Raw genomic sequence first — 56,322 nt, forward strand, 5'->3', positions numbered from 1 at the left:
GCGGCGGGCGAGGTGCTGGTGCGCTCGGGCGACGGCGGAAGCGTCTACGTGCACCGCCGCTCACCGGACAAGGACGTGTTCGGCGGGCTGTGGGACTGCTGGGCGGGCGGTGTCGTCGCGGCCGGTGAGACGCCGCGAGAATGCGCTTTCCGGGAGCTGGCCGAGGAACTGGGGGTGCGGGACGTCCCGCTGACGCCGCTGTTCACGCACGTCTTCGAGCAGCCGCCCCACCGCTGCCACAATTTCTCCCCGCCCGCCAGCCCACCACCACCCTCAACGGACACGCTGCGCGCGGCTCACCCGATTCCAGCCCGCTGGGACGGCCCGGTCACGCACCAGCCCGAGGAGATCGTCGAGGGCCACTGGCTGCCGCTGCCGGAACTGCGGGAATGGGCGCTGGACCCGGAAAGCCCGCTGATCCCCGACGGACGGCAGGGAATCCTGGAGTGGTTCCGCCGGTACTACCCCTGAGCGGAGGGCAGCTTGCCCGCCGCCAGCGGCGCCAGGCCCTTGACGGCCTCCGACGCCTTGGCGGTCGTCGCCGCCTTGACCTGCAGGCCCGACAACACGTGCCCGCTCGCGAGCAGCACCGTGCAGGTACCGCTCGCGCACCAGCCCCGCACCGCCTGCGCACCGGCGGGCAGCGCCACGGTCAGCTTCTGCCCGTCGCACTGCACCCGGGACAGCACATCGGTCGCCGGCTCGTCGAGGTACCCCGTGACCTGCTGTGTCAACGTCGCACCGCTGGCGTAGGTCCAGCTGGCACCACGGGGATCGCCCGCGGGCACCGCGTCGAAGCACGCGCCGTTCTCAGCGCGCTCGGCCGCCGCGTGCACACCCTCCTGCGCCAGGTCCTCCTTGGTCAGCACGGCCGCCGCGACGTCGCCGGCGATCGCCTGGCGTGCGCTGCTCGACGCGGCCGCCGCGGGATCCGCGGACACGCTCGGCGCGGGCGAGGACGGCGATGTGGTCGTGGTGACCGCGTTCCCTGGCCTGTCGTAGTAGGTCTCGAGGTCGTTGGGGCGGTCGGCGCAACCGGTCAGGCCGGTCAGCAGCACCGCGCTCAGGACCACTACCCGTCCGTGACGCACCGTGTCGTTCCCCTTCGAATCCGTCGCTGGGGCGCCGAGAGTAGCGGAAGTGTTCAGCGCCAATGCAAAGAGGATCTCCGTCCCCAGTACTCCCCCGGCTGCTCGGCGAGCGTAGCGAGTGCCCGCAGTTCCCCTTCGGCCAGACTCACCTCCGCCGCCGCGAGGTTCGACGCCAGCTGCGTCGTGCTGGCGGGGCCGACGAGCACGACGTCGGCCCACGGCCGGGCCAGCACGGCCGCGACGGCCACCGCGTCGGGCCCGACGCCGTACCGGGCGGCGATCCGCGCCAGCACCGGCGGCGGCGCCACGACCAGCCTGCCGTTGGCGAGGGTTTCCTTGACCAGCACCAGGTTCCCGGCCGCGTGCGCCTCCGCCAGCGCGCGGCCCGCCGACGGTTCCAGCACGTTCCAGGTGGACTGCACGGCGGTGAAGATCGGCCTGCCCGCGATCTCCAGGTCGAAGGCGCGGCGGATCACCTCGCCCTGCCGCGGTCCCGAGGTGGAGAAGCCGACGCGGACGCCGTCGTCGCCGAGCGCGGACAACGCCCGCTGGAGCGCCTCGTCGGTGAACAGCGGGCTGTCCAGGGTCAGCGAGTGCACCTGGTACAGGTTGATCGCGGACCCCAGCAGTGAGCGGCTTTCCGACCACTGGCGGGAGAAGCTGCTCGCCGAGTGCTCCTTCACCTCGTGCATCGCCGCGTCCATCCGCCAGGCGCCGACGTAGGTGTAGCCCCACTTGCTGGAGATGGTCAGGTCACCGGGGTCGCGGCGGCCGAGCCAGCTCGCCAGGAACTCCTCCGCGCGGCCGTAGGACCGCGCGACGTCGATCCAGCGGATGCCGGCCTGGTAGGCGGCGTCGAGCACGGCGTGCGTGGCGCGCCGCATCGTCTCGACGTCCCGTTCGGCGGGCAGTTCCTCGGCCCTGCCCAGGTTGATGTACGCGGGCCGGCCCAGTGCGGCCAAGCCGAGTCCGATACGCAGGGCCCTGCCCCTTCCTCCCGGTCTGCACCAGCGCGGGCATAAGCGGTTTCTATGCCTCGCCGTGTAGGTGGTTATACACCGTCGGCGCGCTGCCGGAGGATTTCCAACCACTGCTGGGACGACAGCGCCTGGCGGTGGAGCTTCTCCAGCCGCGCCGCGGGCGCCCGGACGTAGCCCTTGCCGAACACCGGCGCGATCTGCCGGAGGCTCGCGCCCTGCTCCCGCGCGGCGAGCAGGGCCCAGTCCGACGCGTCGGCGCACGCGGCGGAGGCGCGCCGCAGCTCACCGAGGACGGTGATCAGCTCGTCGGCGCTGACCTGGCCGTCCGCGACGGCCTCGGCGGTCTCCTCCAGCCACGCCAGTACGTCGGCGGCCGTGACGGGCGCGTGCGGACGGGAGGGTTCGGTCATGCGCCGAAGTATAGGGCGTTATACACCGCAGGGGCGAGCGGAGGGACAACCCTTCCTGGCGCCGGACGTCTTCCCGGGTGTGGCGGGGAAGATCTTGCGGGCGGTGGCGGTCGCCGTGGGCGTGACGCTGGTGCTCGCGCCCGTGCACGTGACGGCGGTGCTGGGGTTCCTGTTCGCGTCGGAGCGGTACGACTCCAGCGGACAGGGCGGGCCGTTCCGCAGCTGCACGGCGGATTCCGTGTCCTGCGCGGGCCCGCACGTCCCGGTGATGGCCGGGTGCGTGCTCGTCGTCCTCGGCGGGCTGCTGCTCGCGGCGTGGGCCGGACGGCGAGCGGCACGGCGCTGACACGACGGAGGCCGCCGACCCGGATGGATCGGCGGCCTCCGCTGACCTCGCGGCCCTACAGGTACTGGCCGGTGTTGGTCGCCGTGTCGATGACGCGCCCCGAGTCCTGGTTCTTGCCGGTGACGAGCGTGCGGATGTAGACGATCCGCTCGCCCTTCTTGCCGGAGATCCGGGCCCAGTCGTCCGGGTTCGTCGTGTTGGGCAGGTCCTCGTTCTCCGCGAACTCGTCCACGATCGCGTCGAGCAGGTGCTGCACCCGCAGCCCGGGCTGCTTGGTCTCGAGCACCGACTTGATCGCCGACTTCTTCGCCCGGTCCACGATGTTCTGGATCATCGCGCCCGAGTTGAAGTCGCGGAAGTACAGGATCTCCTTGTCGCCGTTGGCGTAGGTGACCTCGAGGAAGCGGTTCTCGTCCGTCTCCTCGTACATCCGCTCGACCGTGTGCTGGATCATCGCGTCGATCGTGGCCTGCGCGTCCCCGCCGAACTCGGCGAGGTCGTCGGCGTGGATCGGCAGCCCCGGCGTCAGGTACTTGGAGAAGATGTCCTTCGCACCCTCGGCGTCCGGCCGCTCGATCTTGATCTTCACGTCCAGCCGGCCCGGCCGCAGGATCGCCGGGTCGATCATGTCCTCGCGGTTGGAGGCGCCGATGACGATGACGTTCTCCAGCCCCTCCACACCGTCGATCTCGGCGAGCAGCTGCGGCACGATCGTGGTCTCCACGTCGGAGGACACGCCGCTGCCGCGGGTGCGGAAGATCGACTCCATCTCGTCGAAGAAGACGATCACGGGGGTGCCGTTGGACGCCTTCTCCCTGGCCCGCTGGAAGATCAGGCGGATGCTCCGCTCGGTCTCGCCGACGAACTTGTTCAGCAGCTCCGGGCCCTTGATGTTGAGGAAGTACGACTTGGCCTCCGCGGCCCCGCCGTCACCCCGCGCCTCGGCGACCTTCTTGGCCAGCGAGTTGGCCACCGCCTTGGCGATCAGGGTCTTGCCGCACCCGGGCGGGCCGTAGAGCAGGACGCCCTTGGGCGGCCGCAGCTCGTACTCCCGGTACAGGTCGGCGTGCAGGAACGGCAGCTCGACCGCGTCGCGGATCTGCTCGATCTGCCTGCCGAGGCCACCGATGTCCTCGTAGCGGACGTCCGGGACCTCCTCCAGCACGAGGTCCTCGACCTCGGCCTTCGGCACCCGCTCGTAGGCGTAGCCCGCCTTCGAGTCCACCAGCAGCGAGTCGCCCGGCTTGAGCGCCTGCGCGGCCAGCGGATCGGACAGCCACACCACCCGCTCCTCGTCCGCGTGGCCGACGACGAGTGCCCGGGAGGCACCGTTCTCGACCTCGGGGGCGAGGACCTCGCGGAGCGCGCACACCTCACCGGTACGCTCGAAGTCGCCGCCTTCGACCACCGTGAGCGCCTCGTTGAGCCGCAGCGCCTGGCCGCGCTGGAGCGAGTCGACCTCCACCGCCGGGGACACGGACACCCGCATCTTCCGGCCCGCGGTGAACACGTCGACCGTGCCGTCCTCGTAGGCCTCGACGAACACGCCGTACCCGCTGGGCGGCTGGGCGAGGCGGTCCACCTCCTCACGCAGGGCGAGCAGCTGGCCGCGTGCCTCGCGCAAGGTCTCGACCAGTTTGCTGTTCCGCTCCGTCAGCTGGGCGACACGCTCCGACGCTTCGGCGAGGCGCTGCTCCAGCACGCGGTTCTGGCGGGGGGAATCGGTCAGTTTGCGGCGCAGCAGCGCGACTTCCTCCTCGAGGAAACGCATCTGCCGCGCGTAGTCGTCCGGCGTCGTTCCAGCTCCAGTCGTCTGTGAAGGGTCGGCTTCTCCATGCCGACCTCCGGGAAGGTCGTGTTGCATGTCGGCACCTCCTCGGAGTGCTTTTCATCCACGGTACCGGCGATCACCGACATGAAAAGGCCTATCCGCATCACAGGATCGGCGCGTCGCACCGGATACACGAACCCACTGACCGCGCAAGCGCCCGTCACGGTGCCCGTCGCGGTCCTTCGCGAACTACTCTCCGTGAAGCCAGGACGCCATCGGGCGGCCGACCGGGCTGTCGACGATTCACCCATGTCACGACCACCCCACCAAGGCTTTACAGGACGTTCATCTGCGGTGTTCCCTGCCGGAAGACCTTCAAACCGGGGCCCGGCCCGCTTCTCCTCCCCCGGGGAGGAGCGATTTCCCTCGGTGAGCGGTCTCCGGATCGGGCGAACCGGATTCCCTCCCCCGGTGGTGGACCACGCCTCCGCCGCGCGGCGCCCGGCGGGCCGCCCCGCGGGCGGCGCTACGATCCTCGCGGCCGGGCGGATCCCGCCCGCGGCCGAACCGGACCGGGCCCTCGCGCGTCAAAACCAGCGTCGGACCGCGAACAGACGGAGTGCGAGGACATGACCCAGCCGCCACCACCGTGGCCGCCCGCCGGGTCCGGCAGCCTGGAAGGACCCACGGCCGAACCACCCAAGCGGCGCAAGGGCTTGCTCGCCGGGCTCGCCGGCGCGGTCGTGCTCGTCGCGGGCGGCGTCGTCGCGCTGGTCCTGCTCACCGGCTCCGGCGACGGCGGCAGCTCCCCGGACACGGCTCGTCCGGCGCCCCGCTCCGGGCCCGCCGCCCTCGCGCAGGCCGCCGTCGACGCGCTCAACGCCCGCAGTGCCGCCCAGTACGGGACGCTGGTCTGCACCGCCCCCGGGCAGCCGGAGCTGGACAGCCTGCAACGGCAGTGGACCGACGCCGCCGAGCTGCGCGGCGCCGTGTCCGGCGCGCCCGAGCTCACCGGCACCACGGCCACCGTCGAGGTCACAGTGACCTACAACGGCCGCACGCAGAGCTCGAAGATCCCGATGAAGCAGCAGGGGCAGGACTGGTGCATCGATGAGTCCTGACCCCGCGGGCCACGCGGCCCGCACGACCCGAGGGGGAACCCGATGACCTATCCGCCGCAGCAGCCCGGCCAGTGGGGCCAGCAGGACCCGTACGGCCAGCAGGGCCAGTGGGGTCAGCAGGGCCAGCCCGGCGGGGCGTACCCGCAGAGCGGTCCGCAGCAGCAGCCCGGCTACGGGCAGCAGGGGTACGGCCAGCCCGGCTACGGCGACCAGCCGGGCTACGGGAGCTACCCGCAGCAGGCGTTCCCCACGCCGCAGTACTCGCAGTACCCGGGCTACAGCCAGTTCCCCGACGGCGGCGACGAGCCGCCGAAGAAGAAGACCGGCCTGATCGTCGGCATCATCGCGGCCGTCGTCGTGGTGGTCGGCGGTGGCGCGGCCGCGTTGTTCCTGCTCACCGGCAACGACGACAAGGGCGGGACGGCCGCGCCCGCGCCCAGCTCGTCCGCCGCGCCGCCGTCGAAGTCGAAGGCGCCGAGCAGCACCAAGGCACCCAGCTCGTCGGCGGGCGGCGGCACCCCCGCCGCGGGCGGCAAGGCCACCCCCGAGGAGACGGCCGAGGCGATCACCCAGGCCTACGACCACGCCGACCGGCAGGCGCTGCAGGACACGGTGTGCCTCAGCACGGGTCAGCAGGCACCCCAGACGCTCCCCCAGAACATCACGGTCACCGTCCGCGGGACCGTCGAGAAGAGCGGCAACCGCGCGCTCGTGCCCGTCACCGCGCAGGGCCCCGGCGGTACCAACGACTTCGAGCTGATCCTCCAGCGCGAAGGCGGCGTGTGGTGCTACGCCGGGGAGAACGACAACTGACGCTCAGCCCCGGCTCGGCCGCCGTTGCGGCCGGGGCGGGGTCACGCCGTCGGCGAGGCGGCGCGTGGTGAGCAGGAACGCGGTGTGGGCGACCATCCGGTGCTCCGGCCGCACGGCCAGGCCCACCACGTGCCAAGGGCGCACCAGCGTCTCCCACGACTCCGGCTCGGTCCAGCCCTGCTGCTCGCGCAGCGCCTCGGTGACGGTCGACAGCTGCGTCACCGTCGCCACGTAGACCACGAGCACGCCGCCGGGCACGAGGTTCGCGTGCACCGTCGGCAGCACCTCCCACGGCGCCAGCATGTCGAGCACGACGCGGTCCACCTCGCCGGTGTGCGTGGCCAGGTCCGCCACGCGCAGGTCCCAGTTGTCCGGACGGCCGCCGAAGAAGCGCTCGACGTTGCGCACCGCGTGCTCGGCGTGGTCCTCACGCACCTCGTAGGAGGTCACGCTGCCCTGCGGGCCGACGGCCCGCAGCAGCGAGCACGTCAGCGCGCCCGACCCGGCACCGGCCTCCAGCACCCTGGCGCCGGGGAAGATGTCGCCCCACATGACGATCTGCGCGGCGTCCTTCGGGTAGATCACCTGCGCGCCGCGCGGCATCGACAGCACGTAGTCCGCCAGCAGCGGGCGCAGCGCCAGGTACGAGGTGCCGCCGGCGGAGGCGATCACCGAGCCCTCGGGCTTGCCGATGAGGTCGTCGTGCCGCAGCGCGCCGCGGTGGGTGTGGTACTCCTCCCCCTCCGCGAGCACCAGCGTGTAGTGCCGTCCCTTGGGATCGGTCAACCGCACGCGGTCACCAGGACGGAACGGCCCGCTCACCGACACTGAACCTCCACGATCGTCGCCAACGCAGCGACCGATCTTCGCAGATCACGCGGGCGGCGGTTCAGCGGGGACGGCGCGCGAGCGCGGCCCGCAGGTCCTCCCTGCGCAGCACCCCGGCGGGCCTGCCCTCCTCGTCGACGACGAGGAACTGCCACGCCGCGGTCTCGCGGACGCGCTCGGCGATCTCCTCCCCCGGCTCGGAGGACAGCAGCACCGTCTCGGCGCGGATCGGCTCGGCCGCCAGCTCGGCTGGCGCCTGCGGCGACGTCTCGGCCAGGCGCTGCGCGTCGTTCTCGTCGAGCAGCCCCGCCGCGACCCCGTCGGCCCGCACCAGGACCACCCCGCGGCCGGCGGAGGCGGCGAGCGCGTCGGACACCGGGCTCTCCGCGGGCAGCTGCAGCACCGGGCGCACGAGGTCGGCGATCGCGAGCCCCTCTGGCCAGCTGCGGTTCTGCTCGGCCGCCAGCTCGCTCCCGGCACCCATCGCGACGAACCACGCGGTGACCACGCAGACGCCGAGCCGCAGCCAGCGGTCGTCGCTGCCCGCCGCCATGCCGAACACCGCCCACAGCAGCAGCGCGGCCGCGACGAGGCCGCCGCCCACGACGGCCGCCTTCGTGCCGCGGGCCCGCGTGCCGGTCAGCGCCCACACGCCCGCGCGCAGCATCCGGCCGCCGTCCAGCGGCAGGCCGGGCAGCAGGTTGAACACGCCGACGGCGAGGTTGGCGACGGCGCACTCAGCGACGAGCAGCCACGCGGGGGTGTCCGGGGGCACGGCGAGCAGCAGCAGCCCGCACACCACGGCCAGCAGCACCGACACGACCGGCCCCGCCGCCGCGACCAGGCCCTCCTGGCCCGGTCTACGCGGGGTGCGGGCCACTTCGGACAGTCCACCGAGGAGGAACAGCCGCAGCCGCCGCACCGGGATGCCCATCCGCAGCGCGACGACGCAGTGCCCCAGCTCGTGCGCCAGCACCGAGAGCCCGAGCAGCAGCGCGAACGCCGCGGCGAGCACCCACGACGTCGTGGTGCTCGCGGCCGGCAGCAGGCGCCCGACCATCGGGGCGTAGAGGACCACGACGACGAGCGAGCCGATCCACCAGGACGGCGCGAGCAGCACCGGCACGTCCTGGACGCGGAACAGCAGCAGCCCGCCGTCGGCGACGGTGAGGAACCGGCGCGCCCGGCTCCGCGGGTGCTCGCTGGTCAGGGACATGGCCCCAGCCTAAGGCCACTGGTGTGGGAGTTCCGTGACGGCGCCCGCGCGGCGCGCGCCCAGCGTGGCCCGCCAGGAACTGTCGGTGGTCTGCCTTAGGGTGCAGGGCATGGCAGAGATCGCGACCGAGCCGTCCGGGCCCGAGGCGGCGACGGCGACCGCCGTGCGCCGGCCCGCGCTGTCGCCCTCGCGCGCCAGTGACTTCAAGCAGTGCCCGCTGCTGTACCGGTTCCGCGCCGTCGACCGGCTGCCGGAGCTGCCGACGAAGGCGCAGCTGCGCGGCACGCTGGTGCACTCGGTGCTGGAGCGGCTGTTCGCGCTGCCGCAGCCCGACCGGCTGCCGGAGCGCGCGAAGGAGCTGCTGGCCCCTGCGTGGGAGGAGCTGTCGGGCGAGCGGCCGGAGTGGGCGGAGCTGTTCGCCGGACAGGAGCCCGGCCAGGTCGCCGACTGGCTCGGCGGGGCGGAGAAGCTGCTGGACAGCTACTTCGCGCTGGAGGACCCGCGGCGGCTGCAGCCCGAGGCGTGCGAGCTGCACGTGGAGATCGAGCTGGACTCCGGGGTGCGCCTGCGGGGCTACGTCGACCGGCTGGACGTGGCGCCCACCGGGGAGATCCGGGTGGTGGACTACAAGACCGGCGCCGCGCCGCGCGAGATCGGCGAGGCGAAGGCCATGTTCCAGATGAAGTTCTACGCGGTGGTGCTGTGGCGGCTGCGGGGCGTCGTGCCGCGGCAGCTCAAGCTCATGTACCTCACGGACGGGCAGTCGCTGGCGTACACGCCGGACGAGGCGGAGCTGCGGCGTTTCGAGCGCACGCTGGAGGCCATCTGGCAGGCGATCCTGCGCGCGGGCAAGACGGGTGACTTCCGGCCGAACCCGGGCAGGCTGTGCGACTGGTGCGCGCACCAGTCGCTGTGCCCCTCCTTCGGCGGCACCCCGCCGGAGTACCCGGGCTGGCCGGAGCCGGACCCGGGTGTCGAAACACTGCTGGACCGGGCGGACTGAGGATGACCGGAGAGAACGCTTTCTACCTGCCGCGCGGCGAAGGCCGCTACCAGCCGACCCGGCACACGGCCGGGCCTTGGACGGAGGGCGCGCAGCACTTCGGGCCGCCCTCGGCGTTGCTGGTGCGGGCGCTGGAGGCGGTCCCGCTCGAGCGCGCGAGCAGGCTGGCGCGGGTCACCGTGGAGATCCTGGGCCCGGCGCCGCTGACGGAGCTGACGGTGCGCGCCCGCGTCGAGCGGCCGGGGCGGTCGGTCGAGCTGCTGGTCGCGGAGCTGGCCTCGGGCACCCGCACGGTGGCGCGGGCCTCGGCGTGGCGCGTCGCCACCTCGGACACCGCGGAGATCGCGAACCTGCCGTCGGGCGACTGGCCCAAGCCGGAGGACTGCCCGGAGGCGCGCTGGCCGGAGGGCTGGCTGCCCGGCTTCCTGGAGGCGGTGGAGTGGCGGTCGGTGTCGGGCGGCCTCGCGCAGCCGGGTCCGGCCTCGGTGTGGGGGCGGCAGCGGGTCGCCCTGGTCGACGGCGAGGAGCCGACACCGCTGCAGCGGCTGTTCGCGGTCGCCGACTGCGGCAACGGCGCGTCGAACTTCCTCGACGCCCGCACGTGGTGGTTCATCAACAGCGAGCTGACGGTCCACCTGCACCGGCTGCCGCGGGGCGAGTGGATCGGCCTGGACGCGGCCACGTCGGTGGGCCCGGACGGGATCGGCACGGCGACGAGTACGCTGCGCGATTCCGAGGGCCCGGTGGCCACCGGAGCGCAGGCGCTGCTGGTGCGGCCGCGCTGAACGACACGGGGAAGGTCCGCACCTCCCCCGACGGCGGCCGGAGATCCACTAACCTGACCCGGCAGGGACGATCCTCCTAGGAGCGCGCGAGTGCAGATCACCTCGGTGGTCAACCAGAAGGGCGGCGTCGGCAAGACCGCGCTGAGCGTGGGTGCCGCGGCGGCGCTCGCCGAACGCGGGCGCCGGGTGCTGCTCATCGACCTCGACCCGCAGGGTCACGCCACGACGGAGATGCTGGGGCTGCCCGAAGCCCCGCCCGAGGCGCCGAGCCTGGCCAAGGCGCTGACGAAGGTGTGGAAGGGCCCGGTCGAGGAGCTGATCGTGCCCCACCCGCGCAGCAACCTCGGGCCGGGTGGCGCCTTCGACGTCATCCCGACGTCGCCGGGCATGTTCGACCTGATCCGCAGGCTCGACAACTTCCGGGTGCCGGGGTGGCAGCTGGCGCGGGTCATCCAGTTCGCCAACTACGACCACGTGCTCATCGACTGCCCGCCGGCGCTCGACGTGCTCACCAACAACGCGCTGGCCGCCACCCACGGCATCCTGGTGCCCGTCCAGCCCGACCGCACGAGCATCCGCGCGCTGCGGCTGCTCAACGACCAGCTCCACTACGTGCAGCAGTCGGTCCAGCGTGACCCGATCCCGTACTTCGGGGTGGTGCCGGGCCTGTACCGGCGCCCGATGTCGACGTACGCGGCGGCGGCGCTGGCCGAGCTGGAGAACTTCGGCTACCCGCTGCTGGCGCACGTGCCGCTGGGCGTGGTGATGAACGAGGCCGCCGCGCACGGCGTGCCGGTCACCACGTTCGCGCCGGAGACCACGCAGGCGGTCGCGTTCCGGCAGATCGCCGAGGTGCTCGACCAGCACCTGGCGCGGCAGCCCGCGCCGGCGCCGGTGCCGATCGCGGACGAGTTCGTCTTCGAGGACTTCATCACGTCGGTCGCGCAGACCCGCAACGAGAACGACAACGGCGCCCGCAAGAAGCTCTACGACCTGCTGCCGAAGAAACCCCGCGGCTGAGCCGCTCGCCGGGTGGGTGAGCCGCACCCAGGCGGGGCGCCGGTCCGGCGGTTACGTTCGAAGGCATGGACAACGAGCTCGGTGAGTTCCTCCGCGCCCGCCGCGACCTGGTCACCCCGGCACAGGCGGGGCTGCCCGAGGACGGCGAGCGCCGGGTGCCGGGGCTGCGCCGCGAGGAGGTCGCGCTCCTCGCGGGAGTGAGCACCGACTACTACATCCGGCTCGAACAGGGCCGGGAACGGCACCCGTCCGACCAGGTGCTCGACGCCGTGGCCCGCGCGCTGCGGCTCGACGAGGACGCCGCGGCGCACCTGTTCCGGCTCGCGATGCCCGCGCCGCACACGGTGGCGAGGGCGGCTTCGGCCACAGTGGACCCGGAGCTGCGTTCGCTGATGGAGCACTTCATCCATGCACCCGCGACCGTGCTCGGGCCCGCGCTGGACGTCCTGGCCGCCAACTCGCTGTCCACCGCCCTCTACTCCGGTTTCTCGCGGCACGACAACCTGGCCCGCATGGTGTTCCTCGACCCCGTGGCCGTGGAGTTCTACGTGGACTGGGAAACGACGGCGCGGGCCACGGTCGCGAGCCTGCGAGCCGGCTCCGGGGCGTTCCCGGACGACCCGCGGGTGCCCGAAGTGGTGGGTGAGCTGACCGTCCGCAGCCCGGCCTTCGCGGACCTGTGGGCACGGCACGAAGTGCGGCCGCGCAAGGCCGAGCACAAGCGGTTCCGGCACCCCCGCGTCGGCGAGCTGGTGCTGCGGTCCCAGGCGCTGGCGGTGACCGGCGCGCCCGGGCAGCAGCTGTTCGTCTACAGCGCCGAACCGGGCAGCCCGAGCGCGGACGGGCTCACCTTGCTCGGCCGGCTCGCCGGAGAGTCCAGACACAACGAAATCCCTACTGTCAAAGGAAATTCATGAAGACGTGGTTCATCACCGGGGCCTCGAAGGGCTTCGGTCGCGAGTGGACGATCGCGGCGCTGGAGCGCGGCGACCGGGTCGCGGCGACGGCACGCACCGTCTCGGCGCTCGACGACCTGCGTGAGCGGTTCGGCGGCGCGCTGCTGCCGCTGCAGCTGGACGTGAACGACCGCGAAGCGGACTTCGCCGCGGTGCGGCAGGCGGCCGACCACTTCGGACGGCTGGACGTCGTGGTCAACAACGCGGGCTACGGCCAGTTCGGCATGATCGAGGAGCTGTCCGAGGAGGAGGCCCGCGCGCAGTTCGAGACCAACGTGTTCGGCGCGCTGTGGGTCACGCAGGCGGCGCTGCCGATCCTGCGGGCGCAGGGTTCCGGGCACCTCCTGCAGGTCTCGTCGATCGGCGGGATCTCGGCGTTCGCCAACATCGGCATCTACAACGCCTCGAAGTGGGCGCTGGAGGGGTTCAGCCAGGCGCTCGCCCGCGAGGTGGACCACTTCGGCATCAAGGTGACGCTCATCGAGCCGGGTGGCTTCTCCACCGACTGGGGCGGCCCGTCCGCGAAGAGGGCCACGCCGCTGCCGGACTACGAACCGGTGCGTGAGCGTGCCGCCGAGCAGCGCCGCAGCCGCGTCTGGAACCCCGGCGACCCGAAGGCGACGGGCAAGGCCGTGCTGGCGCTGGTGGACGCGGAGAACCCGCCGCTGCGCGTGTTCTTCGGCGACGGTCCGCTGGCCATCGCCACCGCCGACTACGAGTCTCGCCTCGCCGAGTGGCGGGAGTGGGAGAAGCTGTCGATCGAGGCGCACGGCTGAGGTCCGGACGCAGAAGGCTGCCGCCCGGAGCCGGGCGGCAGCCTTCTCGTGTGTTTCACCAGATCAGAGGCGGCAGGAGCGGATGTCCGAGGCGAGCACGGCCTTCGCGCCGATCTCCGCCAGCTCGTCCATGATCTGGTTGACCTCCTTGCGCGGCACCATCGCGCGCACGGCCACCCAGTCCTCGTCGGCCAGCGGCGCCACGGTCGGCGACTCCAGCCCCGGCGTGATCGCGACCGCGCGCTCCAGCAGCGTGCGGGGGCAGTCGTAGTCGAGCATCATGTACTGCTGCGCGAAGACGACACCCTGCAGCCGCGCCGCGAGCTGGGCCTTCGGCTTGGTCTTCTCGGCACCGCCACGCTGCACGAGCACCGCCTCGGAGACGCAGATCGGGTCGCCGAAGGCCACCAGGTTGTGCTGCCGCAGCGAGCGGCCGGTCTCCACGACGTCGGCGATCGCGTCCGCGACCCCGAGCTGCACGGAGATCTCCACGGCCCCGTCGAGCCGGATGACCTCCGCCTCGACCCCGTGCCCGGCCAGGTCGCCGCGCACCAGGTTGGGGAACGACGTGGCGACGCGCTTGCCCGCCAGGTCCGCGGGCTTCCAGTCCTGCCCGGCGGGGGCGGCGTAGCGGAACGTCGAGGCGCCGAAGCCCAGTGCCAGGATCTCCTCGACCTGCGCCCCGGAGTCGATCGCCAGGTCGCGCCCGGTGATGCCGAGGTCGAGCTCCCCGCTGCCCACGTAGATCGGGATGTCCTTGGGGCGCAGGAAGAAGAACTCGACCTCATTGGCGGAGTCGAGCACGGTCAGGTCGCGGTCATGTCGGCGGCGGTAGCCCGCCTCGCCGAGCATCTCCGACGCCGGCTCCGCCAGCGCGCCCTTGTTCGGCACCGCAACCCGCAGCATGCCCTGCCCCTTCCTCACAAGTAGCGGTAGACGTCCTCGGTGCTCAGCCCGCGGCCGAGCATCAGCACCTGCACCCGGTACAGCAGCTGGGAGATCTCCTCCGCCAGGCGCTCGTCCGATTCGTGCTCCGCCGCGATCCAGACCTCACCGGCCTCTTCGAGCACCTTCTTGCCCTGCGCGTGCACTCCCGCGTCCAGCGCGGCGACGGTGCCCGAGTCCTCGGGCCGGGTCCGCGCCCGCTCGGTCAGCTCCGCGAACAGCTCATCGAAGGTCTTCACGGTCTGTAGATCCTTCCATCCGGACCCCGGCCCGGCCGAGCCGCCCCGCTCCCTCCGGACAGGGATCACACCGCACGGTGAATCGCGCGCAGCCCCGCGGCGTCGAGGCCGACGAGCGAATCGCGGAACACGCGGCGCTCGCCGGGCTCGACCCGCACGTCGTGGGGCACCACGAGCACGACGCAGCCCGCCGCGGACGCCGACTCGGCCCCGGGCGGCGAGTCCTCCACCGCGACGCACCGCGCCGGGTCGACACCGAGCAGCCGTGCGGCACGCAGGTACGGCTCGGGGTGGGGCTTGTTGAGCCCGCCCACCTCGTCGCCGCAGACCGTGACGTCGAAGAACTCGCGGCCGATCGTGTTGAGCGCCAGCTCGGTCAGTGAGCGCTCGGTGGAGGTCACCAGCGCCGACGGCAGGCCCTCGGCGCGGACGGCGGTAAGCGCTTCCCGCGCGCCGGGGCGCCACGGCAGCTGGTCGTCGAACAGCCGGGCGGTGCGGTCGCGGATCCAGACGCCGGCCTCGGCGATCCGCTCCGGGGTGGGCTCGTGCCCGGTGACCTGGAGCAGGTAGGCGGACGTGGCGTCCATGTTGGAGCCGACGAGGGTGAGGCGCTGCTCCTCGCTGAGCGTGCCGCCGAGCCATTCCGCCGCCTCGTACAGCGCGACGTCCCAGAGCTTCTCCGAGTCGACCAGCGTGCCGTCCATGTCCCACAGGACGCCGGCCAGACCGTCCACACCGGACGGTTCAGACATGTGTCTCCTTAGGTGTTGAAGTACTTGGCCTCGGGGTGGTGGCAGACGATGGCGTCGGTGGATTGTTCGGGGTGGAGCTGGAACTCCTCGGACAGCTTGACGCCGATGCGCTCGGGTTCGAGCAGGTCGATGATCTTGGTGCGGTCTTCGAGGTCGGGGCAGGCGCCGTAGCCGAGGGAGAAGCGGGCGCCGCGGTAGCCGAGTTTGAAGTATTCCTCGATCGCGGTGGGGTCCTCGTCGGCGACGGTGGTGCCGGAGGCGAAGTGGAGCTCCTGGCGGATGCGGCGGTGCCAGTACTCGGCGAGCGCTTCGGTGAGCTGGACGGACAGGCCGTGGACCTCGAGGTAGTCGCGGTAGGCGTTGGCGGTGAACAGCTCGTTGGCGTAGTCGGCGATCGGCTGGCCCATGGTGACCAGCGACAGCGGCAGCACGTCCACTTCCCCGGCGGCCAGCGCCTGCTCGCGGGGCCGGTAGAAGTCGGCCAGGCAGAGGAAGCGGTCTCGTTGCTGGCGGGGGAAGGTGAACCGGCACCGCTCCGGGGCGTCCGGGCGGGGCTCGGTGAGCACCACGAGGTCGTTGCCGTCGGCGACGGCGGGGAAGTAGCCGTAGACGACGGCGGCGTGGGCGAGGATCCCGTCGGTGGCCAGCCGCTCCAGCCAGTACCGCAACCGCGGCCGCCCCTCGGTCTCGACGAGCTCCTCGTAGGTGGGGCCCTGGCCGCCCTTGGCGCCGCGCAGCCCCCACTGCCCGAGGAACGTGGCGCGTTCGTCCAGGTAGCCGGTGTAGTCCGCGACCGGGATGCCCTTCACGACGCGGGTGTCCCAGAACGGCGGGGTGGGCAGCGGCACATCGGTGGCCACGTCCGACCGCGAAGGCACCTCCACGGGTTCGGCGGCGGCTTTGCGGGCCTCGGCGATCCGCAGCGATCGTTCCCGGCGGGCTTTGCGCTCGGCGCGCTTGGCTTCGGCTTCGGGGTCCACGGCGGGGGCCTCGCCGCGGCGCACGGCCATGATGCGGTCCATCAGCCGCAGCCCTTCGAAGGCGTCCCGGGCGTAGTGGACCTGGCCGTGGTAGAGCTCGGTGAGGTCGTTCTCCACGTAGGTGCGGGTCAGGGCGGCACCGCCGAGCAGGACGGGCCATTTGTCGGCGACCCCGCGGGAGTTCATCTCCTCGAGGTTCTCCTTCATGATCACCGTGGACTTCACCAGCAGCCCGGACATGCCGATCGCGTCGGCGCGTTGCTCCTCGGCGGCGTCGAGGATGGTGGTGATGGGCTGCTTGATGCCGAGGTTGACCACGTCGTAGCCGTTGTTGGACAGGATGATGTCCACCAGGTTCTTCCCGATATCGTGCACATCCCCCTTGACGGTAGCCAGCACGATCCGCCCCTTGCCCCCGGAGTCGTCCTTCTCCATATGCGGCTCCAGATACGCCACCGCGGCCTTCATCACCTCGGCCGACTGCAACACGAACGGCAGCTGCATCTGCCCCGACCCGAACAACTCCCCCACCGTCTTCATCCCCGACAACAACACGTCGTTGATGATCTCCAACGGCGGCTTGCTGCCCATCGCCTCATCGAGGTCCTGTTCCAGGCCGGTGCGTTCGCCGTCCACGATCCGCCGCTCCAGCCGTTCGAACAGCGGCAGCGCGGCCAGCTCCTGCGCCCGCGACTCCCGCGACGAAGCCGCCGACACCCCCTCGAACAACTCCATCAACCGCTGCAGCGGGTCATAGCCCTCGCGGCGCCGGTCATACACCAAATCCAGCGCCACCTCCCGCTGCTCCACGGGGATCCGCGCCATCGGCAGAATCTTCGACGCGTGCACGATCGCCGTCGTCAACCCCGCCTGCACACACTCATGCAAAAACACCGAGTTCAGCACCTGGCGGGCGGCGGCGTTGAGCCCGAACGACACATTCGACACCCCCAGCGTCGTCTGCACCTCCGGATAACGCCGCTTCAACTCCCGGATCGCCTCGATCGTCTCCAGCGCGTCCCGCCGCACCTCCTCCTGCCCGGTCGAGATGGGGAAGGTCAGGCAGTCGACGATGATGTCCTCACGCCGCATCCCCCAGTTCCCGGTCAGGTCCTCGATCAGACGGCTCGCGACCGCGACCTTCCGCTCGGCGGTGCGGGCCTGGCCCTCCTCGTCGATGCACAACGCCACCACCGCGGCGCCGTGCTCGACCACCAGCCGCATCATGCGCTCGAACCGCGAACCCGGCCCCGCGCCGTCCTCGTAGTTCACCGAGTTGATCGCACACCGGCCACCCAGGCGCTCCAGCCCGGCCTGGATGACGGCGGGTTCGGTGGAGTCCAGCATGATCGGCAGCGTGGACGCGGTCGCCAAGCGGCCCGCCAGCTCCGCCATGTCCACCGCGCCGTCGCGGCCCACGTAGTCCACACACAGGTCGAGCATGTGGGCGCCGTCGCGGGTCTGCTCGCGGGCGATCTCCACGCAGTCCTCGTAGCGGCCTTCGAGCATGGCCTCGCGGAACTTCTTCGACCCGTTGGCGTTCGTCCGCTCCCCGATCACCAGCACCGATGCGTCCTGCGCGAACGGCACCGCCTGGTACAGCGACGACACGCCGGGCTCCGGCCGCGGACGGCGCCGCGCCCGCTCCAGCTCGGCCACCGCCTCGGCCAGCTGCCGGATGTGCTCCCCGGTCGTGCCGCAACAGCCGCCGACCAGGCCCACCCCGAACTCGGTCACGAACCCCGACAACGCCTCCGCCAGCCCTTCCGGCGACAGCGGGTACACCGCGCCGTTCGGGCCCAGCTCCGGCAAACCCGCGTTCGGCATCACCGACAACGGCACCCGCGCCGACTTCGACAACGTCCGCAGGTGCTCGCTCATCTCCGCCGGACCCGTCGCGCAGTTCAGCCCGATCACGTCCACACCGAGCGGCTCCAGCGCCGCCAGCGCCGCCCCCACCTCGGTGCCCAGCAGCATCGTGCCGGTGGTCTCCACCGTGATCGACGCGATCACCGGCACCCGCCTGCCGACCGCCTCCATCGCCCGCCGGGCGGCCACGATCGACGCCTTCGTCTGCAGGATGTCCTGCGTGGTCTCGATGATCACCGCGTCGACGCCACCCTCGAGCAGGCCGCGGACCTCCTCGAGATAGGCGTCCCGCAACTGCGCGTACGGCGCGTGCCCCAGCGTCGGCAGCTTCGTGCCCGGACCGACGGAGCCCAGCACGAACCGCTGCCCGAACTCGTCCGCCGTCTCCCGCGCCAGCCGGGCACCCGCCTCGGCCAGCTCGAAAATCCGGTCGGCGATCCCGTACTCCGCCAGGTTCGCCCAGTTCGCCCCGAAAGTGTTCGTTTCGACCGCTTCGGCACCGGCCTCCAGGTACCCCCGGTGGATGCCCCGCACCACGTCCGGCCGGGTCACGTTCAGGATCTCGTTGCACCCCTCCAGACCCGCGAAATCGTCGAGGGAGAGGTCATGGGCCTGCAGAGCGGTACCCATCGCGCCGTCGGCCACGACGACACGGGCGGACAGGGCATCGAGCAGTGGCGACGACAGTCGGTCCGGCATGTCGTCCAGGCTACGGTCTCCGGGTCCGCGCGTGGGTCGTAGGCTGGTCGAGTGAGTGACCCAGCCGACGCCTTCCCGCAGCCCGGTCCGCCGCCCGGCGACCCCGCCGAAGCTACGCGACCTGTCATGATCTTGGCCTTTGAAGGCTGGAATGATGCTGGAGACGCAGCTAGCACGGCGATCGAGCACCTGCAGCTGAGCTGGGACGCCAAGCCGCTCGCCGAGGTGAACCCCGACGACTACTACGACTTCCAGGTGAGCCGCCCGACCGTCCGCATGGTGGACGGGGTGACCCGCCGCGTCGAATGGCCCACCACCCGGCTGTCCGTCTGCCGCCCGCCCGGCTACGACCGCGACGTCATCCTCGTGCAGGGGCCGGAGCCGAACATGCGCTGGCGCAAGTTCTGCGAGGAGCTGCTGGAGCACATCATGCAGCTCGACGTCGCCACCGTGGTGACGCTCGGCGCCCTGCTCGCCGACACCGCGCACACGCGCCCGGTCCCGGTCAGCGGCACCGCCTACGACGCGGAGGCCGCCGAGCGCTTCGGCCTGGAGCGCAGCCGTTACCAGGGCCCGACCGGGATCACCGGCATCCTGCAGGACTTCTGCGTCCAGGCCGGCATCCCGGCGATCTCGATCTGGGCCGCGGTCCCGCACTACGTGTCGCACCCGCCGTCACCGAAGGCCAGCCTCGCCCTGCTGCACAAGCTGGAGGACGTGCTGGACGTGGAGGTCCCCCTCGGCGCGCTGCCCGAGCAGGCCGAGGAGTGGGAGCGCACGGTGTCGGAGATGGCCGAGGAGGACGAGGAGATCTCCGAGTACGTCCGCACGCTGGAGGAACGCGGCGACGCCGAGGTGGAGCTGTCGCTCGACGAGTCCAGCGGCGAGAAGATCGCGGCGGAGTTCGAGCGCTACCTGCGGCGGCGCCGCCCCGGCCAGGAGGGCCCGGGCACCGCCAGCAACCGGTGAGGCGGGCCGCCCTCTACGTCGGCGGGCTGCTCGGTCCCTTCGGGGCCGGGGTCGTGTCGTCGATGCTGCCCGAACTCGCCCGGACGTTCGGCGTGTCCCAGAGCAGCGCCGCGACGTCGCTGACCGCGTACCTGCTGCCGTTCGCCCTGGTGATGCTGGTGTCCGGCACGCTCGGCGAGCGCTGGGGGCCGATGCGCACGATCCGCGTCGCGTACGCGGGGTACGTCGTCGTCGCCCTGCTGGCCGCGCTCGCGCCGTGGTTCTGGCTGTTCCAGGTCTCGCGGGGGCTGCAGGGGGTGGCGAACGCGTTCACCACCCCGCTGCTGCTCACCAAGCTCGCGTCGGTCACGCCGAAGGAGCGCCTCGGCCGGACGCTCGGCCTCTACGGCGCGGTGCAGTCGATCGGGCAGACGTCGGCGCCGCTGATCGGCGGGCTGGCCGCGGAAAGCTCGTGGCGCTGGGCGTTCGTCGGGATCGCGACCGTGGCCGCCGTCCTGACGGCGAGCCCGCTCCCGCCCGACGAGCGGGCCGCCGAGCAGGCGCCGCGGCTGCGTGACGCGTGGCGCCCGGTGGTGGTCTGGTCGGGCGTGGTGATCTTCTTGGCGTGGGCGTGCCTGGCGGGGCTGCCGTTCCTCGTCGCGTTCCGGGTGGACGACGCGTTCGCGCTCGGGCCCGGGGCACGCGGGCTGGTGCTCACCGCGTTCGGGCTCGCCGGGATCGTCACCGCACGCCTGGTCGGGTCGGTGGCGGATCGGTTCGGGCCGCGCCTGGCGGTGTGCGCCGGGCTGCTGCTCGGCGCCGTGGCCGTGGCCTCGATCGGGCTCGTGGCCGCGTTGCCGTTGGTGGTGCTCGCGTGGGCCGTCGGTGGGTTGTGCGGGCAGCTGGTGCTGGTAGGCGTGAACGCGCTCGTGCTCGGCGGCGAGGCGAACGGCCGCGGCGGGGCGATCTCGGTGGTCACCGCCCTGCGGTTCCTCGGGATGTCGGCTTCCCCGGCGGCGTTCACCGACCTCTACCGGCACAGCGCGGTCTGGGGGTTCCTGCTGCCCGGCGTGTTACTGGCGGCCACCGCTCCCCTGCTGGCTCACAGGATCTTCCGCAGCGGCACGGGGCCGCGGGCCCGCTTGCGCCACTCGCGCGGGTAGCCGAGGGAGACCTCCTCGAAGCGGATGCCGTCCGCGGACGTCGTGCGCGGGATGTGCAAGTGCCCGAACACCGCGACCTCCGCGCGGTAGCGCACGTGCCAGTCCTCGGTACGGGTCGTGCCGCACCACAGGGCGAACTCGGGCCAGTACAGCGGGGCCGTCGGGTGCCGGTGCAACGGCCAGTGCGACACCAGCACCGTGCCGTGGTCCTCGGGGATCGCGGCGAGCCGCTCCTCGGTCTGCTTGACGCGCCGCTCGCACCACTCCTGCCTGCTCGGGTACGGGTCGGGGTGCAGGAAGTACTCGTCGGTGCACACGACGCCGGCCTCACGGGCCTGGTCGAGCGCCTCGGCGAGCGAGACGTCCTCGGCCTGCGGGGTGCGCCAGCTGTAGTCGTAGAGCAGGAACAGCGGCACGACCGTCAGCGGCCGCGGCCCGTGCTCCCACACCGGGTACTCGTCCTCGGGGGTCAGCACGCCGAGTTCGCGGCAGCGGTCGACGAGGTAGTGGTAGCGCGCCTCGCCCCGCAGCTGCACCTCGTCCTGGGGCGTGGTCCACAGGTCGTGGTTGCCGGGCGCCCACACGACCTTCGCGAACCGTTCCCGCAGCGTGGCGAGCGTGTCCACGATCGCGCCGGTCTTCTCGGCGACGTCGCCCGCCACGAGCAGCCAGTCGTCGGGGGATTCGCCGCGGACCCGGTCGAGGATCGGCTCGTTGCCGCGGTGGGTCACGTGGAGGTCGCTGGTGGCGTAGAGGCTCGGCACTCCTCAACCGTAGCCACCCGTCGCCGCAGCCCGAGCAACGCGATGATCCCGGCGGCCACGTACAGGGCCGCCTGGGCGTCGAGCAGGTGCGTCAGCCCGACGTGGTCCGCGAGCGCCCCGGCGACGAGGATGCCCAGCACCTGGCACGCGGCCATCAACGCGAAGAAGGTGCTCGACACGCGGCCGAGCCGGTCCGCGCCCACTTCCCGTTGCAGCACCGACATCTGCCCCGAACCGATGGCCACCCCGGGCGCGCCCACGACGGCGAACAACCCGGCGTAGACGGCCAGCACGGTGGTCACCGCGGGCCCGTTCCAGATCGCCAGCGAGATCACGCCCAGCACCACGCAGCCCCAGCCGAGCAGGTGGCCGGGCCCGGTCCGGCGCGCGACGGTCGCGATCGCGACGCCCGCCGCGAAACCGCCGACCGCCTGCACCCCGCGCAGCAGCCCCACTTCGGCCTCACCGCCGCCGAGCGGGCCGGTCACGAAGACGACGAACAACACGAGGAACATGCCCTGCGCCACGGACATCAGCAGTGTGGTCACCGCGGTCACGCGCAGCGCTGGGCTGCGCAGCGCCGCGAAGCGGGCGGGACGGGCCTCGACGGCGGGCCGGGCCAGGACCGCGAACCGCGGCAGCAGCAGGACTCCCGCGAGCAGCAGCAGGACCAGGTACCCGGCGACGACCCAGCCCAGCCCAGCGAAGCCGAGCACCGCCCCGCCCGCCGCACTGCCACCGAGCCGGGCGACGCTGCTGTTCATGCCCATCAGCCCGTTCGCAGCGGTCACGTGCTCCGGGCCGACGAGCGCGGGCACGAGCGCGTTGCGGGTCGGCTCGAACAGCGAAGCGAGCGCGGACTGCGCGGCCATCACGACGTAGACCAGCGCACCGTCGCCGGACAACAGCGGCAGCGACACCACTGCCTGCGCGAAGCACACCGCGACCAGCAGGACCCGCCGGTCGAAGCGGTCGGCGGCGAACCCGGACAGCGGGCTGAGCAGCACCATCGGCACCACCCCGGCGACCATCGTCAGCGCCGTCGAGGCCGCGGACCCGGTCGCCTGGTAGACGAACACGGGCAGCGCGACCTGCAGCATCCACTCCGCCGTCTCGGCGAACAACCCGGCCACCCACAGCCGTGCGAACGCGGGGTTCCTGAGCGGCCCGCTCATGCGCTCGGTCTCCCGTCCGCCTCGATGCGCAAGAAGGCCCGCCAGCTCGCGTGCACGACCTTCGCGTCCTCGGGCGCTTCCGTGCGGATCGGCGCCACGTAAGGCCGGACCAGCGCGTCGATCTTCGTGTTCAGGGCGTCCAGTTCCTCGGCGGTGAGCCGCAACGCGTAGCTGTTCAGGGCGGCCGCCTGCTGCCACTCCGGGTCGAGGTCGTCCATCGTGTCCATGAAGCGCTGGGTCAGCTCGTCGTCCTGCCGCAGCCACGTGGCCTCGACCGCCTTGCGCTCCGGGGTGGGCGCTTCCCGGACGTCCAGCCCGACGGGGATGGCGCGCCACGGCCGTTCCCTGCCGTCGGTGGCCTCGACCCGCTCCACCAGCCCCCACTGCGCGAGCTGACGCAGGTGCCAGCTGCAGTTCGAGGCCGTCGAGTCCACCGCCGCCGCGCATTCGGTCGCCGTGCGAGGGCCGACCGAGAGCAGGTAGTTCAGCAGCGCCGAGCGCAACGGGTGCGCGAGCGCGCGCATCAGCTCGGCGTCCCGGATGCGCCTCCGCGGCGGCAGTTCGGTCATCGACTTCCCCATCCTGAAAGAACTCTTTCGAAAGTATCCCTTCAGAGTTTCCGCCGTCAAGCGGGCGGAAAAGCGGTTGCGCGGGGTCGTACCGTGGACACGTCATGAAGAACTGACCTGCCGCCCTCCCCGCGTCCGAGGCTTCGCCCGGCGGGGTCCGCTCCTGCTTTCCGGGCCGGTGATGTCTTCATGCGTGCAGTCGATCTCGTCTTCTCCTACCGCGACCGCGTCGTCTTCGACGGGCTTGCGCTCACCGTCTCCCCCGGGCAGCGGCTCGGGGTCGTCGGCGAGAACGGCGCGGGCAAGTCCACCCTCCTGCGCCTGCTCGCCGGGCTCGAAGAGCCGTTGGCGGGACACGTCGAGCGCGGGCCCGACGTGGGTTTCCTGGTGCAGGAGCTGCCTTTTCCCGGCAGCGCGACCGTGGCCGACGTGCTGGACGACGCGCTCGCGGAGATCCGGGCCGCCGCCGCGCGGCTCGACGTCCTCGCCGGCCGGATGGCCGAGGACGAGGCCGCGCTCGCCGAGTACGGACAGCTGCTGGACTGGGCGCAGGCCCACGATCTGTGGGACGCCGACCGGCGCGCGGACCTGGTGTGCTCGGGGCTGGGCCTGGACGGCGTGGCGCGGACGCGGCGCCTCGACACGCTGTCCGGCGGTCAGCGGTCCCGGCTCGCGCTCGCGGCGTTGCTGGTCCGGCAGCCGGAAACGCTCCTGCTCGACGAGCCGACCAACCACCTCGACGACGCGGGGATGGAGTTCCTGGAGCGGCACCTGTCGGGGTTGAGCGGTGCCGTGGTGCTGTCCTCACACGATCGCGTGTTCCTCGACGCGGTGTGCACGAGCATCCTCGACCTCGACCCGGCGCTCGGCGGGCCCGCGCGCTACGGCGGTGCGTACTCGGACTACCTGGTGCAGAAACGTGCGGAGCGGGCGCGGTGGGAGCAGCGCTACGCCGAGGAGCAGGAGGAGCTCAGGCGCCTGCGGGAGTCGGTCGCCGTCACCGCGCGGAGCGTGGCACACGACCGGGCGCCGCGGGACAACGCGAAGATGCTCTACGACTTCAAGGGCGGCCGCGTGCAGAAGCAGATCTCGCGGCGCGTCCGGAACGCGCAGCAGCGCCTCGACGACCTGACGCGGGACCAGGTGCGCAAGCCACCCGCTCCCCTGCGTTTCGCGGGGACGCTCACCGGGCGGGCGGCCGGGGACGAGCCCGTGCTGTCGCTGCGGGACGTGCGGGTGCCGGGACGCCTCACGCTGGAACGCCTGGAGGTGACCGCTTCCGCGCGGCTGCTGGTGCTCGGGGGCAACGGCGCGGGCAAGTCCACCCTGCTCACGGTGCTCGCGGGCAGGCTCGCGCCGAGCGAGGGCGTGGTGCACCGTCGGCGCGGGGCGCGGGTGGGCCTGCTGGAACAGGACGTGCGGCTCCCCGATCCCACGCGGACCGCGCGGCGGATCTACGAGGAGGCGGCGGGAGCGGAGGCGCCGCCGCTGTCCGAGCTGGGCCTGCTGCAGCCGAAGGATCTGGACCGTCCGGCGGGGGCGCTGTCGGTGGGTCAGCGGCGGCGCCTGGCGCTGGCGGTGCTGATCGCGTGCCCGCCGGACGTCCTGCTCCTCGACGAGCCGACGAACCACCTGTCGCTCACACTCGCCGAGGAGCTGTTCGATGCGCTGGGCACCGCGCCGGGCGCGGTGGTCCTGGCCTCACACGACCGCTGGCTGCGGCGCGAATGGCAGGGTGCGTGCCTCCGACTCGCGGACGGGCGGGCGGTGTAGTGGCGGCGGGGTGGCGGGGTCGCCGACCGGCGGCGGTTTCGCCGACCGGCGGCGTTTCGCCGACCGGCGGCGGTTTCGCCGACCGGGGCGGGACGGCCACCTCGGGGCAGCCGCGGAGGGCTCGCCCCGGGCAGCGTGTGCCGGGGTCGCGGTCTCCGCTGACGGGGGCGGCGGCCGTCCCCCTGCGCCCGCGGACGGACGCGCGCCAGGAGCGGTGGCTGGGTTCGGGTGTGGGCGGCCTGTGGCGGCGCGCCGGGGCCGGTTGGGCGGCGGCGCGCGACGGCATCCTTCAGCCACCCGCGGACGGACACGGGCGGCGGCTGCGTTGCAGGGTCGCCGCCCCGCCCTTCGGTGCGCCGTGCAGCGCGGGCGGCCGCGGCAGCCACGTTCTGGGCCCCGCCACAAACCCCGCCAAGCGGCAACCCGCCGCCGCGCGACGACCTACAAAACCACCCCGAGCAGGGCGTCCACCGCTGTGCGGACCAGGGCCGGCGCCTCGGCGTCCGTGCCCGCGCGGCGCAGCGCCTCGTCCGCCCACGCGTCCACCGCCGCGAGCGCCCGGGGCGTGTCCAGGTCGTCGGCGAGGTGGTCGCGCAGCCTGGCCACGGTGTCCGACGCCGCCGGGCCCGCGGGCAGCGAAACCGCCTCGCGCCAGCGGGCGAGACGGGCCTCCGCCTCGGCCAGCAGGTCCGGCGTCCACGCGCGGTCCTCGCGGTAGTGCCCGGCGAACAGCGCCAGCCGGATCGCCGCCGGGTCCACGCCGTCGGCCCGCAGGCGCGACACGAACACCAGGTTGCCGCGCGACTTCGACATCTTCTCGCCGTCGAGACCGATCATCCCGGCGTGCACGTAATGGCGCGCGAACGGGTGTGTGCCCGCGACGGCCTCCGCGTGCGCGGCGCTGTACTCGTGGTGCGGGAAGATCAGGTCCGAGCCGCCGCCCTGCACGTCGAAGCCCATGCCGAGCCGGTTCGTCGCGATGGCGCTGCACTCGATGTGCCAGCCGGGCCGTCCCGCGCCCAGCTCCGACTCCCACGACGGCTCACCGGGCCGCGCGCAGCGCCACAGCAGCGCGTCCAGCGGGTGCCGCTTGCCCGGGCGGTCCGGGTCGCCGCCCCGCTCGGCGAAGAACTTCGCCATCGTCGGCTCGTCGTAGTTCGACTCGTAGCCGAACCGCCCCGTCGCCTGGTGGTCGAAGTAGACGTCCGGGTACTCGGCGTCGTCCGCGCGGTAGGCCGCACCGTCGGCCAGCAGCTTCGCGATCACCTCGACGATCTCCGGGATCGCCTCCACCGCCCCGACGAACTCCCGCGGCGGCACCACGCGCAGCGCCTCCATGTCCTCGCGGAACAACGCGGTCTCCCGCAGCCCCAGCACGATCCAGTCGTCCTGGTCGCGTTCCGCGCGCTCCAGCAGCGGCTCGTCGATGTCGGTGACGTTCTGCACGTAGAACACGTCGTGCCCGTTGTCCCGCCACAGCCGGTTGACCAGGTCGAACGCCAGGTACGTGGCCGCGTGCCCGAGGTGCGTCGCGTCGTAGGGGGTGATGCCGCAGACGTACATCCGCGCCGTCTGTCCCGGCGCCGTCGGGCGTACCTGCCCGGTGGAGGTGTCGAACAGCCGCAGGGGACGCGGCGTGCCCGGGACGCGCGGAACGGGAACCGATGACCAAGTCTGCATACCCCCACCCTAAGCGGCGTTTCGCCGCGACGTCCCGGACGGTGGGACGCGGGCTTCAGCGCGTGGTCAGGGCGCGCAGCTGGTCGAGGGTGCCGAAGAACGTGTCCTGGTTGCCGGGCAGCGGCCCGGTCACGCCGGACTGCCAGAACTTCGCCGTCCAGCCGGCGGGCTGCTCCCCGATCTCCGTGTTGTACCGCGCGAGCCACAGCACGTGGTCAGCCGCGAACGCGGAACTGTTGCCCGTGCACGCCTTCCACCAGCTGGTCGTGGTGTAGATGATCGGCGTGTGGCCGGTGAGCTGCCGCAGCGTCGCGCTGAAGTCGGCGATCCACGCCACCATCGCCTGCGGCGTGAGGTTGTAGCAGTGCGCGGCCCCCTGCGTGTCCTCCATGTCCAGCGTCGGCGGCAGCGTCATGCCGTCGGTGAACCACTTGCCGTCGTGGTCGTGCAGGTACCGCGCCTGCTCCGCGCCGGATGTCGAGTCCGGCCGGGCGTAGTGGTACGCGCCGCGGATGATGCCCGCCGCCTTGAGGCCGCGGAACTGGTCGAGGAAGTTGGGGTTGACGTAGCCGACGCCCGCGGTGTCCTTGATGAACGCGAAGGCGGCCCCGTTCGCCTTGGCGGCGTTGAAGTCCGGCACGCCCTGCGAGGCGCTGATGTCGAAGCCCGCCAGCGTGGCCTGCTGAGCCGCCTGCGCCGTCGCCACCGGCACCAGGCTCGCCGTCACGGCCATCGCGACCAGTGCCGCCACCCGTTCCCGAAACCGAAGCACGTTCGAAACGCTAGATCAACTTCGCGCGCTCAGCCGCCCGGCACGGGCAAACCGACCGTTCGAGTGATCAACTCGGGAACGACGCCGTCCACATCGCCGCGAGCCCGTCGGTCAGGTCCGCCGGCGAGGGCGCGCCGTCCGGGTCCAGCAGCCACTGCACGGAAAGCCCGTCGCACACGGCGATCACGAAGCTCGCCACGGCCTGGCACCGGGGGTCGGCCGGGTCCGTGCCGTCGCCGAGGGACTCCGCCACGAGCGCCGCGACCCTCCGCCGGCACCGGCGGTACTGCTCGGCGAACTGCTCCCGCAGCGACACCGTGCGCTCCGCCTGCGCGAGCGCCTCCACATAGGACAGCAGCAGGTCCCGTGTCGTGGGCAGGCTGTCGAGCATCGCCGTCCACGCGCGGCGCCCGCGTTCGACGGGCGTGGCGGCGGGGTCGGCCATCGCGATCTGCGCGAGTTTGTCCGTCCACTCCTCGAAAACCTCCCCGATCGCGGCGTTGAGCAACCCCGCCTTCGAGCCGAAGTGGTAGCCGATGGAGTGCAGGTTCGTGCCGGACGCCGCGACGAGGTCGCGCGCCGTGATGTGCGCGTACCCCTTCTCCTCCAGCAGGCGCCGCGCGGCGGCGAGCAGCTGTTCCCGGTGACCCACTCCCCGAGCCTACCCCTGGACACCGCGTTTATACGCGCGTATAAAAAGGGCGTCCGGCACCGCAGCCGAGGAGGTCCCTCCCGTGACGACCACCCTGTCCCGCACGACCGCGCTCCCGCCGGGCCCGAAGCTGCCCGCACTGGTGCAGACGGTGCTGTTCGGCAACTTCCGGCACCGGCTGCTGCCGCACTGGCACCGCCGCTACGGCGACGTGTTCACCGTCCGGCTCTACGCCAACCGCGAGGCCGTCCAGCTCGCCGACCTCGACCACATCAAGGCGGTGTTCAGCGGCTCGGCCAAGACGTTCCACGCGGGCGAGGGCAACGCGATCCTCAAGCCCATCATGGGCGAGCACTCCGTGCTGCTCACCGACGAGGACGTGCACCTGCGCGCCCGCAAGCTGCTGATGCCCGCCTTCCACGGCTCCGCGCTGCGCGGGTACCGGGACATGATCACCGAGCTGGCCGAGCGGGAGGCCGCCGGCTGGCCCGCGGGCCGGGTGTTCCGCTCGCACGAACGGATGCAGGCGCTCACCCTGGAGATCATCCTGCGGGTCGTGTTCGGGGTCGGCGAAGGCCCGCGGCTGGACGAGCTGCGGCGCCTGCTGACCGAGCTGGTCGACATCGGCGTGCTCGACCTGTTCGGTTTCCAGAACGAGAAACTGCGGAACTTCGGCCCGTTCCGGCGGTCCCGCGAGCGGCAGGAGCGGGTCGACGAGCTGCTGTACGCCGAGATCGCCGAGCGCCGCACCGCGCCCGACCTCGAGGAGCGCGGCGACGTGCTGTCCCGGCTGCTGACCGTGCCCGCCGAGGACGACCGGCTGTCCGACGCCGAGCTGCGCGACCAGCTGATCACGCTCCTGCTCGCCGGGCACGAGACCACCGCGACGGCGCTGGCGTGGTCGTTCCACGAGCTGGCCCGCGATCCGGCCCGGCTGCGCCGCGCCACCGAGGCCGCCGGCTCCGGCGACGACAAGTACCTCGAAGCGGTGGTCAAGGAGGCGATGCGCCTGCACCCGGTGATCTCCGAGGTCGCCCGCAGGCTCACCGAGGACATCGAGATCGGCGGCTACCGGATCCCCGCCGGGTACACGGTGATGCCGTCGATCGCCCTCGTGCACGCCGACGGGGCGCACCACCCCGCGCCGGACGAGTTCCGCCCGGAGCGGTTCCTCGACGGCGGCCCGGCGAGCGGCACGTGGTTCCCGTTCGGCGGCGGCGTCCGCCGTTGCCTGGGCGCGGGTTTTTCCTTGCTGGAAGCCACGATCGTGCTGCGGGCCGTGCTGTCCCGCTGGCACCTCACGCCCGACCGCGCCCGCGCCGAGGGCTCGCGGGCGCGGCACATCACGATGGTGCCCGCGCGGGGTGCCCGTATTTCGGTCACCCCGCGCTGAATCAGCGCCTCCGGGTGCGCAGGTAGTCACCGACCACGGCGGCGCCGAGGCCGTCGAGGTCCGGCGCCACCACCCGGCCACCGGAGCGGCGGGCGAGCAGGTCGACGAACGCCTCCAGCCGGGGATCGTCGCCGAGCCGGAACACCGTCAGCGACGCGCCCAGCTTCGCTAGGCGGTCCACTTCGGACACCGTGCGGTACAGCGTCTGCGGCTGGGGCGGGTAGTCGAACACGGCCTCCCCGTCCGGCTCCAGGTGCGCGGTCGGCTCGCCGTCGGTGACCATCAGCACCACCGGCTGCGCGTCGGGGTGCCTGCGCAGGTGCCGTCCGGCCAGCAGCAGCGCGTGGTGGGCGTTGGTGCCCTGCTCCCACGCGCCCTCCAGGCCGACCAGCTCCGCCAGCTCCACCGCCGCGGCGTACCGGCCGAAGGTGATCAGCTGCAGCGCGTCGTTGCGGAAGCGCGTCGAGATCAGCTGGTGCAACGCGAGCGCGGTGCGCTTCATGGGCAGCCACCGGCCCTCCTGCACCATCGACCAGGACGTGTCCACGAGCAGCGCCACCGCCGCCCGTGACCGGTGCTCGGTCTCCACGACCTCCACATCGGACACATCCAGCCGGACGCGACCGCCACCGACGGAAGCCGTCCGCAGCACCGCGTTGCGCACCGTCCGCGAGGTGTCCCACGGCTGCATGTCGCCGAACTGCCACGGCCTGCTCGCGCCCGTCGGCTCGCCCGCCGCACCCGCGGACTCCTGCTCACGCTGCCCGGTCTTGCCGCGCAGCGCGTTCACGACGTCCGCCAGCGCCGTCTCCCCCAGGCGCCGCAACGCCTTGGGAGACAAGCGAAGCGACCCGTCCGGCGCCCGCTCGAACAGACCCTGGCGGCGCAGTTCCCGCTCCAGCTCGGACAGCCGGCGCGCGTCCACCCCGGCGTCGGGGCCCAGCTGGCGTTCCAGCGCCTCCAGGTCGATGTCCTCCAGCCGCGCACCCGGGTAGGACTGCGCGAGCTGCTCGGCCAGCGCGTCCAGCTCCGCGAGGTCCTGCATCGCCTGGGCGCCCTCGCCCATGCCGAGCGGGTTGCGGCCCCGGAACCGGGCCGAGGACGTCCAGTCCTCCCCCGGCCGCAGCGCCCGCAGCTGAGCGTCCAATTGCGACAGTTGCTGCGCGATGCGGGGATCGCCGAACGCCTGCTGCGCGAGGCTCATCAGCTCGTTGCGCTGCTCCTCGCTCATCGAGTTCATCATCCGCTGCGCGGCGGCGGCGCGTTCGGCGAGCGCGTCGATCAGCTCGTCCACGTTCTGCGGGTTCTCCGGGAAGAACTCGCCGTGCTGCCGCATGAACTCCTCGAACCGCTCGTCCACGTCAGGCGAGTGCCGCGCGTGCGCGTCGAGCAGTTCGTTGAGGTCGGATAACATCTGGTTGACGCGCTCGACGTCCTCCTGGCTGGTGTTCCGCAACGCCTCCTTCATGCCCTGGAACCGGGATTCGAGCATCTCCCGGCCCAGCAGGTCCTGGATCTTCTCGTAGTTCTCGCGGCCCTGCTCGGAACGCCACTGGTAGTCGGTCAGCTCGCGGACCGCGGCGGCGGTGCCGGGCGGCAGCGCGTCCAGCTCCGCCTCCGCCAGCCGCGCGTCGTCCGACGGGTCGGGGAACAACGCGCGCCGCTCGGCGTCCAGCGCCTCGCTGAGCAGGCGCTGGACCTCCTGGAGCGTGCCGTCGAGGTTGTTGCGGCGCTGGATCTGCGAGCGCCGCTGCCACACCCGCCGGGTCAGCTCGTCCAGGCCCGCGGTGTTGCGCGTGCCGCGCCGGAGCAGCTCCTCCAGCGCGGAACGCGGGGACGAGCCGCCCATGACGTCCTGGCCGATCTCGTCCAGCGCGTCCCGCAGGTCGATCGGCGGGGCGAGCGGGTCCGGCCCGTCGTGCCACGGGCCGTACGAGTAGCTCTCGGGGGTGGTCACGGCCCGTACACCGTCGTCGCGTCGTCGGAGTCCTTGGCCAGCTGCCGGGCCAGGTACAGCGACTCCAGCGCCAGCTCGACGGCCGAGGCGATGCGGCCCGGCGGGTCTTCCGCCGACACGCCCGCCCGCTGCGCGACCTCGTGCAGCACCGGCAGCTCGGGCAGCGCGGACAGCACGTCCGCGCCGGGCACCTTCTCGCCCGTCGCGACCAGGTGGCCGTTCGCGACCGCCTCGACCAGCGGGCGCAGGTTCAGCCCGCCGAAGCGCTCACGGGCCGTCTCGGCGACCGCGCGGCGCAGCAGGTGCACGAGGTGCTCGGTCTCGCGGCCCTCCTCGCCAGGCTCGAACTCGACCTTGCCGCGCAGCACGGCGGGCACCGCGTCGAGGTCCACCGGGCGCGCCACGGCGGGCTGCTCGCCGGTGAGCGCGGAGCGGCGCAGCGCGGCCGCCGCGACCGTCTCCGCCGCCGCAACGGCGAACCGCGCGGACACGCCGGAGCGCTGGTCGATCACGGTCGATTCGCGGAGGTTCCAGACGAACCGGGCGATGACCTCCAGCAGCGGCTCACCGACCTCGGCGACGAGGTTGGCCTCCTGGCGCACCACGTCCACCTCGGCGGAGAGCTCCAGCGGGTAGTGCGTGCGGATCTCGGCGCCGAAGCGGTCCTTGAGCGGGGTGATGATGCGGCCGCGGTTGGTGTAGTCCTCGGGGTTCGCGGTGGCCACGAGCAGCACGTCCAGCGGCAGGCGCAGCGTGTAGCCGCGGACCTGGATGTCGCGCTCCTCCATCACGTTGAGCAGGGCGACCTGGATGCGCTCGGCGAGGTCGGGCAGCTCGTTGATGGCCACGATGCCGCGGTGCGCCCTCGGCACCAGTCCGAAGTGGATGGTCTCGGGGTCGCCGAGGCTGCGGCCCTCGGCCACCTTCACCGGGTCGACGTCGCCGATGAGGTCACCGACGCTCGTGTCCGGCGTGGCCAGCTTCTCGGTGTAGCGCTGGTCGCGGTGCAGCCAGGTGACGGGCAGGTCGTCGCCCAGCTCGGCGGCACGGCGGATCGAGGCGGGTGTGATCGGGTCCAGCGGGTGCTCGGCCAGCTCGCTGCCCTCGATGACCGGGGTCCACTCGTCGAGCAGGCCGGCGAGCGTGCGCAGCAGGCGGGTCTTGCCCTGGCCGCGTTCGCCGAGCAGCACGACGTCGTGCCCGGCCAGCAGGGCGCGCTCGAACTGCGGGAGCACGGTGCGCTCGAACCCGACGATGCCCGGCCACGGGTTCCGGCCCTCGCGGAGCGCGGCGAGCAGGTTGTCGTGGATTTCCTGTTTGATCCCGCGCGGCCGGTGACCGGCCGCGCGCAGCTCCCCCGCTGTCCGGGGAAGGTGTTCGGGTACGGGGTTCACCCCTACGACGCTAACCCTGCCGGGCCGGATCGTCGATGTGGAGCAGCTCCAGCACGCGGAGCCGGTATTCTGGATCGCCGTGTGCTGTCCTTCCGCGACCCTGACCGTGTGGACCTCCGCGTGGCTGTCCGGCGCCGCCGCCTCCGACGACGTGCTCGACGCCCTGCTCGCGTGGGGCGAGGCGCACGAGGTCGTCGCGGCCGACGCCGAGTCCGCGGTGGGCCTCGACCTGCCGCCGGCCGGTGACTTCCCCGCCACCCCGGTGCAGTTGCTGGCCGCGCTGCGCTCGCGGGGTGCGGCCGACGCCCGGCTGGTGCTGCCCGTGCCGGGCGACGTGCGCGGGCTCGGCGGAGGCGGCCCGTTCACCGAGGCCGCGCTGCGGGCCGGCGAGGCGGTGCTGTTCCCGTCGCTGGGGTTCGGCCTGGTGCCGCAGCCGATCGCCGAGGGGCTCGTGCGCTGGTCGGTGTACAAAGTGGACAGTGGTGCGCCGGAGTACGTCGGGCTGGCGGAGGCGGAACACGGCCTGACCGACGCGATCCGCGACTCGGCGGGCGCGCTGCAGGCGCTCGACGTGGCGAAGGACCGGCCGGGCGTGCGGGCGGAGCTGTCGGCGTGGCTGCGGGCCCGGCCCCGGCCGGAGTGGCCGGCGGGCACCCCGGGCCGCGCGCTGCGGGTGCTGCAGCGCGCGGAGGAGGTGGGGGCGATCCTGGCGGTCGCGGAGATCGACGAGCCGGGCGGCGCCCTGTCCGCCTCGGCGGCGACGCTGCGTGCGGACGCGCTGCGGCCACTGGGCAACGCCGTCCGCCGGGCCCGCTACGCCGCGGTGAACGAAGCGGTGCGGCAGTTCAGCGAGCAGGCGGACCGGTCCCAGTAGGGCGGTCCCGCGGAGGCGACTGGCCGGTGGCCACGCTACCGCGAAGGCCGCCTCACGGGTTCGCAGCACGCCACCGCGCAGGGGGCGCCGTTGAGGGTGCAGCCCGCCGCCGGGAAGTCCGACAGCTTGCGCACCGGGGCGTCCGACAGGTGCTCGCGCACCAGCTCCACCACCAGCTCGGCGAACCGCGGGTCGGCGTTGGGGGTGGCGGCGCGGGCGAACCCCATGCCGTGCTCCGCGGCGCGTTCGGCGGCCTCGTTGTCCAGGTCCCAGATCACCTCCAGGTGGTCAGACACGAACCCCACCGGGCACACCACGACCCCCTCGACCCCGCGCTCGTGCAGCGCGTCGATGTGGTCGACGATGTCCGGCTCCAGCCACGGCACCTGCGGCGGCCCCGACCGCGACTGCCACACCACGTCGTACTCCGCGACGCCCGCCTCCACCGCGACCAGGCGCGCCGCCTCGTGGATCTGCCGCGAGTACCGGCGCCCGCCCTCCTCCGGCGGCCCGGCGGCCTTGTCGGCGCTCTCCGGCACCGAGTGCGCGGTGAACACGACCCGCGCGCCCGGCACCTGCGCGAGCGCGGCCCGCAGCCCGTCGGCGAACGCGGCGACGAACAGCGGGTGGTCGAAGAACTGGCGCAGTTTCGTCAGCTCCGGCGCGTCCTCGCCGACGGCGGCGCGGGCGCGCTCGATGTCCTCGTCGTACTGGCGGCACGCCGAGTAGCCGCCGTACGCGCTGGTCGGGAACACCAGCGCCCGCCGCACCCCGTCGGCCTTCATGCGCTCGACGGTGTCCTCCACCATCGGGTGCCAGTTGCGGTTGCCGAAGTACACGGGAAGGTCGACGCCCTGCGCCGCCAGCTCCTTCTCCACCGCCGCGATGGCCTCGCGGTTGAGCCGGTTGATCGGCGAGACCCCGCCGAAGTGCTGGTAGTGCTCGGCGACCTCGGCCAGCCGCTCCGGCGGCACGCCCCGGCCGCGCGTCACGTTCTCCAGGAACGGCATGACCTCGTCCGGCCCCTCCGGCCCGCCGAAGGACAGCCACAGCAGCGCGTCGTAACTCACGGCCACCATCCTGCCGCTATGACGCGCCCCACGCTGATCCGCCCCTGCCCACCCGCCAGCCCACCACCGCCCTCAACGGGCACGCTCCGCGTGGCGGTCAGATTCCGAGCGCGTGCACTCCCCCGTCGACCCACACCATGGAACCCGTGGTCGCCGGGAGCCAGTCCGACAGCAGCGCGCAGATGCTCTTCGCGACCGGCGTGGCGTCCTCGGCGTTCCAGCCCAGCGGCGCGCGGTCGCCCCAGCCGCCCTCCAGCTCGCTGAAGCCCGGGATCGACTTGGCCGCCATCGTCTTGAGCGGGCCCGCCGACACCAGGTTCACCCGGATGCCCTTCGGCCCCAGGTCACGCGCCAGGTACCGGTTCACCGACTCCAGCGCCGCCTTCGCCACGCCCATCCAGTTGTAGGCGGGCCAGGCGACGCGCGCGTCGAAGTCCAGTCCGACGATCGACGAGCCCTCGCCCAGCAGCGGCAGGCACGCCATCGCGAGCGACTTGAACGAGTACGCCGACACCTCGACGGCGACGGACACGTCCTCCTTCGGCGCGTCCAGGAACGGCGCGCCGAGGCACGTCTGCGGCGCGAACGCGATCGCGTGCAGCACCCCGTCGAGGCCGTCCACGTGCTCCCGCACGCGGTCGGCGAGGGTGTCCAGGTGCTCGCTGTTCTGCACGTCCAGCTCGATCACGGGCGCCGGCTCGGGCAGCCGCTTCGCGATGCGCTCCACGAGCGACATCCGGCCGAAGCCGGTCAGCACGACCTTCGCGCCCTGCTCCTGCGCCACCTTGGCGGCGTGGAACGCGATGGAGGCGTCGGTGATGACACCGGTGATCAGCAGCCGCTTACCTTCGAGCAGTCCGGGCAAAACCAGTCCTTTCTACGGGGAAAACCTTCTAGTGGCCCATGCCGAGGCCGCCGTCGACGGGCAGCACCGCGCCGTTGACGTAACCGGCTTCCTCGGAGGCCAGGAAGCGCACGGCGGCGGCGATCTCGGCGGGGTCGGCGTAGCGGCCCGCCGGGACCTGCGACAGCACCGCGGTGCGCTGCTCCTCGGTGAGCGCGTCGGTCATGTCGGTGGCGACGTAGCCGGGCGCCACGACGTTCGCGGTGATGTTGCGCGAACCCAGCTCGCGGGCCAGCGACCGGGCGAGGCCGACGAGGCCGGCCTTGCTCGCCGCGTAGTTGACCTGCCCGGCGTTGCCGGTCAGCCCGACCACCGACGAGATGAAGATGAACCGGCCCCACTTGCCGCGCAGCATGCCGCGCGAGGCGCGCTTGGCGACGCGGTAGGCGCCGGTGAGGTTCGCGTCGACGACGCTGGTGAACTGCTCCTCGGTCATGCGCAACAGCAGCGTGTCCTGGGTGATGCCCGCGTTGGACACCAGCACCTCGACGGGGCCCTGGTGCTCCTCGACCTGCTTGAACGCCTCGTCGACCTGCTCGCTGTCGGTGACGTCGGCCCGCACGCCGAACAGCCCCTCCGGCGCCCCCGACCCGCGGTGCGTGACGGCCACCTTGTGCCCCTGCCCGGCCAGGTCACGGGCGATCGCCAGCCCGATGCCCCGGTTGCCGCCGGTGACCAGTACCGACCGTCCCACGTGCCACTCCTCGTGCGTCGTCTCCGATGTGCCCGGCTGAGGTTATCCGCAGCCCAGGGGCCGCCGGGCACCCGCCACCGCTACCCCGCGGTAGCCCGCGCGGGAGGTATAACCGGGATCACAGACGGAAGGGAAGTGATGGTGCCCTGGGAACTCAGGCCGGAGTCGTCCGTGCTCCTGGTGATCGACATGCAGAACGACTTCGTGCGCGAGGGCTTCCCGATGGAGGTCCCGATGGCCCGCAGCCGCCTCCCCGCGATCCGCACGCTCGTGCACGCCTGCCGCGCCACGGGGGTGCCCGTCGTGTACACGCGACATGTCCTGTACGACTCCTTCGACGTGTCGCCGCTGGAAACCGCGTACCAGCCGAAGCTGCGTGAGGTGGGCATGCGGGACGGGACGTACGGCGCGGAGATCGTCGACGAGCTCAAGCCCGAACCCGGCGAGGTCGTGATCCGCAAGCACCGCTACGACGCCTTCCACGGCACGGAACTGGACACCGTCCTCGGCACGCTGCGCGGGCCGCGCGGGGTGGACACGCTGATCGTGACCGGCACGGTCACCGAGGTGTGCTGCGAGTCCACCGCGCGCAGCGCCTTCATGCGCGACTACCAGGTCGCCTTCGTCTCCGACGCCACCGGCGCGCTGTCGGACGCCGCGCAGGAGGCGACGCTGCGCACGATCGGTTCGTTCTTCGGGCGGGTGCTGGACACCTCACAGGTCCTGGAGGCCCTGCGATGACCGAGCCGGTCGCGCGGCTGCCGCTGCGGGTGCGCTGAGGGCGCGGGTCCCGTCAGTTCGTCCGCGACCGAGGCGATGACGTGACGTGGCGGCGGCCTTGCGACAGCAGGCGGTCAGCCTGGCTTCGACGTACTGGTCGTCGAAGCCAGGCTCGACTCGCTCGACGCCCCACCGTTGGCCGTCGGTTCTTCGACTCCTGCCGGACGTCCGCGCGAAGCTGGTTCACGCCTCCACGACGCCCGGCCGCCCGTCCTCGACGACGTAGCTCGCGCGCGTCGTCACGGGCGCGCCGGGCTTCGTCACGTACGGCACCACGCGGAAGTCGCTGCGCCACCGCTGCCGGTCGACGTTCACGCGCACGTACCCGCGCTGGCTGTTGAAGAACTTCAGGTGCGGGTTGGCGGCCAGGAACGCCTTGCCGTCGTCGTTCATGTCGGCGCCGTCGCCGCCGCTGGTGATCGACGTGCCGACGAACTCGCTGCCCACCGTCGCCGAGGCCGGGTCTGCGTAGTCGCGCTTGAGGTCCCACGCGTAGTTCTGGTGCCGGTCGCCGGTGATCACCACGAGGTTGCGCACACCCCGGTCCTGCGCGGCGGCCAGCACCCGGTTGCGGTCGGCGACGTAGCCGTCCCACGGGTCGAGCCAGACGTTGACGTCCGGGCCGGGGTCGCGGTCGGTCTGCCCCATCGGCGCCTGGTTGCCGAGCACCTGCCACCGCGCCCGCGACGACGAGAACCCGTCGACGAGCCACTTCCGTTGTGCCGCACCGAGAATCGTGCGGTCGTCCTCGAAGCGCTCGGTGCACGTGGCGGACGTGCCGTCGCCGCAGGGCTGGTCGTCGCGGTACTGGCGCGTGTCGAGGATGGTGAAGTCCGCGAGCCTGCCGTACGGCAGCCGCCGGTACAGCCGCACGTTCGGCCCCGCGGGCATCTGCGTGTGGCGGTAGGGCAGGTGCTCGTAGTTGGCCTGGAACGCCTGCGCCCGCCGCTGCCGGAAGACGGCCGGGTCCTGGTCGGGCTCGGTGTCCTCCTGCGAGATGTCCCCGGCCCAGTTGTTCTCGACCTCGTGGTCGTCGATCGTGTGGATCCAGGGGAACCGGGCGTGTGCCCGCTGCAGCGGCGCCTCGGCCTTGTAGAGCGCGTACTGCAGCCGGTAGCGGGCGAGGTCGGCGGCCTCGGTGGTGAACTTGTCCTCGACGGTGACCCCGCGCTTGTTGCTGCCGACGCCGGATTCGTACAGGTAGTCGCCCAGGTGCACGACGAGGTCGAGGTCCTCGGCGGCCATGTGCTCGTAGGCGGTGTAGTACCCGTCCTGCCAGGCCTGGCACGAGGCGAACGCGAAGTTCAGCTCCCGCGGGTTCGCCCACGGCACGGGCGTCGTGCGGGTGCGGCCGACCATGGAGATCTCGCCGCCGGTGCGGAAGCGGTAGAAGTACTCGCGGTCGGGTGCCAGGCCGGAGATCTCCGGGTGCACGGAGTGCCCGAGCTCGGGCGTGGCGATCGCGCTGCCGCGGCGGACGACCGCGCGGAACCGCTCGTCCAGGGAGACCTCGTACTCGACGCGGACGGGCTTGGCCGGCATGCCGCCCTTCCCGTCGGCGGCGAAGGGGTCGGGGGCGAGCCGCGTCCACAGCACGACGCCGTCGGCGGTCGGGTCGCCCGAGGCCACGCCGAGCGTGAACGGGTTCGCGCCGCGGACCGGGTTGGCGTAGGCGCTCGCGGCGTTCCAGGCTCCGGTGCCGAGCAGCACCGCGGCGGCACCGGCGCTGCCGTAACCGAGGAAACGGCGCCGGTTGAGGGGCGCGACCATGCGGGATCCTCCTGTGGTGGGATGGACGGGCTCCCGGCATGCTCGGGTGCGGAAATGTCCGGTTCGCCGCCACCGGCCGAACCACGGGTGAAGGGAAAACGATCTTCAGGATGTTCCGGGTGCTCTTCTACCAGCCGGAGATTCCGCCCAACACGGGCAACGCGATCCGCCTGTCCGCGAACACCGGCGCGGAGCTGCACCTGGTCGAGCCGCTCGGGTTCGCCTTCGAGGACAAGCACCTGCGGCGGGCCGGGCTGGACTACCACGACCTCGCGCACGTGCGGGTGCACCCCGACCTGGACGCCGCGTGGGAGGCGCTGCTGCCCGCGAACGTGTACGCGTTCAGCGCCCGCGCGGAGCACCGGTACACCGACGTCGCCTACCAGCCGGGCGACGTGCTGCTGTTCGGTCCGGAGTCGGTCGGCCTGCCCGACGAGGTGCAGCACGCCCCGCAGGTCACGAAGCGCGTGCGGCTGCCCATGCGCCCCGGCTCGCGCTCGCTGAACCTCGCCAACACCGCTTCCATCGCCCTGTACGAGGCCTGGCGCCAGCACGACTTCACCGGCGGCGCGTGAGGCTCAGGGCAGCCGCTGTCCCAGGAACAGCGCGCTGCCCGCCGCGACGATGAGCGCCAGCGTGCCCAGCACGACCCAGGGGCGGCTGGCGTCGGCCTCCTTGAGCTCGTAGCCGATCTGCTCGCCGAGGTCCTGGTAGACCTCCTTGAGCTGTTCGGCCGAGCCCGCCTGGTAGAAGTCCCCGCCGGACAGGCGCGCGACCTCCTGCAGCGAGCCGTCGTCGACGTCCACCGGGACCTCGCGGCCGTCGATCGTGACGGTGCCGTGGTTGGTGCCGAAGGAGATCGTGGAGATCGGCACCTGCTCCTTCTTCGCCTCCTCGGCGGCGGTGAACGCGCCACGCGGGGCGTAGAGGTCCTCGGGCACGGTCTGCTTGCCGTCGCTCATCAGCACGATCCGCGCGGGCGGCGGCCCCTCGGCTCCGCCGACGACGGCGGAAAACCCTTGCACCGCCTGCAAAGCGGCGAAGATCCCCTCGCCGGTCGCGGTGGACTGGGCGAGCTTGAGGTTGTCGATCGCCGCCACGACGCTCTGCCGCTGGGTCGTCGGCGCCACGAGCACCGTCGCGGTGCCCGCGAACGACACCAGCCCCAGGTTGATGCCCGGCGTGAGCCCCTGCGCGAACTGCGTCGCCGCGTCCTGCGCCGCCTTGATGCGCGTCGGCTTGACGTCGGTGGCCTCCATGGACAGCGAGACGTCCACCACCAGCATCACGGTCGCCCGGTTGCGGGGCACCTTCTGCTCCGCCGTGGGACCGGCGAGCGCGACCGTGAGCAGGATCAGCGACACGATCAGCAGCACCGCGGGCACGTGCCGGTGCCAGCCCTGCGCCTTCGGCGCGACCCGTTCCAGCAGCGCCAGGTTCGAGAACCGCATCGTGCGCTTGCGCCGGGCCCGCTGCGCGAGCACGTAGCCCACGGCGACCGCCGCGACCACGATCAGCAGCAGGAACCACCACGGGGCGCTGAACCCGGTGAAACTCACGCGGCGCCTCCCGACCACCGCCGCTTGCGGGCGACGACGAAGCGGACGGTGTCGGCGATCCAGTCCGAGTCGGTGCGCAGGGTCAGCTGCGCGGCCCCGGCCTGCCGCAGCGCCCGCGCCACCTGGTCCCGGTGCGCCTGCGCGGCGGCGGCGAACTCGCGGCGAAGCAACGCCGACGCGTGCACCTCGCGCTGGCGCCCGCTTTCGGGGTCCGCGAGCACGATCGTGCCGACCTCGGGCAGGTCCACGTCACGGGGGTCGAGCACCTCGACGGCGATGAGGTCGTGCCGCGCCGCCAGCGCGCGCAGCGGCCGCTGCCATTCGGTGCCGCCGAGGAAGTCCGACACGACCACGACGAGCCCGCGCCGCCGCGGCGGACGGCGCAGTTGTTCGAGGATCGCCGAGAGATCACCGCGCGTGCCCTCGGTGGCGCGGGGCAGCTCGGCGATCTTGCGCAGCAGCCCGCGGGTGTGTGCCCGGCCGCCGCGCGCGGGGACGCGCACGGTTTCGGCGCCGTTGGACAGCACCGCGCCGAGCCGGTTGCCGCCACCCCCGGTCAGGTGGGCGATCGCGGCGACGGCGCACAGCGCCAGGTCCCGCTTCTCGCACAACGCGGTGCCGAAGTCGAGGCTCGCGGACAGGTCCACCGCCATCCACGTCTCCAGCTCGCGGTCGGCCACCGTCTCGCGGATGTGCGGCGTCGTCGTGCGCGCGGTGACGGCCCAGTCCATCCGGCGCACGTCGTCACCGGGCTGGTACGGCCGCGCCTCCCCCGGCTCCGAACCGGGCCCCGGCACGAGGCCGAGGTGGTTGCCCTGCAGCAGCCCGTCGAGCCGGTGCCGCACGTCCAGCTCCAGCGTGCGCAGCCCGGCCTCCAGCCGGTCCCCGCGCAGCACGGGCGGCGCCCACGCGGGCCGCTTTCCCCTGTCCTCGCCAGCCACTAAGTTCTCCCGGCAGCTTTTGTCGTGGCCGTCAGCTCGCACCGCCGCGGGTTCTGAGGCGGCTTCTCGCGAGGACAGCTCGAACGTGGTGAATTGGCATTCATGAGTTCGAGATCCCGGAGTGAGGGGCCGCCTCAGGTTCCGCTACCCGCACCGCTACGCAAGCCAATCCCACCATTTCCTAGTAACCCGCGGCTCCCATGTGGGCGGGCTGGCCGCCGGGACCGGCCTGAGGACGGGCCGAAACCTGCGGCAGCGGCACGGTCTGCAGCACGCGGTTGACGATGTGGTCCAGCGGCACCGCGTCGGCGAGCGCGTCGTAGGACAGCACGAGCCGGTGGCGCAGCACGTCGGGCACGACGTCGACCACGTCCTGCGGCAGCACGTAGTCACGGCCGCGGACAAGCGCGAGCGCCCGCGCGGCGGCGATGATGCCGAGGCTCGCGCGGGGCGAGGCGCCGTAGGACACCCAGCCCGCGACGTCGGTCAGGCCGTGCTCGGCCGGGGTGCGGGTGGTGAGCACGAGCCGCACGACGTAGTCGACCAGCGCGTGGTGCACGAACACCTGCGACGCGACGCCCTGCAGCCGCACGAGCTCCGCGGGGCTGAGCACCTGCTGCGGCTCCGGCGGGGTCACCCCCATCCGGTAGATGATCTCGCGCTCCTCCTCCGCCGACGGGTAGTCGACGACGATCTTGAACAGGAACCGGTCGCGCTGCGCCTCCGGCAGCGGGTACACGCCCTCGTTCTCGATCGGGTTCTGCGTGGCGAGCACCAGGAACGGGTCCGGCATCGGGAACGTCTTGCCGCCGATCGACACGTGCCGCTCGGCCATCACCTCGAGCATCGCCGACTGCACCTTCGCCGGGGCGCGGTTGATCTCGTCGGCCAGCACGAAGTTCGCCACCACCGGGCCGAGCTCGACGTCGAAGCGCTCGCTGCCCTGGCGGTAGATCCGGGTGCCGAGGATGTCGGCGGGCACGAGGTCCGGGGTGAACTGCACGCGCGAGAAGGTGCCGCCGACCACGCGCGCGAACGTCTCGACCGCGAGGGTCTTCGCGACGCCGGGCACGCCTTCCAGCAGCAGGTGCCCCTTGGCCAGCAGGCCCACCAGCAACCGCTCGACCAGCCGGTCCTGCCCGACGATCACGCGCTTGACCTCGAACACGGTGCGTTCCAGCAACTGGCCGTCGGTGGCCGGAGTCGCGGCCTGCTGCCCGTTCGTGCCCTCGGCGTAGCCGGGCTCGGTCACGGTTCCCTCCTCGCTTGCGTTCGCCTCTCCCGTGCGACCGTATCGGTAGTACACCCCGGCGGTGGTGTGAGGGCTGTGAGCTTCACGAATGCCGTAGTCGATCTTCCGGCGTGTCGATGTCCGCGGCCTCCCCGGCGTGCTCCGGGACCCCGGTGACGTCGAGCGCCCCGAGCGCCGACCGCAGCGGTGCTCCGGCGGGTTCGGCGGGCAGCACCGCACGCAGCCGGGCGGTCCGCCACACCCCGAGCAGCCACTGGCGGCGCCCGTCCGCGTCGACGACCACGGCCCCGTCGTGCTTGCCTAGTGCGTCGACCAGGCGGTCCACTGTGGACGGCGTCACCGCGGCGAGGTCCCCCGCCAGCACGGCTACCAGGTCCGGCCGCTCCAGCACGGCCAGCCCGGCCGCGAGCGCGGCCAGCGGACCGCCGCCGGGCGGCTCCTCCCGGGTCCAGCGCACGCCGGGGATCCCGGCGCGTTCGGGCCCGACCACGACGACCGGGTCGGCCGCGGCGAGAGCGTCGACGGCGTGGCGCACCAAGGGTTTCCCGTCGACCGGCAGCATCGGCTTGTCCACCCCGGACAGCCGCCGCGCGGCACCGCCGGCGAGCACGATCCCGGCGAGCGTGCTCACAGCAGGCTCAGCACGGCGTCGGCGAACGCCTCCGGCGCCTCCTGCGGCACGTTGTGCCCGATCCCCGGCAGCAGGCGGTGTTCGTAGGCGCCGGTGAAGTGCTCGCGCTCCTGCGGGTCCAGCGGCCCGCCGACGCCGTCGGCCCCGCTTTCCAGGACTACCGTCGGCACCGGGATCGGCGGTTGCGCGGCGATGAGGTCCTCCAGCTCCTGGTACCGCGGGTCCCCCTCGGCGAGGCCGTAACGGTGCCGGTAGGAGTGGATCACCACGTCCACGAAGTCGGGGTTGTGCAGGCTGGGCGCGCTGGCGGGAAACGCCACGGACGCGCCCGCCCACGTGGGCGACCACGTGCGCCACAGCAGTTCGCACAGCTCCTCGCGGTTGCGCTCCAGCCCCCGGCGCCCGCGCTCGGAGTGGAAGTAGTACTGGTACCAGAAAGTGCGCTCCACGTCCGGCGGGGCGGGCTCGCCGGAAGCCGCGATGTCCTGGACGTTGTAGCCGTCCACGGTCACCAGGCCCCGCGCGCGGCCGGGCCGCAGCGCGGCGACGAGGCACGCGGCCCTGCCACCCCAGTCGTAACCGGCCAGCACCGCGTCGTCCAGGCCCAGGGCGTCCAGGAAGTCGAGCAGGTCCTGGGCGAGTGCGGCCTGCTGACCGGACCGCGGCGTGGTGGCGTCCCGGAACCGCGTCGGGCCGAAGCCCCGCAGGTACGGGGCGAGGACGAACGCGCCGCGGTCGGCGAGGACGGCAGCCGCGTCGTCGAACGCGCGGACGTCGTACGGGAAGCCGTGCAGCAGCACCACCGGCACACCCCCGGGCTCGCCGGTGTACTCGTACGCCACGTCCAGCACAGGCGTGCGCACGCTGCCGGTGGAGGAGAAGGTCATGCGCCGATCATGGCACGCGCGACCGCGCCGCTCAGCCCACCAGGCGCGTCGCGTACGGCAGGATGTCGCCGTACCGCACAGGCGCGACACGCACCGCCAGCCCGGACTGCGGCGCCTCGATCATCATCCCGTTGCCGAGGTACAGCGCGACGTGGTGGATGCCGCTGCGGCCCCAGAACAACAGGTCCCCGCGCCGCATCTGCGACAGCGGCACCTTGCGGCCCGCGTCGTACTGGTAGCCGCTGTAGTGCGGCAGCGACACCACGCCCGCGTAGGCGTAGATCATCAGGCCGGAGCAGTCGAACCCGATCTTGCGGTAGTCGCCGTAGGCGTCGGCCACCCCGCCGTCGCGGATGCCGCGCGTCGGACCGCTCGCGTTGCCGCCGCCCCACGCGTACGGCACCCCGAGCTGGGACATCGCGCGCGCGATGGCGCGTTCGACAGCCGACGACGCCGAACCCGACACGGGCCGCGAGCTGCCGCCGCCGCCACTCCCGCCGCTGCCCTTGCTCGCGGCGAGCGCGGCCTGCCGCGCCTGTTCCTCCTCCTCGCGCTGCTTCTGCGCGAGCCAGTCCTGGTACCGCTGGCGCTGCCCCTGCAGCCCCGCGACACGCTGCTGCGCGGCGTAGAGCTGCTCCTCGACGCTGTTCCTGCTCGCCTCCAGGCTCGCGGCCTGCGCCGCCTGGTTCTGCTGCGCCCGCACGGCCGCGGCCTGCGCGGCATCGGCGGCCTGCCTGGCCTGCTCGGCCTCCGCCTGCTTCTGCCGCGCCCGCTCCAGCGCGGCCCGCGCGGCGGCGTCCTTGTTGGACTTGTCGGTCTGCGCCTGCTCCATCAGCTCCAGCGCGTTGAGCTGGCTCCCGCTGACCGAGGACAGCAGCTGCGCGCGGGCGAGCAGGTCCCGCGGGCTGCTCGACCCGAGGTAGGCGGAGATGGAGCCGATCGTGCTGCCCTGCTGGTAGCTGCCCGCGATGAAGCCGTCGAGCCGCTGCCGGGCCGTCTCGATCTGGGCCGCGGCGGCGTCGGACTCGCGGCGGGCGGCGTCGGCGTCGGCCTGCGCCTGGTCGGCCGCGTCCTGCGCGGTCTGCTGGTCGACCAGCGCCTTGTTGGCCTCCTCCATCTTCAGCTCGACCTGGGCCTGCAGGTCCGACAGCCGGGACTCGGCCTCGGCGAGCTGGTTGGTGAGCTGGCCGACCTCGCCCGCCTTCGCGTTGGCCTCGGCCTGGCCCGCCTTGATCTCGGAGTCGCTCGGGTTGGGTGGCGGGGGCGGCACGGCCACGGCGGTACCCGCCACGCCGAACGCGACGGCCAGCGCCAGCGTCGTCGCGGCCGTCCACCGGGACACCCGCGCGCCCAGGATCGCGCGCACCCGCCACCTCCGTCTCGCCGGTTCAACTCCGCACACTTGTGTCACAGATGTATCAGAAATCCCACGAGACACTTCACCCGCACGTGCAACAATTCCCCGCTTGGGGGACCCTTTTCAGCCGATCCGGCGTCCCACCGAGGAGATCCGGCAGGAAAGGGGTACGGCGATGACCGGCTTGCGGCGCGGACTTCCGTGGCTCGCCTCGGCGGGGCTGGTGGTGACCGTGCTCGGCACGTTCCTGCCGTGGTTCCACTCCGGAGGTGTCCAGCGCCACAGCTACCAGACGGCCGACGCGATCGCGCGCCTCGTGCTGGTGGACAGCGCTTTCCTGCGCACCGCGCTGCGCCTCTGGCTCGGCGTGCCGCTGCTGGCGGCGGTGTGCCTCGGCCTGTTCGCGCTGGGTTTCGCGCGCGCGGCCGCAACACTGACGGCCCTGCTCGCGATATCCGTGGGAACCGTCGCACTGCTCGCCACCGTCCGAAGTGGTGGGACGGACGGGCTGATCGGCATCACGCCGACCGGTCCCGTCACCACACTGGCCGGCGCGGGCGTCGCGCTGGCCGGTGCGCTCGGCACGTTCGCGGTCCGTGCCCGGCGCAGCCACCCACCCGTGACAGCGAGAACTGGGGGACACCCGTGACCACACCCGGCCAGCCCGGCTGGCAACAACCACAGCAGCCGCAGCAGCCAGGCTGGCAGCCGTACCCGCAGCAGCCCGGCTACCCCCAGCAGGCCTATCCCCCGCCGGGCTACGGCCCGCAGCCGGGCTACGGCCAGCCGGGGTACGGCGAACAGCCCCAGCCGCCCCGCAAGGGCCGCCGCTGGCTGATCGTCGGGCTGGTGGCCGCGCTGGTCGTCCTCGCGGGCGGCGGCACGACCTGGTACCTGCTGGCGCAGCAGGGTTCCGGCGCGGCGAGCCCGACCGAGGCCGCGCTGAAGCTGACCAGCTCGCTCGGCAGCGGTGACCTCGTCGGCGTGCTCGACAGCCTCGCCCCGGCCGAGGCCGCGTTGTTCACGGACCCGGTGAAGGACGCGACGAGCGAGCTCAAGCGCCTGCAGGTGCTCGACGGGAACGCCGATCCGAACGCGCTGTCCGGCGTCGGAGTCCAGACGCAGAACCTGACGTTCGACGAGGCGGGCGCGCAGCGGGTCAACGACCACGTCACGATCACCAAGCTGACCGGCGGCACGCTCACGATCACCAGCGACTTCGGCAAGCTGCCGCTGGCGAAGCAGTTCCTCGACGCCCTGCCCGGCACGCCGGACGCCGGGCCGCACACCGAGACCATCGACATCGCCAAGGAGGTCCGCGAAAGCGGCGAGCCGGTGCGGATCGCGACGGTCCAGGTGGACGGCGAGTGGTACCCGAGCCTGCTGTACACGATCGCCGACTACGCGTTGCGGGAAGCCGGCCAGCAGTGGCCTGCGACGTCCATCCCGGCCAAGGGCGCCGCCTCCGCGAACGACGCGGTGAAGGAGCTGGTGCAGGCCGCGCTGGACGCCGATGTCCAGCGCGTCATCGAGCTGCTGCCGCCGGACGAGATGGGCGTGCTGCACGACGCCGGCCCCGCCATCCTCGCGGCCGCCGAGGGCGAGACCGAGCCCACCGGCGCCCAGCTGCTCGACCTGCGGACGCAGACCTCCCCCGTCACCGGCGGCACCCGCGCGACCGTGACGTCGCTGAAACTGCGGGACCCGTCCGGCGAGGAGTACAGCGTCACGAAGGACGGCGACTGCTACGAGGTCAGCGGTGAGGGCCGCACGCAGAAGATGTGCGCCGACGACCTCGCCGAGCAGATCGAGAGCGAGGCCGGTTCGCTGCCCTCCGACGTGCGGGAGGTGCTGCGCCACCTCAGCGGCGGCATCCTCAAGCAGGGCATCGGCGTCGTGACCACCGAGGTGAACGGGAAGCACTACGTCAGCCCGCTGCGCACGCTCACCGAGCAGGGCATGACCGTGCTGCGCAGCCTGGAGCCCGGCGACTTCACGAAGCTGCTGAAGCTGGCCCAGTAACGCTCACAGCACCACCTTCTCGTCGGTGACGACCGTGCGCACGGAGTCGAGGTCGATGAACTTGCCCTCGTCCGGGTGCACCCGCTCGCGGTAGTTCGCCGACGAGAAGAACGCGTCGTGGTCGGCCCAGCTGTCGAACCAGATCTCGGTGACGCCGTCGTACGCCGGGCTGGGGTAGCCCGGCGCGGGCACCGGGTGGGAAACGGTGTAGCGCCGGACGTACTGCCGCGTCTCGGGGATGGAGGTGAACAGCGGGGCGTGGTGCTCCCGGTGGTACGCGACGAACTCCTCGGGGGTCATCCCCGGGACGCGGTTGACCAGGTACACGAACTTGATCATCGGCTTCCCCTTCTCGTGGTGCCTGTGCTGACCTGGCTACGCTAAAAGTTGACATCCATGTCAAAGGCAAGCCCGGGTGACGGAGGGCACAGGGGACGCGATGCGGATCGGCGAGTTGTCGCGGCGGACCGGCGTGAGCCAGCGGTCGCTGCGTTACTACGAGCAGCAGGGCCTGCTGGCGAGCGTGCGGGCGCCCAGCGGGCAGCGGCACTACGACGAGGAGCACGTCCGGCGCGTCGAGCTCATCCAGGCGTTCCTGTCCGCCGGGCTGCCCAGCCACACCATCGCCGAGATGGCCCCCTGCATGGCGGAACCCAGCAGGCCCAGGGCCGAGTTCGCGCTCGCGGCCATGGAACGTGAACGGGAACGGCTCTCGCACGCGATCGCCAGCCTCACCGCCGCCCGCGACGCGCTGGACGAGCTGATGGAGGCCAACCGGAAGTACCTCGCGGAGCACGGCTGAAGTCGGCTGAAGTCACAGCGCGGCGGGGGCGTGTCGGCCTTGCCAGCAAAAAAGGACAAGCGTACTGTTTGGCTCGTAGCAAGCCTGCACGTCCCCGCGTCTGCGGACGCCGCACGCGTGCGCGAGACTCGCTCAAAAGACCCGACTGACGACCGGGACGTCGCCACGGCACCACCCAGGCGGCGCCCCAGCCACTGGAGACAGACGTGACCGCACCAGCCAGCAAGGACAGCTTCGGCGCCCGGGACACCCTGCAGGTCGGCGACGCCTCGTACGAGGTGTTCCGCCTGGACAAGGTGCAGGGCTCCGAGCGGTTGCCCTACAGCCTCAAGATCCTGCTCGAGAACCTGCTGCGCACCGAGGACGGCGCGAACATCACCGCCGAGCACATCCGCGCGCTCGGCGGCTGGGACGCCACCGCGGACCCCTCCATCGAAATCCAGTTCACGCCCGCGCGCGTGGTGATGCAGGACTTCACCGGCGTGCCGTGCGTGGTGGACCTGGCGACGATGCGCGAGGCGGTCACCGACCTCGGTGGCGACCCCGACAAGGTGAACCCGCTGGCGCCCGCCGAGCTGGTCATCGACCACTCGGTGATCATCGACGTGTTCGGCCGCGCCGACGCCTTCGAGCGCAACGTCGAGATCGAGTACGAGCGCAACCGCGAGCGCTACCAGTTCCTGCGCTGGGGCCAGAACGCGTTCGAGGAGTTCAAGGTCGTCCCGCCGGGCACCGGCATCGTGCACCAGGTCAACATCGAGTACCTGGCGCGCACGGTGATGTCGCGCAACGGCCAGGCGTACCCGGACACCGTCGTCGGCACCGACTCGCACACCACGATGGTCAACGGCCTCGGCGTGCTGGGCTGGGGCGTCGGCGGTATCGAGGCCGAGGCCGCGATGCTCGGCCAGCCGGTGTCGATGCTCATCCCGCGCGTCGTCGGCTTCAAGCTGACCGGGGAGATCCCGGCCGGCGTGACGGCCACCGACGTCGTGCTGACGATCACCCAGATGCTGCGCAAGCACGGCGTGGTCGGCAAGTTCGTCGAGTTCTACGGCGAGAGCGTCGGCGCGGTGCCGCTGGCCAACCGCGCCACGATCGGCAACATGAGCCCCGAGTTCGGCTCGACCGCGGCGATCTTCCCGATCGACGAGGAGACGCTGCGCTACCTGAAGCTGACCGGCCGCTCCCCCGAGCAGCTGGCGCTGGTCGAGGCCTACGCCAAGGAGCAGGGCCTGTGGCACGACCCGTCGCACGAGGCCACCTACTCCGAGTACCTGGAGCTGGACCTGTCGACGGTCGTGCCGTCGATCGCCGGCCCGAAGCGCCCGCAGGACCGCATCGAGCTGTCGAAGGCCAAGGAGAGCTTCCGCACCTCGCTCGCCGACTACGTGCCCGCGGAGGTCACCGGCAGCGCCGAGCGCAAGCCGGGCGTGCCGCAGCAGGAGCAGCCGCAGGGCGTGCTGTCCGGTGTGGACGAATCGTCGTCGGAGTCCTTCCCCGCCAGTGACGCGCCCGCGTACGCGGCCTCCGCGAACGGTGGTGATGAGCCACGGCAGCCGCACGGCCACGCCGAAGGCCGCCCGTCGAAGCTCGTGACCGTGAAGTCGGCGGAGCGCGGTGAGTTCCAGCTCGACCACGGCCACGTCGTGATCGCCTCGATCACCTCGTGCACCAACACCTCGAACCCGTCGGTCATGCTGGGTGCCGCGCTGCTGGCCCGCAACGCGGTGAACAAGGGCCTGTCGGTCAAGCCGTGGGTCAAGACGTCGATGGCGCCGGGCTCCCAGGTCGTCACCGACTACTACGAGAAGGCCGGGCTCTGGCCGTACCTGGAGAAGCTGGGCTACCACCTGGTGGGCTACGGCTGCACCACGTGCATCGGCAACTCCGGCCCGCTCCCCGAGGAGATCTCGGCCGCGGTGCAGGAGAACGACCTGAGCGTCGTGTCGGTGCTGTCGGGCAACCGGAACTTCGAGGGCCGGATCAACCCCGACGTCAAGATGAACTACCTGGCCTCGCCGCCGCTGGTGATCGCCTACGCGCTGGCCGGCACGATGGACTTCGACTTCGAAACCCAGCCGCTGGGCCAGGACGAGCAGGGCAACGACGTGTTCCTGCGTGACATCTGGCCGTCGCCGCAGGAGATCCAGCAGACCATCGACTCGGCGATCACGCAGGAGATGTTCGCCAAGGACTACGCCGACGTGTTCGACGGCGGCGAGCGGTGGAAGTCACTGCCCACCCCGGAGGGCAAGACCTTCGCGTGGGACGCGGAGTCCACCTACGTCCGCAAGCCCCCGTACTTCGAGGGCATGCAGGCCGAGCCGTCGCCGGTCGAGGACATCGCCGACGCGCGGGTGCTGGCGCTGCTGGGTGACTCGGTGACCACCGACCACATCTCGCCGGCGGGTGCGATCAAGGAGGACTCCCCGGCCGGGAAGTACCTCAAGGAACACGGCATCGAGCGCAAGGACTTCAACTCCTACGGTTCCCGGCGCGGCAACCACGAGGTGATGATCCGCGGCACGTTCGCCAACATCCGGCTGCGCAACCTGCTGCTGGACGGCGTGCAGGGCGGGTACACCCGCGACTTCACGCAGGAGGGCGGCCCGCAGGCGTTCATCTACGACGCGGCGCAGAACTACGCGCAGGCCGGCGTCCCGCTGGTCGTGCTGGGCGGCAAGGAGTACGGCTCGGGCTCGTCGCGCGACTGGGCGGCCAAGGGCACCCGGCTGCTGGGCGTGCGCGCGGTGATCGCGGAGTCGTTCGAGCGCATCCACCGGTCGAACCTGATCGGCATGGGTGTCATCCCGCTGCAGTTCCCGGAGGGCGAGTCGGCGGCGTCGCTGGGCCTGGACGGCACGGAGACGTTCGACATCGCGGGCATCACCAAGCTCAACGAGGGTGAGACCCCGCGGACGGTGCACGTCACCGCGACGAAGGCCGACGGGTCGAAGGTGGAGTTCGACGCGGTCGTCCGCATCGACACCCCCGGTGAGGCGGACTACTACCGCAACGGCGGCATCCTGCAGTACGTGCTGCGCAAGATGACGCGCGCCTGATCTCCCCCGGGCGGAAGCGCCGCGGGCCCTGGTGGCCCGCGGCGCTTTTCTTTTGCCACCCGCCGGTGTCGAATCGGGGCGCGCCCCGTTCGTCTAGGAGGGCAGGAGGTGGTACCGCATGAAGTACCTGATGTTGTTCTGCGAGACCGAACAGTGGGAGAAGGACTGGGAGGCGATGGACGAGGCCGAGCGCGAGGCCGCGACGGGCCGGGTGATGGCCTGGCTGCGGGAGCACTCGGACCGGATCACGCACAACGCGAAGCTCGCCGCGCCGGAAACCGCGACGACGATCCGCCTCGGCGGGGGTGAGCCCGTGGTCACGGACGGCCCCTTCGTCGAGGGCAAGGAGGTCGTCAGCGGGTACGTCGAGGTCGACGTGCCCGACCTCGACGAGGCGCTGCGGATGGCCCGCGGCTGGCCGGGCTGCCCGCTCGTCGAGATCCGGCCGATCGCCTTCTGAGACCGGTGCCGGACGCGGAGGACACGCTGGCCCGCGTGGTGCGCGACCACGCGGGCCGGCTCGCGGCCGCACTCGTCGAGCTGCTGGGCGACTTCGCCGCCGCCGAGGACGTCGTGGCCGACGCGGTGCTCACCGCGCTCGAACGCTGGCCCGCGGAGGGCATCCCGGACCGGCCGGACGCCTGGCTGTTCACCGTCGCCCGGCGCCGGGGCCTGGACGTGCTGCGCCGCCAGGCCCGGCTGCGCGACAAGCTCGCGCTGCTGGCCGATCCCGGGCCGCCGGACCCGGCGGAGAAGCTGCGGCTGCTGTTCACGTGCTGCCACCCGGCGCTGGCGCCGCAGGCCCGGGTCGCGCTGACGCTCAAGACCGTCTGCGGGCTGACCACGGCCCAGCTCGCGCGGGCGTTCCTGGTGCCGGAAACGACGATGGCGCAGCGGATCACGCGGGCGAAACGCAAGATCACCGCGGCCGGGATCCCCTACCGCCTGCCGGCGGACGACGAGCTGGGCGAGCGGCTCGACGGGGTGCTGCGGGTGATCTACCTGCTGTGCAACGAGGGGTACCTCGGCACGACGCAGCCGCACTCCCGCGACCTGACCGCCGACGCCGAGTGGCTGGCGGCTTCGCTGGCGGACCTGATGCCCCGTGAGGCGGAGGTGCTGGGCCTGCTCGCCCTCATCCGGCTGCACCGGGCGCGCGTGGCCGGGAGGTTCGACGCGGACGGCGGTCTGTTGCTGCTGCGGGACCAGGACCGCAGCCGCTGGGACCGCGAGGCGATCGACTCGGCGATCCGGCTGCTCACGCGCGCCGGACGGCTACGGCGGCCCGGCCAGTACCAGCTCCAGGCGGCGATCGTGGCGTGCCACGCGGAGGCCGCCCGCTGGGAGGACACGGACTGGCCCCAGATCGTGCTGTTGTACGAGCTGCTGCTGCGCTACGCGCCCTCCCCCGTGACCCGGCTGCACCGCGCGATCGCCTTGCGGTACACGAAGGGTGTTGCTGCCGCACTGTCCGAAGTGGACGCGATCCCGGGTCTGGACCGCTACCACCTCTTCCACGCCACCCGCGCCGAGCTGTTGCGGGAACTCGGCCGCCACGAGGAGGCCCGTGACGCCAATCTTCGCGCCCTCGCGCTGACGGCCAACCCGGCGGAGCAGGACGTGCTCACCCAGCGACTGCGCTGGTGAGCCGGCAGGAGCCCGGCGAGGGGGCCGTCAGCTTTGCCGCGCCGGCGGGTTGGCGACGATCCTGCGGGGCCGGAGCACAATCGTGAACCGCTCGTCGCCGAGGACCCTCGGTTCCCTGCCGTACGCCTCCGTGAAGCGCTTGAGATCCGCGAAGTCGGTGTCGGCGACCAGCTCGGCCTCGGCGCGGACTTCCAGTGTGCGGAACGGGTTGGCCGGGTCCATCAGGAAGAAGGTGCACGACGGGTTCGCCCGCAGGTTCTTGATCTTCTGCCGGTCGGCGGTGGAGGAGAGCTTGAGCAGCCCGTCGTGGTCGACGAGGTACCAGGCCGCGGTCGACTGCGGGCGGCCGTGCCGGTCGATCGTGGTCAGCACCGCGGTGCCCGGAGCCGTCAGCAGGTCGTGATGGCTGGCAGGGACGATGTCCAGAATTCCACGACCGGTGTCCGCCATGTGTCCTCTCCTCCGCGCAACGCCGATGATCACTTGAATCTTCACGCGACTATAGCCCTGTCACGTGAATCTTCAAGTCACGGCTTCCCCGCCCTATGCTTGAGCGCATGACCGGCGACCGAAGCACCGGGGCGACGGTCCCGCGCTGGCTCGACGACGAGCAGCTCGCCACGTGGCGGATGCTGATGAGCTTCGTCGCCCGCCTGCCGACCGCCCTGGAGTGCCAGCTGCAGCAGGACTCGCAGCTGCGCTTCCTGGAGTACTACGTCCTGGCGGTGCTGGCCGAGCAGCCGGAACGCCGGATGCGGATGAGCAGGCTCGCGGTGCGCACGCACTCCGAGCTGTCCCGCCTGTCCCACCTCATGGCCCGGCTGCAGGCACGTGGTTTCGTGGACCGGGAACCGGATCCGCGCGACGGGCGGTTCACCCTCGCCATCCTGACCGACGCCGGTTTCGCCCAGCTGGCCGGCGCGGCTCCCGGCCACGTCGCCCGCGTGCGGGAGCTCGTCATCGACGCGCTCCAGCCGGAGGAGCTTTCGGCGCTGGCCGGGATCCTCAGCAAGCTGCACGCGCGCCTGGTGCCGGACCACCGCGACGCGGCGGACCACGGCTGACGGGAAGCGCCGGGTCGCGCCCGCAGTCGCCGCCGCTGCCGCCGCCCGGAACTTCGGCAGGGACCAGCGACTGCGCTGGTGAGACGGCGAAGCGCCCTCCCACCGGGAAGGTGGAAGGGCGCCTCTGCGGGGTTGGACTTCAGCGCACCACGGCGCCCGTCTTCGGGTCGAGCTGCACCGCGGGGGCGCGGTGGCCGAAGAAGTCGAGCATGTTCCACAGCCCGCCGGCGCGGGTGTCGAACGACGTGCCGCCGACGCGGCCGGTGAACCAGTTGTCCTCGATGAACTGCAGCACCGACGTCTGGTCGGTCCGCGTGTGGTCGACGAAGTTCGTCTTCGCGAACGGCGAGACCACCAGCAGCGGCAGACGCGGGCCGTAGCCGCACCGGTCGGCGTAGCCGCCCAGCTCCGTCTTCTTGCCCGTGCACACCGCCGAATCATTGCCCGCGTCGTGCGAGCCGTTCACGATCTTCCCGTCCACGTGGTCGTACCAGCCGTCGGAGTCGTCGTAGGCGAGCACGATCGCCGTCGACGCCCAGTCCTTCGAGTGCTGGATCTTGTTGATCTCGCTGACCACGAACTGCTGCTCGTCGAGCGGGTCGGAGTAACCGGCGTGCCCGTCCTGGTACTCCGGCGCCTTGAGGAAGCTCACCGCGGGCATGTTCCCGGCGGCCAGCGCGGCGTCGAAGTCGGTCAGGTCGTACTGGTGGTTGGCCTGGTCGGTCTGCCCGATCGCGGCCACCGAGCTCGGCGGCAGGTGCTTCTCGTTCGCCGTCGACTTGTAGTACTGGAACGGCTCGTGGTGCGGGCTGTAGTCCACCGCCGAGATGCCGCCGACGTTCTGGTGCGACGCGCCGCAGACCGCGTAGCCGTTCTGCGTGCCGGTGGGCCGGAAGCCGCCCTGGAACCAGCCCCACGTGACGTGCCGGTCGTTGAGCAGGTCACCGATGTTGCGGCCCTGCATGACGCCCAGGTTGTCGCTCGCGGTGTGGTTCTTGTCCGAGCAGTCGTCGTAGGCCGGGTCGGGGTCGTTGATGACCGTGCCCACGCCGTTGCGGTCGGGCGAGGCCACCACGTAGGAGTCGCTGACCGGCTTGTGCGTCACCGGGTCGACGGCCTGGATCCCGTGCGTCTGCCCCGAAACCAGGTTGATCGCGCCGGGCGTGGAGGGGCCGAACACCGTGTTGAACGAGTTGTCGCTCATCGCGTAGTGCTGGGCGTAGTTCCACATGCCGGTGACGGTGTTGCCGTCGTAGTAGTCCATCACCAGGCCCGGCTCGCCGAACAGGATCGGCTGCCCGGTGCACTTGTCCGTCTCGGTGTTCTCGACGAACTTGTCCATCTTGCCGCCGTCGAACGCCTTCTGCTCCGCACCGTAGTTGTGGTTCTGGTCGCAGGTGAGCGCCTGGCTCGGGGACAGCCGCTTGGGGTTGTAGGCGTTCGGGTTGTCGGTGAGCAGCTTCTTGTCGAGCCCGTCGACCTTCGGCGTGTTCTTCGCTGCGGTGAACGGCGTGCCGTCGGTGTTGGCCGCGTTCGGGTAGGTGCCGAAGTAGTGGTCGAACGAGATGTTCTCGCCGAAGATCACCACGACGTGCTTGATGGGCGTCGCGGTGGGCAGCCAGTCGGCGTGCTGCGCCTGCAGCGGCTGCGCGTCGGCGCCGCCGACCGCGGTCGTGACGGCGACGGCCACACCGGCCGCCGTCAGCACGGCTCCGGCGCCGAGCAGCGTCCGCTTGCGGCGCCACCGGCCGAAAGCTCTGTCCACAGTGTCCTCCTGGAGTGGTGGGAGCGGGTTTTCCCCGGTCAGGCCAGCAAGGCCCGGCCGAAGAAGTCTTCTGGCCCGGCGACGCCGGGGAGCGCGAAGAAGTAGCCGCCGCCGAACGGGGAGATGTAGTCGGTCAGCGGTTCGTCGATCAGTCGCGTTTGGACGGCCTCGAACTGGCGCGCGATGTCCTGCTGGTAGCAGGTGAAGATCAGGCCCATGTCGAGGTTGCCGTTGGTGTCGATGCCCCGGTCGTAGTTGCACGACCGGCGCAGGATCCGGCTGGCGTCGGTGTCCGCGGTGCGCGGGTTGGCGAGCCGGATGTGGCTGGTCAGCGGGATGACGGTGCCGGTGGGGTCCTCGGCGTACCGCGGCTCGTCGGTTTCGCGGGCACCGTCGAG

Annotated in this window: 55 protein-coding genes (2 of these 55 cut by a window edge); 23 read left to right on the forward strand and 32 right to left on the reverse strand. The window is 72.2% G+C overall.

Annotated features, from left to right (window positions below; translation table 11 throughout):
* Positions 1–471, forward strand: the 3' portion of a protein-coding gene (locus ABFX51_RS05090) for an NUDIX domain-containing protein (RefSeq protein ID WP_428832438.1). It extends 81 nt beyond the left edge of the window; only the last 471 of its 552 coding nucleotides appear in the window; its start codon lies beyond the left edge, outside the window; it ends in the stop codon at positions 469–471.
* Here the strand turns inward: ABFX51_RS05090 and ABFX51_RS05095 are convergent.
* The 3 genes from ABFX51_RS05095 to ABFX51_RS05105 form a co-directional block, all read right to left on the reverse strand.
* Entirely contained in the window at positions 462–1,073 is a 612-nt protein-coding gene (locus ABFX51_RS05095; protein WP_346052486.1) for a hypothetical protein, read from the reverse strand. The two genes, ABFX51_RS05090 and ABFX51_RS05095, sit on opposite strands and share 10 nt — an antisense overlap.
* A 71-nt stretch (positions 1,074–1,144) precedes the next feature.
* Positions 1,145–2,053: an aldo/keto reductase gene (locus ABFX51_RS05100; protein WP_346052488.1), complete on the reverse strand. Its 909-nt coding sequence runs from the start codon at positions 2,051–2,053 to the stop codon at positions 1,145–1,147.
* 89 nt (positions 2,054–2,142) lie between these two features.
* Positions 2,143–2,481, reverse strand: coding sequence for a hypothetical protein (locus tag ABFX51_RS05105; RefSeq protein WP_091503493.1), 339 nt, complete (start codon positions 2,479–2,481; stop codon positions 2,143–2,145).
* Between the two features lie 79 nt (positions 2,482–2,560).
* On the opposite strand from ABFX51_RS05105, the gene ABFX51_RS05110 reads away from it, so the two are divergent.
* Entirely contained in the window at positions 2,561–2,827 is a 267-nt protein-coding gene (locus ABFX51_RS05110) for a hypothetical protein (protein ID WP_346052490.1), read from the forward strand.
* 55 nt (positions 2,828–2,882) lie between these two features.
* Here the strand turns inward: ABFX51_RS05110 and arc are convergent, their stop codons facing one another.
* Positions 2,883–4,691 carry a proteasome ATPase gene (arc, locus tag ABFX51_RS05115; RefSeq protein WP_091503489.1) on the reverse strand — a complete coding sequence of 603 codons (1,809 nt, stop codon included), beginning with the start codon at positions 4,689–4,691 and terminating at the stop codon, positions 2,883–2,885.
* A gap of 536 nt (positions 4,692–5,227) precedes the next feature.
* Between arc and ABFX51_RS05120 the strand changes: the two genes are divergently transcribed.
* Together ABFX51_RS05120 and ABFX51_RS05125 are read left to right on the forward strand one after the other, a co-directional pair.
* Complete coding sequence (locus ABFX51_RS05120) at positions 5,228–5,719, forward strand: hypothetical protein (RefSeq protein ID WP_091503488.1); 492 nt, start codon at positions 5,228–5,230, stop codon at positions 5,717–5,719.
* Between the two features lie 42 nt (positions 5,720–5,761).
* Complete coding sequence (locus tag ABFX51_RS05125; protein ID WP_346052492.1) at positions 5,762–6,532, forward strand: hypothetical protein; 771 nt, start codon at positions 5,762–5,764, stop codon at positions 6,530–6,532.
* 3 nt (positions 6,533–6,535) lie between these two features.
* On the opposite strand, the gene ABFX51_RS05130 is transcribed toward ABFX51_RS05125, so the two are convergent.
* Both ABFX51_RS05130 and ABFX51_RS05135 read right to left on the reverse strand, forming a co-directional pair.
* Entirely contained in the window at positions 6,536–7,360 is an 825-nt protein-coding gene (locus tag ABFX51_RS05130; protein WP_091503484.1) for a tRNA (adenine-N1)-methyltransferase, read from the reverse strand.
* Positions 7,361–7,421: 61 nt separating this feature from the next.
* Positions 7,422–8,576 carry a site-2 protease family protein gene (locus ABFX51_RS05135; protein ID WP_091503481.1) on the reverse strand — a complete coding sequence of 385 codons (1,155 nt, stop codon included), beginning with the start codon at positions 8,574–8,576 and terminating at the stop codon, positions 7,422–7,424.
* A gap of 109 nt (positions 8,577–8,685) precedes the next feature.
* Between ABFX51_RS05135 and ABFX51_RS05140 the strand changes: the two genes are divergently transcribed.
* From ABFX51_RS05140 to ABFX51_RS05160, 5 genes are all read left to right on the forward strand, one after another.
* The gene (locus ABFX51_RS05140) at positions 8,686–9,579 is read left to right on the forward strand and encodes a RecB family exonuclease (RefSeq protein ID WP_091503480.1); all 894 of its coding nucleotides are present in this window, start codon (positions 8,686–8,688) and stop codon (positions 9,577–9,579) included.
* A gap of 2 nt (positions 9,580–9,581) precedes the next feature.
* Complete coding sequence (locus ABFX51_RS05145) at positions 9,582–10,364, forward strand: thioesterase family protein (RefSeq protein WP_346052495.1); 783 nt, start codon at positions 9,582–9,584, stop codon at positions 10,362–10,364.
* A gap of 90 nt (positions 10,365–10,454) precedes the next feature.
* Positions 10,455–11,384, forward strand: a complete 930-nt coding sequence (locus tag ABFX51_RS05150) for a ParA family protein (protein ID WP_091503477.1) — start codon at positions 10,455–10,457, stop codon at positions 11,382–11,384.
* A 65-nt stretch (positions 11,385–11,449) separates the two neighbouring features.
* A complete protein-coding gene (locus ABFX51_RS05155) occupies positions 11,450–12,301 on the forward strand; it encodes a helix-turn-helix transcriptional regulator (RefSeq protein WP_091503475.1) in 852 nt (283 codons plus the stop codon).
* Complete coding sequence (locus tag ABFX51_RS05160) at positions 12,298–13,116, forward strand: SDR family oxidoreductase (RefSeq protein ID WP_091503474.1); 819 nt, start codon at positions 12,298–12,300, stop codon at positions 13,114–13,116. Before ABFX51_RS05155 ends, ABFX51_RS05160 begins: the two co-directional genes overlap by 4 nt.
* 63 nt (positions 13,117–13,179) lie before the next feature.
* Here ABFX51_RS05160 and hisG read toward each other — a convergent pair whose 3' ends face one another.
* The 4 genes from hisG to metH form a co-directional block, all read right to left on the reverse strand.
* Entirely contained in the window at positions 13,180–14,022 is an 843-nt protein-coding gene (hisG, locus tag ABFX51_RS05165; RefSeq protein WP_091503472.1) for an ATP phosphoribosyltransferase, read from the reverse strand.
* Positions 14,023–14,036: 14 nt separating this feature from the next.
* A complete protein-coding gene (locus ABFX51_RS05170; protein WP_091503471.1) occupies positions 14,037–14,300 on the reverse strand; it encodes a phosphoribosyl-ATP diphosphatase in 264 nt (87 codons plus the stop codon).
* A 65-nt stretch (positions 14,301–14,365) separates the two neighbouring features.
* Positions 14,366–15,052, reverse strand: a complete 687-nt coding sequence (locus tag ABFX51_RS05175; protein WP_091503469.1) for an HAD family hydrolase — start codon at positions 15,050–15,052, stop codon at positions 14,366–14,368.
* 8 nt (positions 15,053–15,060) lie between these two features.
* Entirely contained in the window at positions 15,061–18,600 is a 3,540-nt protein-coding gene (gene metH / locus ABFX51_RS05180; RefSeq protein WP_346052499.1) for a methionine synthase, read from the reverse strand.
* A gap of 51 nt (positions 18,601–18,651) precedes the next feature.
* On the opposite strand from metH, the gene ABFX51_RS05185 reads away from it, so the two are divergent.
* Complete coding sequence (locus ABFX51_RS05185) at positions 18,652–19,569, forward strand: PAC2 family protein (protein WP_346052501.1); 918 nt, start codon at positions 18,652–18,654, stop codon at positions 19,567–19,569.
* The gene (locus ABFX51_RS05190) at positions 19,566–20,711 is read left to right on the forward strand and encodes an MFS transporter (protein WP_346052503.1); all 1,146 of its coding nucleotides are present in this window, start codon (positions 19,566–19,568) and stop codon (positions 20,709–20,711) included. Before ABFX51_RS05185 ends, ABFX51_RS05190 begins: the two co-directional genes overlap by 4 nt.
* On the opposite strand, the gene ABFX51_RS05195 is transcribed toward ABFX51_RS05190, so the two are convergent.
* Genes ABFX51_RS05195 through ABFX51_RS05205 form a run of 3 tightly spaced genes read right to left on the reverse strand, consistent with a single transcriptional unit; the run spans position 20,651 to position 23,219 of the window.
* Positions 20,651–21,475, reverse strand: a complete 825-nt coding sequence (locus ABFX51_RS05195) for a metallophosphoesterase family protein (protein WP_091503465.1) — start codon at positions 21,473–21,475, stop codon at positions 20,651–20,653. The genes ABFX51_RS05190 and ABFX51_RS05195 overlap by 61 nt on opposite strands.
* A complete protein-coding gene (locus tag ABFX51_RS05200; RefSeq protein ID WP_091503463.1) occupies positions 21,439–22,650 on the reverse strand; it encodes an MFS transporter in 1,212 nt (403 codons plus the stop codon). The genes ABFX51_RS05195 and ABFX51_RS05200 overlap by 37 nt, the downstream gene beginning before the upstream one ends.
* Positions 22,647–23,219, reverse strand: coding sequence for an ArsR/SmtB family transcription factor (locus ABFX51_RS05205; RefSeq protein ID WP_091504266.1), 573 nt, complete (start codon positions 23,217–23,219; stop codon positions 22,647–22,649). Before ABFX51_RS05205 ends, ABFX51_RS05200 begins: the two co-directional genes overlap by 4 nt.
* 189 nt (positions 23,220–23,408) lie before the next feature.
* On the opposite strand from ABFX51_RS05205, the gene ABFX51_RS05210 reads away from it, so the two are divergent.
* Positions 23,409–24,992: an ABC-F family ATP-binding cassette domain-containing protein gene (locus ABFX51_RS05210; RefSeq protein ID WP_091503461.1), complete on the forward strand. Its 1,584-nt coding sequence runs from the start codon at positions 23,409–23,411 to the stop codon at positions 24,990–24,992.
* Between the two features lie 441 nt (positions 24,993–25,433).
* On the opposite strand, the gene mshC is transcribed toward ABFX51_RS05210, so the two are convergent.
* The 3 genes from mshC to ABFX51_RS05225 form a co-directional block, all read right to left on the reverse strand.
* Complete coding sequence (mshC, locus tag ABFX51_RS05215) at positions 25,434–26,672, reverse strand: cysteine--1-D-myo-inosityl 2-amino-2-deoxy-alpha-D-glucopyranoside ligase (protein WP_091503460.1); 1,239 nt, start codon at positions 26,670–26,672, stop codon at positions 25,434–25,436.
* A gap of 55 nt (positions 26,673–26,727) precedes the next feature.
* Positions 26,728–27,444: a GH25 family lysozyme gene (locus tag ABFX51_RS05220; protein WP_245782808.1), complete on the reverse strand. Its 717-nt coding sequence runs from the start codon at positions 27,442–27,444 to the stop codon at positions 26,728–26,730.
* 67 nt (positions 27,445–27,511) lie between these two features.
* Entirely contained in the window at positions 27,512–28,096 is a 585-nt protein-coding gene (locus ABFX51_RS05225) for a TetR/AcrR family transcriptional regulator (protein ID WP_091503458.1), read from the reverse strand.
* Between the two features lie 82 nt (positions 28,097–28,178).
* Here ABFX51_RS05225 and ABFX51_RS05230 point away from each other — a divergent pair, with 82 nt between their 5' ends.
* A complete protein-coding gene (locus tag ABFX51_RS05230) occupies positions 28,179–29,489 on the forward strand; it encodes a cytochrome P450 (RefSeq protein WP_346052507.1) in 1,311 nt (436 codons plus the stop codon).
* Position 29,490: 1 nt separating this feature from the next.
* On the opposite strand, the gene ABFX51_RS05235 is transcribed toward ABFX51_RS05230, so the two are convergent.
* Entirely contained in the window at positions 29,491–31,446 is a 1,956-nt protein-coding gene (locus ABFX51_RS05235) for a vWA domain-containing protein (RefSeq protein ID WP_346052509.1), read from the reverse strand.
* The gene (locus ABFX51_RS05240) at positions 31,443–32,840 is read right to left on the reverse strand and encodes an ATP-binding protein (protein ID WP_346052511.1); all 1,398 of its coding nucleotides are present in this window, start codon (positions 32,838–32,840) and stop codon (positions 31,443–31,445) included. The genes ABFX51_RS05235 and ABFX51_RS05240 overlap by 4 nt, the downstream gene beginning before the upstream one ends.
* Before the next feature lie 79 nt (positions 32,841–32,919).
* On the opposite strand from ABFX51_RS05240, the gene ABFX51_RS05245 reads away from it, so the two are divergent.
* Positions 32,920–33,714: a hypothetical protein gene (locus ABFX51_RS05245; RefSeq protein WP_346052513.1), complete on the forward strand. Its 795-nt coding sequence runs from the start codon at positions 32,920–32,922 to the stop codon at positions 33,712–33,714.
* Between the two features lie 35 nt (positions 33,715–33,749).
* On the opposite strand, the gene ABFX51_RS05250 is transcribed toward ABFX51_RS05245, so the two are convergent.
* From ABFX51_RS05250 to ABFX51_RS05260, 3 genes are all read right to left on the reverse strand, one after another.
* A complete protein-coding gene (locus ABFX51_RS05250; RefSeq protein WP_346052515.1) occupies positions 33,750–34,784 on the reverse strand; it encodes a ferrochelatase in 1,035 nt (344 codons plus the stop codon).
* A gap of 97 nt (positions 34,785–34,881) precedes the next feature.
* The gene (gene fabI / locus ABFX51_RS05255) at positions 34,882–35,649 is read right to left on the reverse strand and encodes an enoyl-ACP reductase FabI (RefSeq protein WP_346052516.1); all 768 of its coding nucleotides are present in this window, start codon (positions 35,647–35,649) and stop codon (positions 34,882–34,884) included.
* 28 nt (positions 35,650–35,677) lie between these two features.
* Positions 35,678–36,382, reverse strand: coding sequence for a beta-ketoacyl-ACP reductase (locus ABFX51_RS05260; protein ID WP_091503449.1), 705 nt, complete (start codon positions 36,380–36,382; stop codon positions 35,678–35,680).
* 141 nt (positions 36,383–36,523) lie between these two features.
* On the opposite strand from ABFX51_RS05260, the gene ABFX51_RS05265 reads away from it, so the two are divergent.
* On the forward strand, positions 36,524–37,123 hold the full coding sequence (locus ABFX51_RS05265; RefSeq protein ID WP_346052518.1) for an isochorismatase family protein: 600 nt from the start codon (positions 36,524–36,526) through the stop codon (positions 37,121–37,123).
* Positions 37,124–37,345: 222 nt separating this feature from the next.
* Here ABFX51_RS05265 and ABFX51_RS05270 read toward each other — a convergent pair whose 3' ends face one another.
* Positions 37,346–38,932 (reverse strand): alkaline phosphatase D family protein, encoded by a 1,587-nt coding sequence (locus ABFX51_RS05270; RefSeq protein ID WP_346052520.1) that lies wholly within the window; start codon positions 38,930–38,932, stop codon positions 37,346–37,348.
* A 110-nt stretch (positions 38,933–39,042) separates the two neighbouring features.
* Here ABFX51_RS05270 and ABFX51_RS05275 point away from each other — a divergent pair, with 110 nt between their 5' ends.
* Positions 39,043–39,507 (forward strand): tRNA (cytidine(34)-2'-O)-methyltransferase, encoded by a 465-nt coding sequence (locus ABFX51_RS05275; protein ID WP_346052522.1) that lies wholly within the window; start codon positions 39,043–39,045, stop codon positions 39,505–39,507.
* Between the two features lie 3 nt (positions 39,508–39,510).
* Here the strand turns inward: ABFX51_RS05275 and ABFX51_RS05280 are convergent, their stop codons facing one another.
* The 6 genes from ABFX51_RS05280 to ABFX51_RS05305 all read right to left on the reverse strand — a co-directional run bounded on the left by ABFX51_RS05280 (position 39,511) and on the right by ABFX51_RS05305 (position 45,559).
* Positions 39,511–40,491: a VWA domain-containing protein gene (locus ABFX51_RS05280; RefSeq protein ID WP_346052524.1), complete on the reverse strand. Its 981-nt coding sequence runs from the start codon at positions 40,489–40,491 to the stop codon at positions 39,511–39,513.
* Positions 40,488–41,432: a DUF58 domain-containing protein gene (locus ABFX51_RS05285; RefSeq protein ID WP_346052526.1), complete on the reverse strand. Its 945-nt coding sequence runs from the start codon at positions 41,430–41,432 to the stop codon at positions 40,488–40,490. The genes ABFX51_RS05280 and ABFX51_RS05285 overlap by 4 nt, the downstream gene beginning before the upstream one ends.
* A 181-nt stretch (positions 41,433–41,613) precedes the next feature.
* Entirely contained in the window at positions 41,614–42,684 is a 1,071-nt protein-coding gene (locus ABFX51_RS05290) for an AAA family ATPase (RefSeq protein ID WP_091503440.1), read from the reverse strand.
* 82 nt (positions 42,685–42,766) lie between these two features.
* Positions 42,767–43,246: a molybdenum cofactor guanylyltransferase gene (gene mobA, locus ABFX51_RS05295; protein ID WP_428832439.1), complete on the reverse strand. Its 480-nt coding sequence runs from the start codon at positions 43,244–43,246 to the stop codon at positions 42,767–42,769.
* A 65-nt stretch (positions 43,247–43,311) separates the two neighbouring features.
* Positions 43,312–44,202, reverse strand: coding sequence for an alpha/beta fold hydrolase (locus ABFX51_RS05300; protein ID WP_346052530.1), 891 nt, complete (start codon positions 44,200–44,202; stop codon positions 43,312–43,314).
* Positions 44,203–44,233: 31 nt separating this feature from the next.
* The gene (locus tag ABFX51_RS05305) at positions 44,234–45,559 is read right to left on the reverse strand and encodes an NlpC/P60 family protein (RefSeq protein ID WP_428832440.1); all 1,326 of its coding nucleotides are present in this window, start codon (positions 45,557–45,559) and stop codon (positions 44,234–44,236) included.
* A gap of 175 nt (positions 45,560–45,734) precedes the next feature.
* On the opposite strand from ABFX51_RS05305, the gene ABFX51_RS05310 reads away from it, so the two are divergent.
* Positions 45,735–46,208 (forward strand): hypothetical protein, encoded by a 474-nt coding sequence (locus ABFX51_RS05310; protein WP_346052532.1) that lies wholly within the window; start codon positions 45,735–45,737, stop codon positions 46,206–46,208.
* The gene (locus ABFX51_RS05315) at positions 46,205–47,581 is read left to right on the forward strand and encodes a flagellar basal body-associated FliL family protein (RefSeq protein ID WP_346052534.1); all 1,377 of its coding nucleotides are present in this window, start codon (positions 46,205–46,207) and stop codon (positions 47,579–47,581) included. Before ABFX51_RS05310 ends, ABFX51_RS05315 begins: the two co-directional genes overlap by 4 nt.
* Positions 47,582–47,584: 3 nt before the next feature.
* Here the strand turns inward: ABFX51_RS05315 and ABFX51_RS05320 are convergent, their stop codons facing one another.
* Positions 47,585–47,920 carry an EthD domain-containing protein gene (locus ABFX51_RS05320; RefSeq protein ID WP_091503431.1) on the reverse strand — a complete coding sequence of 112 codons (336 nt, stop codon included), beginning with the start codon at positions 47,918–47,920 and terminating at the stop codon, positions 47,585–47,587.
* 76 nt (positions 47,921–47,996) lie between these two features.
* On the opposite strand from ABFX51_RS05320, the gene ABFX51_RS05325 reads away from it, so the two are divergent.
* The 4 genes from ABFX51_RS05325 (at position 47,997) to ABFX51_RS05340 (ending at position 53,095) form a co-directional block, all read left to right on the forward strand.
* Positions 47,997–48,383 carry a MerR family transcriptional regulator gene (locus ABFX51_RS05325; RefSeq protein WP_346052536.1) on the forward strand — a complete coding sequence of 129 codons (387 nt, stop codon included), beginning with the start codon at positions 47,997–47,999 and terminating at the stop codon, positions 48,381–48,383.
* Positions 48,384–48,589: 206 nt separating this feature from the next.
* Entirely contained in the window at positions 48,590–51,448 is a 2,859-nt protein-coding gene (locus tag ABFX51_RS05330) for an aconitate hydratase (protein WP_346052538.1), read from the forward strand.
* A 118-nt stretch (positions 51,449–51,566) separates the two neighbouring features.
* Complete coding sequence (locus tag ABFX51_RS05335) at positions 51,567–51,908, forward strand: YciI family protein (protein ID WP_346052540.1); 342 nt, start codon at positions 51,567–51,569, stop codon at positions 51,906–51,908.
* Between the two features lie 5 nt (positions 51,909–51,913).
* Positions 51,914–53,095, forward strand: coding sequence for an RNA polymerase sigma factor (locus ABFX51_RS05340; RefSeq protein ID WP_346052542.1), 1,182 nt, complete (start codon positions 51,914–51,916; stop codon positions 53,093–53,095).
* A gap of 27 nt (positions 53,096–53,122) precedes the next feature.
* Here the strand turns inward: ABFX51_RS05340 and ABFX51_RS05345 are convergent, their stop codons facing one another.
* On the reverse strand, positions 53,123–53,545 hold the full coding sequence (locus ABFX51_RS05345; RefSeq protein ID WP_346052544.1) for a PPOX class F420-dependent oxidoreductase: 423 nt from the start codon (positions 53,543–53,545) through the stop codon (positions 53,123–53,125).
* Positions 53,546–53,652: 107 nt separating this feature from the next.
* Here ABFX51_RS05345 and ABFX51_RS05350 point away from each other — a divergent pair, with 107 nt between their 5' ends.
* Complete coding sequence (locus ABFX51_RS05350) at positions 53,653–54,159, forward strand: MarR family winged helix-turn-helix transcriptional regulator (protein ID WP_346052546.1); 507 nt, start codon at positions 53,653–53,655, stop codon at positions 54,157–54,159.
* A gap of 139 nt (positions 54,160–54,298) precedes the next feature.
* Here the strand turns inward: ABFX51_RS05350 and ABFX51_RS05355 are convergent, their stop codons facing one another.
* On the reverse strand, positions 54,299–55,924 hold the full coding sequence (locus tag ABFX51_RS05355; protein ID WP_346052548.1) for a phospholipase C: 1,626 nt from the start codon (positions 55,922–55,924) through the stop codon (positions 54,299–54,301).
* Between the two features lie 38 nt (positions 55,925–55,962).
* Positions 55,963–56,322, reverse strand: partial view of an iron uptake transporter deferrochelatase/peroxidase subunit gene (gene efeB, locus ABFX51_RS05360; protein WP_346052550.1) — the 3' end only. It continues 822 nt past the right edge of the window; only the last 360 of its 1,182 coding nucleotides appear in the window; the start codon falls outside the window, past its right edge; the stop codon is at positions 55,963–55,965.

Source organism: Amycolatopsis dongchuanensis, assembly GCF_039542405.1.
In the GTDB taxonomy this organism is placed as follows: domain Bacteria; phylum Actinomycetota; class Actinomycetes; order Mycobacteriales; family Pseudonocardiaceae; genus Amycolatopsis_E; species Amycolatopsis_E sacchari.

What these genes read in the sequence shown, in the direction of transcription:
- ABFX51_RS05200 (WP_091503463.1), bottom strand. Translation starts at nt 22,650, where the DNA reads ATGAGCGGGCCGCTCAGGAACCCCGCGTTCGCACGGCTGTGGGTGGCC.
- ABFX51_RS05270 (WP_346052520.1), bottom strand. Translation starts at nt 38,932, where the DNA reads ATGGTCGCGCCCCTCAACCGGCGCCGTTTCCTCGGTTACGGCAGCGCC.
- ABFX51_RS05140 (WP_091503480.1), top strand. Translation starts at nt 8,686, where the DNA reads ATGGCAGAGATCGCGACCGAGCCGTCCGGGCCCGAGGCGGCGACGGCG.
- hisG (WP_091503472.1), bottom strand. Translation starts at nt 14,022, where the DNA reads ATGCTGCGGGTTGCGGTGCCGAACAAGGGCGCGCTGGCGGAGCCGGCG.
- ABFX51_RS05335 (WP_346052540.1), top strand. Translation starts at nt 51,567, where the DNA reads ATGAAGTACCTGATGTTGTTCTGCGAGACCGAACAGTGGGAGAAGGAC.
- arc (WP_091503489.1), bottom strand. Translation starts at nt 4,691, where the DNA reads ATGCAACACGACCTTCCCGGAGGTCGGCATGGAGAAGCCGACCCTTCA.
- ABFX51_RS05105 (WP_091503493.1), bottom strand. Translation starts at nt 2,481, where the DNA reads ATGACCGAACCCTCCCGTCCGCACGCGCCCGTCACGGCCGCCGACGTA.
- mobA (WP_428832439.1), bottom strand. Translation starts at nt 43,246, where the DNA reads ATGCTGCCGGTCGACGGGAAACCCTTGGTGCGCCACGCCGTCGACGCT.
- metH (WP_346052499.1), bottom strand. Translation starts at nt 18,600, where the DNA reads ATGCCGGACCGACTGTCGTCGCCACTGCTCGATGCCCTGTCCGCCCGT.
- ABFX51_RS05120 (WP_091503488.1), top strand. Translation starts at nt 5,228, where the DNA reads ATGACCCAGCCGCCACCACCGTGGCCGCCCGCCGGGTCCGGCAGCCTG.
- ABFX51_RS05310 (WP_346052532.1), top strand. Translation starts at nt 45,735, where the DNA reads ATGACCGGCTTGCGGCGCGGACTTCCGTGGCTCGCCTCGGCGGGGCTG.
- ABFX51_RS05350 (WP_346052546.1), top strand. Translation starts at nt 53,653, where the DNA reads ATGACCGGCGACCGAAGCACCGGGGCGACGGTCCCGCGCTGGCTCGAC.
- ABFX51_RS05205 (WP_091504266.1), bottom strand. Translation starts at nt 23,219, where the DNA reads ATGACCGAACTGCCGCCGCGGAGGCGCATCCGGGACGCCGAGCTGATG.
- ABFX51_RS05135 (WP_091503481.1), bottom strand. Translation starts at nt 8,576, where the DNA reads ATGTCCCTGACCAGCGAGCACCCGCGGAGCCGGGCGCGCCGGTTCCTC.
- ABFX51_RS05145 (WP_346052495.1), top strand. Translation starts at nt 9,582, where the DNA reads ATGACCGGAGAGAACGCTTTCTACCTGCCGCGCGGCGAAGGCCGCTAC.
- ABFX51_RS05155 (WP_091503475.1), top strand. Translation starts at nt 11,450, where the DNA reads ATGGACAACGAGCTCGGTGAGTTCCTCCGCGCCCGCCGCGACCTGGTC.
- ABFX51_RS05210 (WP_091503461.1), top strand. Translation starts at nt 23,409, where the DNA reads ATGCGTGCAGTCGATCTCGTCTTCTCCTACCGCGACCGCGTCGTCTTC.
- ABFX51_RS05125 (WP_346052492.1), top strand. Translation starts at nt 5,762, where the DNA reads ATGACCTATCCGCCGCAGCAGCCCGGCCAGTGGGGCCAGCAGGACCCG.
- ABFX51_RS05160 (WP_091503474.1), top strand. Translation starts at nt 12,298, where the DNA reads ATGAAGACGTGGTTCATCACCGGGGCCTCGAAGGGCTTCGGTCGCGAG.
- ABFX51_RS05320 (WP_091503431.1), bottom strand. Translation starts at nt 47,920, where the DNA reads ATGATCAAGTTCGTGTACCTGGTCAACCGCGTCCCGGGGATGACCCCC.
- ABFX51_RS05345 (WP_346052544.1), bottom strand. Translation starts at nt 53,545, where the DNA reads ATGGCGGACACCGGTCGTGGAATTCTGGACATCGTCCCTGCCAGCCAT.
- ABFX51_RS05300 (WP_346052530.1), bottom strand. Translation starts at nt 44,202, where the DNA reads ATGACCTTCTCCTCCACCGGCAGCGTGCGCACGCCTGTGCTGGACGTG.
- ABFX51_RS05275 (WP_346052522.1), top strand. Translation starts at nt 39,043, where the DNA reads ATGTTCCGGGTGCTCTTCTACCAGCCGGAGATTCCGCCCAACACGGGC.
- ABFX51_RS05175 (WP_091503469.1), bottom strand. Translation starts at nt 15,052, where the DNA reads ATGTCTGAACCGTCCGGTGTGGACGGTCTGGCCGGCGTCCTGTGGGAC.
- mshC (WP_091503460.1), bottom strand. Translation starts at nt 26,672, where the DNA reads ATGCAGACTTGGTCATCGGTTCCCGTTCCGCGCGTCCCGGGCACGCCG.